The organism is Streptomyces sp. BR123 (assembly GCF_013401435.1).
Lineage (GTDB): Bacteria > Actinomycetota > Actinomycetes > Streptomycetales > Streptomycetaceae > Streptomyces.
Window position 1 is genome coordinate 1 of sequence record NZ_JACBGN010000012.1, and the last position, 53,836, is coordinate 53,836.

The window sequence follows — 53,836 nt, forward strand, 5'->3', positions numbered from 1 at the left end:
GTCGGGCTCGGGGCAAGGCGGCACGAGGCAAGGCGGGCACGGGGCAAGGCGCACACGTGGAGCGGAAATCGGGGCGAAATCGACCAGATGGACGCTTAACCAGTCGGTCACAGATCGTTCGTGACCACGCAACACCCCTGCGTCACAGTGGCATGCATGACTGAACGGATGCACGCCCCCGCCCACCGCTCCCACCGCCACCATCACTGGCGCCGCGATGTCGTCGAGCTGGCTGCGCTCTTCTGCGCCGTCGCGGTCGCCGACGGCATCGCCAACCTCGTCGTGCACGGCCCGAGCGGCCCCGTCATGCTGGTCGCCTCGGCCGTCGCCCTCCTGGTGACGGCGGCGTTCCACACCTGGTGGGCGCGCCGCCACAGCCACGCGCCGCCGCCCGCGAGCACAGCCCCCACCCATACGGGTGCCGCCGGCCCGGCGGCGACCCCGGCGGCGAGCACCCCCGACGACGGCCCGTCCGCCACGGCCTCGCTGTGGCGGATGCGGACGACCGTGCGCGACGAGCCCGGCAGCCTGGCCGCCCTGTGCAGCGCGCTCGCCGGCCAGGCGGTGGACATCCTGACCCTGCAGACGCATCCGCTGCCCGAGGGCGGCACCGTGGACGAGTTCCTGCTGCGCGCCCCGCAGCAGCTGCCCCCCGCCGACCTCGCCCGTGCCGTCTCCGGCGCCGGCGGCAGGGACACCTGGATCGAGCGGGCCGACGCGCACGACCTCGTCGACACCCCGACCCGGCTGCTGGGCCTCGCGACCCGTACCGCCCTGGACACCGCCGAACTGCCGCTCGCGCTGCGCCGGCTGCTCGGCCGCTGCACCATCCACTCCATCCCGGCGACCAACCTCTCCGGCCGTCCCAACGTCGACGCCGACACCCCGGTCGAGGGGGTGCTCGAGGCGACCGTGATGCGGCTGCGCGACCCCTCGGGCGGCGCCCTCACCGTGGAGCGGCCCCATCTGCCGTTCACCCCGACCGAGTTCGCCCGGGCCCGTGCCCTCGTCGAGCTCGACGCCCGGCTCGGCCCGCGCATCCCGCGCAGCCAGGACGTGCTGACCCTGCCCGAGGGCAACGACCTCACCGTACGCCGCGCCGACCAGGCCGACCTGCCCGCCGCCCGCGCGATGCACGACCGCTGCTCCGAGCGCACCCTCGGCCTGCGCTACCACGGCCCCGTCGCCGACGCCGACCGCTACCTCGACCACCTGCTGAGCCCCCGCTTCGGCCGTACGCTGGCCGTGACCACCGCGTCCGGCAGGCTCGTCGCCCTCGGCCACCTGCTGTGGGACGGGGACGAGACCGAGGTCGCGCTGCTGATCGAGGACGACTGGCAGCGCCGCGGGATCGGGTCCGAGCTGCTGCGCAGGCTCGTCGCGATGGCCGTCGAGGCAGGCTGCGCCAGCGTCTACGCCGTGACCCATTCCTCCAACACCGGCATGGTCGCCGCCATGCGCGGCCTCGGCCTGCCCCTCGACTACCTGGTCGAGGAGGGCACCTTGGTGATCACCGCCCGTCTCGACAGCGCAGCCGTCGGCAGCCGGCTCCCGTACGGGCGACCGGGCACCGGCCGACCCGGACAGCGTCAGCAGGCCGACAGCGAACGGTGATGACGCGGACCCTCTGCGCATACGAAGATGTCCGCATGTCAGACACCCTCCGCAGTGACATCGCGTCCCGGCTGCCGCGCCAGGTCGCCGACTCCTACGTCGACGACCTCATCGCCCTCGACCCCATCACGGGCACCTATCTCGGTGTCGCGGCGAGCTCGGGCAGGCTCCCGGACTTCTCGCCGGCCGGCCGTGCGGCCGTGGCCGGCCTGGCCCGCTCCACCCTCGCCCGGCTCGACGCCGCCGAGCGGCTGCCCGGCGCGGACAGCGACGCCGAGCGCCGCTGCGCCCGCCTGCTGCGCGAGCGCCTCACCGCCGAACTCGCCGTGCACGAGGCCGACGAGGACCTGCGCGCCGTCAGCAACATCCACTCCCCCGCGCACGCGATCCGCGAGGTCTTCCCGCTGACCCCGGCGGACACGGACGAGGACTGGGCCGCGATCGCCGAGCGGATGCGCGCGGTCCCCGCCGCCCTGGCCGGCTACCGGGAAAGCCTGCAGCTCGGGCTCGACCGCGGCCTGTACGGCGGCCCGCGCGCCACCGCCACCTTCATCGGCCAGCTCACCACCTGGGCCGGAGAGGACGAGGACACTTCCGGCGACGGGAACACCGCGGGCGGCGGCTTCTTCGGCGAGTTCGCCGCCCGCGGCCCGGAGGCGCTGCGCGGCGAGCTGGAGCAGGCGGCCGGCACCGCCACCGCCGCCCTCGCCGCTCTGCGCGACTGGATGCGCGCGGTGTACGAACCGGCCGTCGCCGACGCCCCGGACGCGGTGGGCCGCGAGCGCTACGCCCGGTGGTCGCGCTACTTCAACGGCACGGACCTGGACCTGGACGAGGCGTACGCCTACGGCTGGTCGGAATACCACCGGCTGCTCACCGAGATGAAGACCGAGGCGGCCAGGATCCTGCCCGGCGCCGGCCCCTGGGAGGCGCTCCGGCACCTGGACGAGCACGGCACCCACATCGGCGTCGACGAGGTCCAGGCCTGGCTTCAGGGCCTGATGGACGAGGCCATCGAGAACCTCGACGGCACCCACTTCGAACTGGCCGAGCGGGTCAAGCGGGTGGAGTCCCGCATCGCCCCGGCGGGCGGCGCCGCGGCCCCGTACTACACGAGCCCCTCCGAGGACTTCTCCCGTCCCGGGCGGACCTGGCTGCCCACGATGGGCCAGACCCGCTTCCCGTTGTACGACCTGGTCTCCACCTGGTACCACGAAGGTGTTCCGGGCCACCACCTCCAGCTCGCGCAGTGGGCGCACGTCGCGGACCGGCTCTCCCGCTACCAGGCCTCCGTCGGCCTCGTCAGCGCCAACGTCGAGGGCTGGGCGCTGTACGCGGAGCGCCTGATGGACGAGCTGGGCTACCTGAAGGACGCCGAGCAGCGCCTGGGCTACCTCGACTGCCAGATGATGCGGGCCACGCGGGTCATCGTGGACATCGGCATGCACCTGGGCCTGGCGATCCCGGCGGACTCGCCGTTCCACCCCGGTGAGCGCTGGACGGTGGAGCTGGCGCAGGAGTTCTTCGCGCAGCACAGCAGTCGGCCCGCGGACTTCGTCGAGAGCGAGATGACCCGCTACCTGTCGATGCCGGGCCAGGCGATCGGCTACAAACTGGGCGAGCGCGCCTGGCTGCTGGGCCGGGACAACGCCCGGGCCGCGCACGGCGAGGCGTTCGATCTGAAGGCTTGGCACATGGCGGCGCTGTCGCAGGGCTCACTGGGCCTGGACGACCTGGTGGACGAGCTGTCGCAGCTCTGATCCGGACCCGGGGCCCGCGGCGCCCCGTGGCGTGTACGGGCCCGCCCGCCCTCTCTGGGAGCGGGCGGGCCCGTTCCGCTGTCCCCGGGGAGCGGGCGGCCCGTCTGTCCGCAGCGGTTTCAGCAGCCGCAGTCGCCGGAGTCGGTGGGCGCGGTCAGCGGGTCGGCCTCGCCGCGCTGCTGCCTGCCCTGCCAGGTCTCGACCTCGAAGCCCTCGCGGATCCAGTACTCGATGCCGCCGAGCACCTCCTTCACCTGGAAGCCCAGCCGGGCCAGGGCGAGCGCGGAGCGGGTGGCTCCGTTGCAGCCGGGGCCCCAGCAGTACGTGACCACGGGGAGGCTCTTGTCCAGGAGCTGCTCGGCCTGTTGGGGGATCAGGGCGGTGGGCAGGTGGATCGCGCCGGGGATGTGGGCCTGGTCCCAGGCGGGAGTGGAGCGTGAGTCGATCAGCTGGAAGCCGAGGTCGGTGCCCTGTTCGCGGTGGGCCTTGAGCGCGGCGGCGACGTCCGACACGTCCGTGTGGAAGGCGAGGGCGGCGGCGAAGTGGGCGGCGGCCGCCGCCGGGGTCGCCGGGGGAACCCGGAGTACGGGGTTCTCGGACCCTGCGGGCCCTGCGGGGGCGGCGGAAGCAGCCGGGGCAGCGGGGGTGTCGGGGTGCTGTGTCGTCGTCATGTCCCCGAATCTATGAGCCTATTGATCACCCGGGAAGGGCGTTTCCCCGGCCTTCCTCTTGTTTGGCCGGGGATTCCCCTGCTACACCAGTCGGATGACCGAGTATTCGCCCGACGCCACCGACTGGCGCATCCTGGCCGCCCTCCAAGAGGACGGCCGGGCCAGCTTCGCCGACCTCGCCCGCACCGTCTCCATGTCGGCCAGCGCCGTCACCGAGCGGGTGCGCCGCCTGGAGGAGGCCGGCGTGATCACCGGCTACACGGCCGTGGTGAACCCGGAGAAGCTGGGCAAGTCGATCCTGGCGCTGGTGCGGCTGCGCTACCCGCACGGCAACTACAAGCCGTTCCACGATCTCCTGGAGGCGACTCCGGAGATTCTGGAGGCCCACCACGTCACGGGCGACGACTGCTTCGTGCTGAAGGTCGCCGCCCGCTCGATGGGCCATCTGGAAGAGGTCGCCGGCCGCATCTCGGGGCTCGGCGCCGTCACCACGAGCGTCGTGTACTCCTCGCCGCTGCCCCGCCGCCCGCTCAGTCCGTGACGGTGGCGGTGCGGTGGCGGACCGCCGAGCCGCCGCGCTGTTTGACGACCTCCAGCTGGGCCTGCACCCGGGTCCTCAGGTCGGCGACATGGCTCACGATGCCGACGCTGCGGTCCCGCTCGCGCAGCGAGTCGAGTACGTCGAGGACCTCGTCCAGCGCCTGATCGTCGAGGCTGCCGAAGCCCTCGTCGATGAAGAGGGTGTCCAGGCGTACGCCGCCCGCCTCGTCGGAGACCACGTCGGCGAGTCCGAGGGCGAGGGCGAGCGAGGCGAAGAAGGTCTCGCCGCCCGACAGGGTGGCGGTGTCGCGCTCGCTGCCGGTCCAGGCGTCCACCACGTGCAGCCCGAGACCGGAGCGGCCACGTCCGCTCGCCTTGGCGTCGGAGTGGACGAGGGTGTAGCGGCCGCCGGACATCTTCAGCAGTCGCGCCGTCGCCGCGGCCGCGACCTGCTCCAGGCGCGCCGCCAGGACGTACGCCTCCAGCCGCATCTTGCGCTCGTTGTCGGCGGAGGTGCCCGCGGTGAGGCCGGCCAGCCGGGCCACCCGCTCGTAGGCCTCGCGCAGCGGGCCGAGGGCGCGCAGCTCCTGCTCGGCCTGCCGGGAGAGCCGGTCCAGCTCCGCGCACCGCACCCGCGCCGCGTCGACGGCGGAGGCGGCGGAGCGCACCAGCGCCTCGGCCCGCCCCGCCTCGGCCTCGGCGGCGTGCGGATCGGCCGGGGGCAGGGCGGCGGCGGCCGCGGTGTCGCTCTCGCCTCGACGGTCGGCCAGCGTTGCCTCCTCGGCCTGCCAGGCATCCAGGCGCTGCTGGAGCGCGCTGCGTTCGTAGTCCGGGAGCACGGCGGCGGCCGCCGCCTCGACGGTCTCGAAGCCGGCCTTGAAGGCGGCGTCGGCGAGCTGGCCGTCGGCCTCCTTGAGCCGGGCGGCGGCGGTCTCGGCGCGACGCAGCGCGGTGGCGGCGGCGGTGACCATGCGGACCCGGTCCTCCAGCGTCCGGGCGCGGGCCGCGAGGGTGGGCGCGTCCCCGCGGAGCAGGGCGAGCTCGGCCTCCAGCGAGGCCTGCTCCGCGTCGAGGGCCTCGCGCCGGGAGGCCCGGGCGGCGGCCCGGCGCTCGGCCTCCAGCCGGTCGGTGCTGCGTACGGCGTGCTCCCGCTCGGCACGGGCCAGCTGCTCGCGGGCGGCGTGCAGTCCGGCCGCGGCGGCATGGGCGGCGGCGTGCCGGGAGCTGAGGTCCGAGGTCAGGGCGAGGAGGTCGGCGGTGGTGGCGTCCCCGGCGGCGGCCGCGGCTCCGGCGCGGGCCTCCTGGGCGGCGGCGAGGGCGCGCTCGACGGCGGCCCGCCGCTCCTCGGCCTGCTCGTAGCGGGCGTGGGCGGCGTCCTCGGCGGCCCGGTCCACGTGCCCGGGGGCGGGCCGGGCCGGGGCCGGGTGCTCGGCCGCACCGCACACCGTGCACGGCTCGCCCGCGACCAGCGCGGCGGCCAGCTCGGCGGCGATCCCGCGCAGCCGGGCCTCCTTGAGCTCCAGCCAGCGCTCCCGGGCCGCGGCCGACTCCTCGCGTACGGCGGCCAGTTCGCCCGCGGCGCGCTGCGCGTCGGCATCCAGCGCGTCGCGCCGACGGGCCGCGTCCAGGCGGATCCGGGTGGGCTCCAGCTTCCCGGCGAGCTGCTCGGCCAGGGTCGCGGCCTGCTGTGCGGCTTCCGCGCGGCCCGTGAGCGCGGCGCGGGTGTCCTCCCAGCGGGCCAGCCAATCGGCGGCCTCCCGCAGCTGCTCCTCGGCGTCGCGGGCCTCCCGGTCCAGGGCGGCCCGCTCGCGGCCGATCTCGGCGCTGCGCTGCTCGGCGCGGCGGCCCGCCCCCAGTGCGCCGAGCTCCTCCCGCAGCCGCTGTTCGACGCCGGCCAGCTGCTCCGGTCCGGCGTCCGCCAGGGGCGGGGGGAGTTCGGCGCGGGCGGCAGCCTCCGCGTGGGCGGTGGCGAGATGGGCGGAGGAGGCGGCTCCGCGCAGTTCCAGGGCGGGCGCGACGAGGGCGGCGCGGCCGGCCCGATCGAGGAGTTCCCGGATCCGCTGCCGTTCGGGAGCGGCCTCGGCGAGGAGGGCGGCGCGGCGGGCGGTCTCGGCGTGTCGGCGCTGCAGCCGGTCGAGTTCGCGGGCCTCCTCCGCGGCCCGGCGGGCGGCGGCGTGCCGGCCCTCGACGGCGGCCAGCGCGTGGTCTGCGACCGTCAGCCGCTCCCTGGCGTCGCACCGCGCGACGGCGGCCCAGGCCCGGACGGCTCCGGCCAGGCCGGGGTCGCCGGGCTGGTGGCCGGGCATCGGCCAGGCCCGCAGGTCGGCGCTGTCCCCGGCCGCCTGGGCGAGCCGCTGCGCGGTGCCGAGGACCTTCTCGTCGCCGGCCCGGACCTTGGCCTCGGCGGCCCGGCGGCGCTCGGCGAGCAGGGTTTCGACGGCGGCGAAGCGGCGGGTGTCGAAGAGTCGGCTCAGGAGGCGGCTGCGGGCCTGTTCGTCGGCGCGCAGGAAGCGTGCGAACTCGCCCTGCGGCAGCAGGACGACCTGGCAGAACTGCTCCCGGCTCATGCCGAGCAGCTGCTCGATCTCCTCGCCGATCTCCTGGTGGGAGCGGCTGAGGGCGGTCCACTGCCGCCCGTCGTACTCGCGCAGCCGGCTCTGCGCCTTGTCCCTGGTGGTGCCGGTGCCGCGCTTCTTCGGCCGGTCCTGCTCGGGGCGCCGGGTGATCTCCAGGCGTCGTCCGCCGGCAGTGAGTTCGAGGGTGACCTCGGTGGGGGTGCCCGGCGCGGCGTGGTCGCTGCGCAGCCCGGCGCCGGGGGCCTGGCGGGCGCCGGGCACGGATCCGTACAGGGCGAAGCAGACGGCGTCCAGGACGGACGTCTTGCCCGCGCCGGTGGGTCCGTGCAGCAGGAAGATCCCGGCGGCGGACAGGGCGTCGAAGTCGATGTCCTGGGGTTCGGCGAACGGGCCGAAGGCGGTGATCCGGAGCCGGTGCAGCCTCATCGGCGGGCCTCCTGTCCGCCGTCGGCGGCCGCACTGGTGCGCACGTCCTCGAAGGCGGCCTGGAGCACCGCCCGTTCGGCCTCGTCGGCGCCGCCGCCGCGCACGTGGGCGACGAAGTCCTCGGCGATCTCCTGGTCGCTGCGGCCGCGGAGCCGCTGGGCGTAGGTGGCGCCGCCGTCCTCCTCGCGGCCCTCGGGGTCGAAGGCGAGGCTGAGGGTGTGCGGGAAGCGGGCGGTGAGGCGGGCCATGGGGTCGTCGGGGCGTACGGGGTCGGTGAGGGTGGCCTCGATCCAGGAGTCCTCGTGCACGGTGTGCGCCGGGTCGTCGAGCAGCGCGACGAGGGGGCCGCGGAGCCGGGCGAGGGGCCGTGGGACGGGGGTGTCGACCCGCTCGGCGGTGATCTCCCCGGCCGGGCCGAGGTCGACGAGCCACATGGTCTTGCGGTGGCCGGCCTCGGAGAAGGAGTAGGCGAGCGGGGAACCGGAGTAGCGGACCCGTTCGTTGATGGTCTGGCAGCCGTGGAGGTGGCCGAGGGCGGCGTAGTCGACCCCGTCGAAGACGGAGGCGGGTACGGCCTCGACGCCGCCGACGGCGATGTCGCGCTCGCTGTCGCTGGCCTGGCCGCCGGTGACGAAGGCGTGCGCGAGGACGACGGAGCGGGTGCCGGGGGCGCGCCCGGCGAGGTCGGCCCGGATGCGGTCCATGGCCGCGCCGAGAACGGCTTCATGGCTGACCCTGTCGGCGCCGATGTGATCCTTGACCAGGGCCGGCTCCAGGTACGGCAGCCCGTACAGCGCCACGTCGCCGTGTACGTCGGCCAGCACCACCGGGTCGGCGCAGCCGCCGGGGTCCGTCCTGAGGTGGATGCCGGCCCGGCCGATCAGCCCGGCCCCGACGCCCAGGCGACGGGCGGAGTCGTGGTTCCCGGAGATCATGACGGTCGGCACGCCGAGGTCGGCGAGGCGGTGCAGGGCCCGGTCGAAGAGCTCGACGGCGGGGAGAGGGGGTACGGCCCGGTCGTAGACGTCGCCGGCGACGAGGACGGCGTCGACCTCGCGCTCGCGGACGGTCTCCACGAGGTGTTCGACGAAGGCGGCCTGGGCGCCGAGCAGGCCGACGCGGTGGAAGGACCGGCCGAGGTGCCAGTCGGAGGTGTGCAGGAGCCTCATTCGCCGGCCCTGCCGACCGTCTCTCCGCACATGCCCGTCCGCCCCCCTGAATCGCCCGAATCGCCGCAGCCCGCCCGATGACCCCCTCTACGCTAACGCCTCGCGGGGGCGCTCAGGGCGCGTACGCCTCACCACCGAGCGTGAGGACGGCGGTTCCGGCGGAGATGTCGGCGAGCCAGGCCTCGAAACCGGGCAGGTCCACCTCGGGCAGGGCGACCTCGATCTCGACGGCGGCCCCGTAGCGCAGGTCGACCACGGTCCGGCCGGTGGACCGCAGATCGTTCTGGATCTTGCCGGCGCGCTGGTGGTCGGCGGTGACGGTGGCCAGCCGGTAGCGGCGGCGGGTGACGGTGCCGAGCACGTCGAGGGCCTCGCCGACGACGCCCCCGTAAGCGCGGATGAGCCCGCCGGCGCCGAGCTTCACGCCGCCGTAGTAGCGGGTGACGACGGCCACCGCGTACCGGACGTCGCGGCGCATCAGCATCTGCAGCATGGGCACGCCGGCGGTGCCGCCGGGCTCGCCGTCGTCGCTGGCCTTCTGGACGGAGGCGTCGGCGCCGATGACGTAGGCGTAGCAGTTGTGCGTGGCGGTGGGGTGCTCGCGGCGGATGCGGGCCACGAACTCCTGGGCTTCCTGCTCGGTCGCGGCGGGTGCGAGCGAGCACAGGAACCGCGAGCGGTTGATCTCGGACTCGTGTACACCTTCACGGGCCACCGTCGCGTACTGGTCTGACTTCACCGCTCCACCCTACGGGGAATCGGTCGTGCGTTCTTTCTGTTGTGGAAGGCTGCGGTGCGGATCACCGGCCGCACCCGGCGGGCAGGACCCGGACGACTTCAGGAGGCGGCACCCGTGTACGGCGACCCGGCAACCATCCGCAGGATCCTCACCGAGCTCGGCGACACCTGGGCCGTCGTCGGCCTGTCCGGCAATCAGGACCGGGCCGCGTACGGCGTCGCGCGCGTGCTGCAGCGGTTCGGGAAGCGGGTGGTCCCCGTCCACCCGAAGGCGGAGACGGTGCACGGGGAGCAGGGATACGCCTCCCTCGCGGAGATCCCGTTCAAGGTGGACGTGGTGGACGTGTTCGTCAACAGCGCCCTGGCGGGCCGGATCGCGGACGAGGCGGTGGCCGTGGGCGCGGACGCCGTGTGGTTCCAGCTCGACGTGGTCGACGACGCCGCGTTCGCCCGTACCCGCGAGGCCGGCCTGGAGATGGTGATGGACCGCTGCCCCGCTATTGAGATTCCCGCCCTGTAGCCGCGCCGCCGACGGGCGGGATGGACACGGCCAGGGTCATCTCCACCGGCTCCTCACCCTCGTTGCGGTACGCGTGCGGGGTGTCGGCCTCGAAGGAGACGGCTCCGCCGGCCGGGACCGCGTACCGCTCGTCGGCGACCAGCAGGGTCAGTTGCCCGGCCGTGACGTGCAGCATCTCGAAGGTGCCGGCCGGGTGCGGGTCGGAGTCGGCGCCCTCGCCCGGCTCCAGGCGGTAGCTCCACATCTCGACGGGGCCGCGCCGGTCGTCGCCGAGGAGCATGCTCGCGCCGCTGCCCGCCTCCGTGGCCCACATGCGTACGCCCTGCCCGGGCAGGACGACGTGCACGCGCGGGGTGCGGTCGCGGTCCAGCAGGGTGGTGATGCTCACCCCCAGGGCGTCGGCCAGCTTCACGGTCGTGCCGACGCTGGGGTTCGTACGGGCCTGCTCGATCTGGATGATCATCCCGCGGCTCACCCCGGCACGGGCGGCGAGGGCGTCCAGGGTGAAGCCGCGCTCACCGCGCCAGTGGCGGAGGTTCCGGGCGAGTGCCTGCGTGAGCTGTTGGAAGTCCGACACCATTCCGTCCAAGATTCTGGATTTTCAGGTCCAATAGACTGAACTATCGTGGGGCGTACTCGACACTGCACCCCACCGTTCACCGCACTGTACTGCGAGGCCCCGCATGACCGCCCTCTTCGCCCTGGCCACGGCCCTCATGTGGGGCCTCGCGGACTTCGGCGGCGGGCTGCTGACCCGCCGGTTGCCCGCCCTGACCGTGGTCGTGGCCTCGCAGGTGCTGGCCGTCCTCGCACTCGGCTCGGTGGTGCTGGCCACCGGCGCATGGACGGAGGCCGGGCCGCAGCTGTGGTTCGCCGTGGCGGCGGGGCTGGTCGGGCCCGTCGCCATGTTCAGCTTCTACAAGGCGCTGGCGCTCGGCCCGATGGGAGTGGTCTCGCCACTCGGCTCGCTCGGGGTGGTCGTACCCGTCGGGGTCGGGCTCGCGATGGGCGAGCAGCCCGGGCTCGGCCAGGTCACCGGCATCGCGATCGCCGTCGTCGGCATCGTCCTGGCGGGCGGCCCGGAGCTGCGCGGCGCGCCCGTGCAGCGCCAGGCCGTCGTACTGACCCTGACGGCCGCATTCGGCTTCGGCGCCGTGATGGCACTGATCTCGGAGGCTTCCAGTTCGGTGACCGGGCTCTTCCTCGCCCTGTTCGTGCAGCGGGTCACCAACGTGGTGGCGGGCGGCAGCGTCCTGTGGGTCCGGAGCCGGCGTGGCACCCCGGCCCTGCCCGAGGGCACCGGCCTGCGGACCCTGTGGCGGCTGCTGCCGGCCCTGGCGTTCGTCGGGCTCGCCGACGTCGCGGCGAACGGCACCTACTCCGTCGCCGCCCAGAACGGCCCGGTCACCGTGGCCGCCGTGCTCTCCTCGCTCTACCCGGTGATCACCGCGCTCGCCGCCTTCGCCGTGCTCCGCGAACGGCTGCGCGCGGTCCAGGCGGCCGGTGCCGGGCTGGCCCTCGCCGGAACGGCCCTGCTGGCCGCCGGATGACGACCCCGGTCAGCCGGACCGGCCGGCCGCCGCATCCTGCACCCCGGCCGCACGCGGCTCCGCACCGGCCGCGTGCAGCTCCGCACCGGCCGCGTGCAGCTCCGCACCGGCCGCACGCTGCTCCGCCTCCGCGAACTCCGCCAGGGCCCGGAGCTGCCCGGAGGTCATCCCGTCCGGGATCGGCACCGGGGCCGGCGTGCGCAGCGGCGGCTGCCAGCCCGTCTCCTCGGTCCAGCGGCGCACGATCCGCGCCGGGGCTCCGGCCACCACGGCGTGGTCGGGCACCTCGCCGCGCACCACGGACCCCGCGGCCACCACCACGTTGCGGCCGAGGCGCGCCCCCGGGAGGATCACCGCGCCCGTGCCGAGCCAGCAGCCGGGGCCTATCTCCACCGGCTCGCTGCGCGGCCACTGCCGGCCGATCGGCTCGTGCGGGTCGTCGTAGCTGTGGTTGGTGGAGGTGATGTACACCCCCGGCCCGCAGAACGTGTCGTTGCCGATGCTGATGGGCGCGTCGGCGATGACGTGGCTGTCCCGGCCGAGGACGACGCCGTCGCCGATGACCAGGACCGGCTCGGTGCCGAGGTCGAGGCCCGGCAGCATCCCGGCCGTCAGGGTGACCTGCTCCGCGATGATGCAGCACGCGCCGAGGTGGATCCACGGCTCGCCGAAGACGGTGCCCTGCGGGAAGGCCAGCCGGGTGCCCTCCCCGATCGTGCCGAAGCGGAGCCCGCCCGTGGTCCGGTCGGTGAGCGCGCCGGCCTGCTGCATCCACCGCCAGACGCCGTGGGCGATCCGGCCTGCGACGCGGCGGCGCAAGGTGGTCAGGGATGAGAACGTGTTCTGGTTCTTCGGCACCGGGCCACGGTAACGCGCCGGGCGCCCCGCCCGCGCCGTGATCTTCACCCCATCGCCGGCCCGCACGCGCGTGCCCTACGGTGCCGGTAGCTCGACACGTCGGGCACAGCGGGCACACCGGGTACCCCGGGCCCGGCGGACACAGCACTGAGGAAGAGGAACATGACGGAACACGCTGACCTCGGCACGGCCGGCCGGGCACTCGTCGCGGGCGTGGGCGGCAAGAGCCCGCGGATCGACCCGACCGCCTTCACGGCGCCCACCTCCGTGGTGGTCGGCGACGTCACCCTGGCCCCGGGCGCCAGCATCTGGTACTCGGCGGTGCTGCGCGCCGACTGCGGTCCGATCGTCCTCGGCGCCGACAGCAACGTGCAGGACAACTGCACCCTGCACGTGGACCCCGGCTTCCCGGTCACCGTCGGCGAGCGGGTCTCCATCGGCCACAACGCCGTCGTGCACGGCTGCACCGTCGAGGACGACTGCCTGATCGGCATGGGCGCGACCGTCCTCAACGGCGCGGTGATCGGCGCGGGCTCGCTGGTGGCCGCGCAGGCGCTGGTGCCGCAGGGCATGGTGGTCCCGCCGGGCTCGCTGGTCGCCGGGGTGCCGGCGAAGGTACGGCGCCCCCTCACGGACGAGGAGCGCGAGGGCCTGAAGGTCAATGCCGCGATGTACGTGGAGCTGGCCGAGCAGCACCGCGCCGCGGTCACTCCGGGCGAGTAGCGCGCCGGGCCGGGGCCGGGCCGGCGATCCCGGCCGGCCCGGCCCCGGCCCCTGCTCTCAGTGCTCGGCGGGCACAGGCTCCGCGGCGGGCCCGGCCGCGGCCGCCTTCTTCATCCGGCTGCGCATCACCAGCATCACTGTGACGCCGATGACCACGGCCAGCACCAGCGCCACCCACGAGAAGCCCTTCAGCCACGGCTCCGCGACGATCCCGATGGAGTAGATGACGGCCGTCGTGCCGCCCGCCCAGAGGATCCCGCCGAAGACATTCGCGATGAGGAACTTCCAGTAGGGCATGTGCAGCACACCCGCCAGCGGCCCGGCGAAGATCCGCAGCAGCGCCACGAACCGCCCGAAGAACACGGCCCACATGCCCCACCGCTCGAAGGCGTGCTCCGCCTGGGCCACCTGGGCCGGCCCGAAGTGCTTGGGGAAGCGCCGCCCCAGCCGCTCCAGCAGCGGCTTCCCGCCCCGGCGGCCGATCGCGTAGCCGATCGAGTCGCCCACGATCGCGCCGGTGGTCGCGCAGATCCCGAGGACCACGGGGTCGATCTCGCCGTGCTGGGAGGCCAGCAGCGCCGAGCTGACCAGGATGATCTCCCCCGGCAGCGGGATGCCGAGGCTCTCCAGCCCGATGACCAGGCCCACCAGGAGATAGATACTGACCGCCGGAATATGCTCCAGCCATTCCTGGACGTGCACCGGTGCGCCCTCCTGGTTCGTCCCGCCTCAAAGACCCGCGTCCCGGCGTTCCGCGTGACACGCCGAACGAGCAGCCTATCTGTTCCCGGCGCCTGCCTCGACGACGGCCTCGGCGCGCAGGGGCAGGTCCCGGGAGGAGCGGCCCGCGAACACCGTGCGCCGACCGGTACCGGGCACCCACGCGTGCCGCTCCGGATCCCACGAGGACAGCGTCCGCGCGTCGACGTCGACGGCGACCCGCCGGGTCTCTCCCGGTGCCAGGGTGAGCCGCCGGTAGCCGGCCAGCGCGCGCACCGGCTGGTCGAGGTGCAGCTCCGCGGAGGGGCCCACGTACACCTGGGCCACCTCGGTCCCCTTGCGGCGCCCGGTGTTGCGGACGGTGAACTCCGCGCGCAGTCCGCCGCGCTCCTGCCGCACCACCAGGTCCCGGTACTCCCAGCTCGTGTACGAAAGCCCGTGCCCGAAAGCGAACAGCGGCTCGACGCTCTGCGCGTCGTACCAGCGGTGGCCGGCGTGGACGCCCTCGGAGTACTCCTGCCGGCCGCCCACGCCGGGGTAGCGCAGCGGGTCCCCGCCGACCGGTGTCTGCTTCTCGTCGGCCGGGAAGGTCTGGGTGAGCCGCCCGCCCGGGTCCGTGTCCCCGAAGAGGACGGCCGCCGTGGCCGCGGCCCCCTCCTGGCCCGGGTAGTACATCTGCAGGACGGCTCCGGTGCGGGAGAGCCAGGGCATGGTCGTGGCGGAGGACGTGTTGAGCACGACCACGGTGCGGGGATTGGCCCCGGCGACGGCCTCGATGAGCCGGGCCTGGCCGCCGGGCAGCCCCAGTGAGGTGCGGTCGCTGCCCTCGCCGGTGTCCTCGTAGGCGAAGAGGAGCACGCTGCGGGCGGCCTTCGCCGCCTTCACGGCCTCGGCGACATCGGCGGCCCGGGTCGCCCCCGTCGTGTGGCGCAACCGGAACCTCCCACCCGTGACGCCGCCCTCCGCGAAGACGGCGAGGCGGTGGGCGCCCGCCGCGAGGGTGAGGCTGCGGCGGCGGACACTGAGCCCGTCGGGCGCGGAGCCGAGCAGTCCGCCCGCGAAGGACTCGGCCGCGCCCTGCCGTACGGGGAACAGCTCCTCCCCGTCGAGGCGCACGCTCGGCCGCCTGCCGGTGTAGTGGACGAGCAGCGTCCACTCGTCGTCCTCGGCGAGGGTGAACTCCGCTTCGTGGCTCCAGGTCCGCCCGGCGGGCACGGTTCGGTCGTCCAGTCCCGCGGCCGGGACCAGCAGGTCCGCCGGCAGCGGCCGCCCGTACAGGTCCTCGCCGAGGGCGTGGCGGACCGTGGCACCGCTCCCGGCCCGGCGCCTGATCGCGGCGAGCGGGGCGGCCGCCCGGTCGGGCACCACGTGCGCGGTGCCGCCGCCGCTGACGAAGGGCACCTGCGCGGTGGGCCCGATCACGGCGATGGAGCGGGCGGCGGATCCGGACAGCGGCAGCGTGTCGCGCTCGTTCCGGAGCAGGACCGCGCCGGCCGTGGCGACCCGGCGGGCGGTCCGCGCCCCGGCGCCCGGGTCGCGGGCGGGGCGGGCCGGGCGTTTGGCGTCGAGCAGCCCGAACCGGTCCATGGTGGCCAGGATCCGGCGCACGGCGAGGTCGACGGCCTCCTCGGGGACGGTGCCGCCGCGCACCGCCTCCCGGAGCGGGGAGCCGAAGTGCGTACCGCCGGGCAGTTCCATGTCGAGACCGGCGCCGAGGGCGGCGACCGTGCTGTGCGCGGCGTCCGGGGCGGACATCACCCAGCCGTCGAAGCCCCAGCGGCCGCGCAGCAGTTCGTCGAGCAGCGGCCGGCTCTCGCAGGCGCGGGTTCCGTTGACCTTGTGGTGCGCGCCCATCACGGCGCCCGCCCCGGCGGTGACGGCCGCTTCGAAGCCGCGCAGTTCCGTTTCGTGGAGGGTGCGTTCGCCGGCGATGACGTCGACGGTGTCCCGGCCGTGCTCCTGGTGGCCGGGCGCGAAGTGCTTGACGGCGGCGATCGCGCCCTCGTCCTGGATGCCGCGGACGACCTCCGCGACCAGGTCGGCCGTCAGCCGCGGGTCCTCGGAGAAGGCCTCGGAGTTCCGGCCGGCGTACGGGGTCCGGATCAGGTTGGCCACGGGCGCCAGCAGGATGTCCTGGCCCAGGGCCCGTGCCTCCCGGCCGAGGGTCCTGCCGTACTCGCGGGCCAGTGCCGGATCGAAGGCGGAGGCCAGCATGACCGGTGCGGGCAGCGCCGTGGCCGGGCGGGTGACGCGTACGCCTGCGGGCCCGTCGGCGAGCCTCAGCGGCGGGATGCCGACACGCGGCACCCCGGGGAGGTAGCCGTGCTGGCCGACCGGGGCCGGGTCCCGGCCGCCGTGCAGGAGGGCGGTCTTCTCATCGAGGGTGAGCCGGGCGAGCAGGGCGTCGATGCGGGCCGTGTTCCCGGGCCGCGCGGGGCCGCCGGCCGGGGCGGACGGGCCGGGCAGACCGGATGCGGCGGACGGGCCGGTACGGGGGTCGGCGGCGGGCGGCACCGCGGGGATGCAGCCGGCCGCGCCGAGGGCCGCGCCCGCCGCTCCGATCAGCCGCAGCGCCGAACGTCTGGACACGGCCTCGCTCATGGCGCTCCCTGCGGCTCCGGTCGGCGGGAGCGGCCCGCGCCGGACCGCTCCCGGCGCCCACTGTGCCGCCGCACGGCCGCCCGGGCCCGGGGGCGCGCCACCGCGGCGCGCAGGTTCAGCCCTGCGGCGGCGGCTCAACGATGTCGGCGGGGCACCGGACGCCGTCCTGCACCTGCACGCGTGCCTCGGTGCAGTGCCCGCGGGCGATGCGGTCCCGGAAGGCGGCCTGCGCCGCGTCCTGCGGTGAGCCGGCTCCGGCAGGGACCATCACCTCGGCCACGCGTCCGACGTCGAGCCGATGTCGGCTCCGGCACGGCCGGCCATGGGCTGTGCCCCTCTCGTCCCCGGCTGCCGCGGTCGCGGTCCCCACCGCGGCGTTCGCAGAGGTGCCGGGCGCGGAAGAGCGCCCCCGAACGCGGGTGGGGCCGCGCCGTGAAGGCGCGGCCCCACTCCCCCCGGGGAAACGTGTGGTCATGCGTTGGGGCGCAGGGTCCACACGACGGTCATCTCGCCGGTCAGGTTACGCCACCTGCGGCAAGCCTCGTCCAAGGCGTCGTCAAGTCCCTGACCTGCGTTCTCATCTGTTCTCTTCTGCCGTCGATCCGCCACCATTGTTGGCGGATCTGCCGCGCCCTGCATCCTCCCTGAGGCTGCAAACTCCCTGAGGCCTCCCTGGAAAATCGTCGCCTGACGTGCGGCGAGGGCTAACCGTCGCGGCCGAGCTGGCCGGCCTCGTAGACGCGCCCCAGACGTCGAGACCTCCGCTCTCGCTCCGCCTCCAAGTCGAGGACGCAGTCGCTGCAGGCGGCAATCTGGTAGACCGCCCCGGCGCGGGTCAGGATGGATGCCAGTTTCGTGACCGGGATCGACCGCTCGGAGCACCGAAAACAGGTCCCAGGTGTCCACATATACAGACCGAGGACGGCGCGGCGTTCCATGTCTTCACGCTCCGGGCCTATGGCCCACTCAAGGCCGGCACCGGCGAACTGACGGTCGCTGGCGAGTCTCATCTGCTGCTCCCCTACCGCTGGCAAGGTCGACCGACCGATCGACCTTGAGCTACAGGCCAACGGCGCTCCGACTGGGCCGCATGTGAGCCATCGCTCACACGGCGCCTTGCTGCGGCAACGCACGGTTGGCCATCGCAGCTTTGTCCAAAAAATTGGACACATACAGCGTGCCAGGGGCCGGGTGCGCTGTCCAGATTCTTGGCCACATTCTGTGGGGATTCAGCCAACGTTCACGGAGGGGCTGGTCGCGGCCGACCAAAAACCTGGACACTGACACAAGCCCCCCGCTTGTCGTGTCGAGCTGGACCTATCCGGCCCGTAGCGACCACGATGACAGGACCACGTTCATGGCAGACGAGACGCCCCGACCGGCCGACTCACGCGCGACTCGAACCGATCTTGCTGACCTCGCGCAAGCGCGAATGGCTGAGCTCGCGCTCAGCTACCGGTCCCTGGCGGCGTCCTGCGTGGACCCAGAGGAGCCCCAGGGCGGTCCCCTCTGGACGCGCGGCACACTCCAGAACCTAATCAACGGGAAGATCAAGGCGCCGGGGCCCGCAGAGCTTCGGGCGCTCGCCGCCGGCCTTGACCTCCCCCTCCGAGTCGTTCAGGATGCGGCAGCTGCCCAGTATTTCGACCTAGATCCGGTCTACGGTGCGGACCAGAAAGTCCGCGCCGTGGTCCGCCATCTCGCGGACCTCAGCGCCGAAGACCTGGCCAAGGTTGAGCAGCTAATCCGAGAGGCGTTCGGGTCCGACCAACGGGCCGGTCTGGACTAATAGCCCGTCAGGAACCCTCCCCTGCATCAGCTAGTGCATTACCGCTGGTCAGGGTGCATGATTGTGCTCCTTCCAAGACCGGGCCAAGGGGCTCGATTGCCCGCGCGCTCGAACTGGCGTGCGGTGCGGTGCGCGTCATGTCAAGGGGTGGGTTCCATGCACTACACGCCCGTAACCAAAGCACGCTTCAGATTCGCTACGACCGACGATGAACTGCCCCCAGGCCGCGTCATCGACATCCAGAGAGATCCCGAGTCGCCTGTCGTCACCGTCATCATCAAGCCGGGCCACGCCACCCAGCGGCTGCTCGACGAACTGAGCGAAACCCAGACGCCCATGCATGCCACCGGGCAGTGGCAACGCCTCGAACCCACCCCCGAGAATCTCGCACATCCTCGGAGAGTCCTGCGCGCCAGCTGGCGTTTGTGGCCCCGCGAGAAGATGCCCGCTGGCCAGCTGTGTGTACCGCTGGAGCGGCATCGCGAGCACGTATGGGCCGTACTGGACAGGGAGGCCAGTGACCAGCTCGCGCGCGAGATGACCGAGCTCGTCATGGCGATGGTGCAGTCCGAGGTGTGGATCACGCGCGGAGGCGGAGAAGGAGGCGAGCCCAGCTGACCTCGGCTGTACATGCGCCCGCGACCGCGCACGCCGAGCGGAACGAGTCTCGTCGGCAAGAGATCACGTCTTGTCCATGCCCCTTTCGGTCAACCCGATGGCCGAATATGGTGTGCGCCACCGGTGATCACGGAGGTGCGCGATGGCGGACGGCATGGACATATGCGGGCTGGCTCGCCAAGTCCTGGAAGAGCTGTCGGCCAGGGCGCGGGTTGAGGTGGAGACCCTGATCGTCTGGACGAGCGCAGACAGCACCTCGTGGCCCCCGCCGGGCAAGGCTGGCGAGGCGTTCGCGCATCACTCCTGGATCACCTACGTCGCGCACGCCGACGGCGGCATGGAGATCCGGGACATTGGTTGGGCCGGCTGACCGTTGGAGCTCTTCCCCTGCCAGCGGCCGGGGCAGGCTGTCGGCTGTACCCGCTAGCCTGTTCGCCATGATCCTCGATGGCACGTCCGCGGCTGAGCTGAATGAGCGGATCCGCGCGATCGTCATCGCGGGTGGCGCCGGCTCCGAGGAGTACGCCGAGCTGCGGGCGGCATGGCTGGTGGCGATGCGCGAGGAGCAGGAGCTCGCCGCCTAGGATCCAGCCGTGGCTGATATCGAACTCACCGACGAGCTGATCCGTCTCCAGCAGGCCTCCGATGAGGCGTGGGCTGCGGTCCGGGAGGCGCCGTCCGGCGAGGGCTGGGAGCTGTGGCGGGAGCGGGCCGCGGAGGTGCAGACAGCGGTCACCGAGTACGCGAAGGCCATCGACCAGCCGCGGAACGCCGTCGAAGCTGCGCTGAAGAAGCGCGTGCGACATGCGGAGCCTGAGGCCTGACAGTGCTCCGCCCGCCGGGCACGCATCCGGCGGGCGAGCAGGGTCCGAGTAGCAGCGGCAGCCGGCACGCTCATCGCTCGGATGTGATGTGTTCATGCTCCCATCCCGGTGTGACAGCGGGAGAACCTCCGACGCTAGAATCGAACTTGTGTCCGATAGTTCCGCGTCCCGTCTCGATCAGCTCCGCTTCCTGGAGAAAGTCCAGGTGCGGGACCTGGAGCGGACTCGCAGCTGGATCGCCGACGAGGAGCAACGCCTCGCCATCGTGGAGGCCCGCCAGCCGTCCGCCCCGTCGCCGGACTGGCTGATCGAGCAGGGCATCGGGGTCGGCCGGCGCCCCGTCCGCGTGCACGTCGGCGGCTGCTGGGACGCGTCCAAGCGCTGCCACCCGGCGACCGTGGACCAGGCGCGGCAGGCCCTCGTCGGCGGGGTCGAGGCGTGTCCGCACTGCCGGCCGGACACGGAGCTCGGCGTGCTGGACTGACAGGGGCGTCGCAGGCTGGAGCCATGGTCGATCAGACGCAGGTCACCGTCCATCCCGTCGCCCCCACGGGCGGCCGGCGGGTGACCGCCCACGTTCACGGGACCGACTCGATACTCGGCGTGGCGTACTCGATGGCCGACGTGGTTGAGTTCCTGCGACGGGCGGGCTGGGCCGACGAGGCCGACTGGCCGCCGATCATGTGGCGGGGCGGCGGGCCTACGGTGTGGGCCGCCGAGGGGTCCGAGTGACCCGACTGCCGCGGGCGCGTTGGAGGGGTATGGATCACGAAGAGCGGCTGCCACTCATCACCCGCGGCGAGGCAGAGGCGCTCATCGCCGTCCTCGGCCGACTCGCCGACGGCGCCGACGACGACCTGCGGTACGAGGCACTCGAGCTGCAGGCGCGGCTCGGCATGCGGTTGCCTGCAGAGTAGGACACGCGGCGACCCTCCCGTGGGGGAGGACTGGGAGGGCCGCCGGTCATGCAGTTCTCTCTCTAGTCCGTCTCTTCGAGCTCCCAGCGAGCCAGAATCTCCGCGACGCGGGGGTACCGCTGGAGGAACTCCTCGTCGCTCAGATCCGCGTCCGCTCCTGGCGGCCCCGTCCGGACAACTGTGGCGTTCGACGGGGTCAGCACTCTGGTGTGGAACTCGGTCATGGGACCTCCAGCGATCGTGCGGCTGAGGCGCTCACAATCCGCCACGGCAAGTGCCCCCGTCAACCCTTGCGGACGGATTGACTCCGGTGCGGCGCCGGCCAACCGAACCGAACGGCCTCAGGCGGTTTCCCACATCGCCTGGAGCTCGTTCAGCACCTGGGGCCAGGAGCAGCCATCTGGTAGAGCGGCGAGTCCGGCGCCGGCAAGCGAGACCGTGATGGCGCGGGCAGACGGGACCCCTCGGCCGTACCACGTGCTGTAGTCGGGATAGGGAGTGCTCGGCAGTTTTTGAGACGCACGCGCAACCAGGCGGTCCAGAACTCCAAGGTGCCCAACGCCCTTGCATTCAAGCATGAACTGAAGAACCCGGACGGCCGTCCCGGGCGGTAGGCCAAGCTGAGCATCTGCGGCCCGTGCCGCATCAGGCCCGAAGATCTCCTCCAGGGCCCTCGGGTCGAGTGAGGCCAGCAGCTCTGCCATGGCCGGCGTAAGCATCTTGTCCCGGGCGATCTCGCGCAGGACAGCTCTCACATCCGGCGCCATCGCCTCAGGGATCTGTCCGGAGGTGTGGGCCGCGACGGCCGCGGCCAGGTGCGAGGATGCGCGCCAACGGTCATTGGGGCTCTCCCGAGAAGCCAGCACGGTGAAGATCTCCGGGTAGTACGAGCCAAGATCAGACAATGCAGCCGCCACGTTCGTGTCCCTGCTGGCCCAGGCACTGAAGGCGGCTGGTTCTAGAGACATGCCGCCCCTCTGAGCGAGGGCGGCCCAGGGGGCCACAGCGCAAACTGCCCACGGGACCAAGGAGAGGTATCTCAGAGCGACCCCGGCAGGCTCAGCAGGGCGCCGAGCTACGTGGCTGACGAGAGACGCCAGGTGGAAGTCGAGGCCGTCATCGGCGCCTCGAAGCCGCGCCCAGGCCGGGCGGCAAGATCCCCATAGCTCTTCACTGACCCGCTGCTGGGTGCGCAGCAGTTGAATCTGGCTACTTAGTCCGCCAGTGAGTGCTTCGCTGTCCGGATCCTCCTCGACTTGTAGGCGCAGGAGGGCCTCCTGGACAGCCCCCTGCAGGGGCAGGGCCGACAAGTCGCCTGGGGGCAAGGGACCTCCGAGAGCCTCCCTGCAGGTTCGGGCCATTGCGGCCCAAGCTGATTCGCGCTGGCTGGCTGCGAGCTCAGCTTGCTTGCGCTCGACTATGCGTCGGCCCGCAGCCGTGCTCGCCTGATTCAGCAGCGGCTCGCCGGCCACGACACGTCGCGTGATCTCCTCCTGCTCCGCGGCGAGCAGTTCGGTTACGGGAACGCCCTCTCGCAGGGTGGTGATCAGAGGTTCGAGACCTACTGCCTTGAGTTCAATGATCCAGGGCGCCACCTTGCCAGCAGGGCTTGAAAGGTGGCCTGCGAGCCGTTCTTCGACGGCCTTCGTAGTCTGTCCGATGTACCGAATGACTTTGTCTCGCGGGTCTAAGAGGGCGTAGATGCGCCCCGCAGCCTGACTCATGCCTGCTCCAGTTCCCGGGTGGCCCCGCGCTGTTGCCCGACGGAGGGTCGGTGTCCTGCTCGCAACTCGGGCACGTACTTGTAGAGCGTGGTCCGGCTGATGCCGAGCAGCTTGGCGATCGAGGTGATCGATGCCTCGGGGTTCGCGAGCATGGAACGCGCGTGAACGATCTGCTCCTCGGTCATGGCTGGCGGTCGTCCAATGCGTTCGCCTCGAGCTCGTGCCGCGGCCAGGCCCTCGTGGGTGCCTTGGACGATGAGCTCGCGGATGAACTCGGCGAGAGCGGCGAAGACGTGGAAGACGAGCCGGCCGCCGGGTGTGGTGGTGTCGAGGGCTTCGTGCAGGGAGCGGAAGCCGATGCCGCGCTTGCGGAGGCCAGCAACGATGGCGATGAGGTCTTGGATGGAGCGGCCGAGGCGGTCAAGGGACGGTACGACGAGCGTGTCCCCGGGCCGGGCGTAGTCGAGAGCCTTCCAGAGCTCTTCACGCTCGACGGTCTTGCCGGACTTCTTGTCGGCAAAGACCTTCGCACAGCCACAGTCGGTGAGTGCGGCGATCTGGCGGTCGAGGTTCTGTCCCTTGGTGGAGACGCGGGCGTACCCGATAAGGACGCCGGTCACGGCGGCAGGGAACGCGGCGGTGTCATCGCCTTCGGCTGCCCATTGGGCGGCTGTAGTCATGCAACAACCGTACAGAAAAGGGTGGTTGCCGGTTAGTGAACACTTCGAGTTTTTGGACACCCTTTATGAACGCGCGCCCGGCCGTAAAGCTGCAGGGCGGCTCGCTTCGGCCCATCCGTCCAACAACCGATCGGTTGTTGGACGGGGTCACAGTACGAACGTTGGCCACCTAGACACATGGCTCCACACGCCGACTGACGGGCAGGCGGGCCTCGACGCCGAGAATGGTCACCCTTGGACTTGCCGATGAGGGGGCCGGCAAGGAGCACGGCCTCGGGGCGGCGCATGTCACCCAGATCGCGGCCATGCAAGGAGAGCACTCGGCGGTAGGTCGCTGGCGCATGCCCTCGACCTTAATGTCGTGAGCAGTTGGAGTCAGTAGCCTTGTCAACCTCGACTTGCCACATAAGAACTTTCTCCTTCAATCGGATTAGGCCATAAGGCCCATGGTGCTCGCCGCCGAACAGCGTAGCGTTTCATGTCATAAGCACCGTTGCGAGTCCGCAGCGCTCGGCTGACTCGCTTAGCTCCTCAATCCAAGGCACCGTCGCAATTTGTATCGAGGAATCACCATGAGTAGCACCGCGTGCCGACGGGTTTCTCGTTGCATCGGCGTCTCTTGCTTGTCTGCAACGCTTGCCATTTCAACGGGGGCGACCATCGCTACAGCGACGCCTCAATCATTTGCCCGACCGTCCGCTGCAGTGCAGGACGATAGCGGCGGCTCCAGTCAATCGGATGAGTCGGGATCCAGTCAGAGCCGTAGTGGCCAGAGCAGCACCGGCCAGTCCGACGGCACTCAGCGTGACGGCGATCAGTCCAGCAACACCGACGACCGGTCCGACGGCACTCAGCATGACGGCGATCAGTCCAGCAACACCGACGACCGGTCCGACGGCACTCAGCATGACGGCGATCAGTCCAGCAACACCGACCAGTCCGGAAATTCTTTGCAGCGTTACGACCAGTCCGGCAATAAGAAACATGGCAACGACCAGCCCGGCGGACACCCGACCTACAATCAAAAATACGATAGTCAGCAATCCGGCAACCATCAGCCCAGTAAGTCGCAGAAGCATCGTAAGGGCGAGGGTCTGCTGGTAACGACAGGAGTCCTTACCAAGAGCGAGCGGGACGACCTCGTGAGACAGTTGGGTGACTGTCTGTTTTCGGTTTCAAAAGACAAGATTCCTAATGCGCATTTTCGGGCCCTGATCAAGGCCATCGCCACGACAAAAGATATCAGCGCATCGCGGGCGGACGTTGACGAGGCTGTGAGGGAAGCCGCCAAGAACCTCCTTCCACGTGGAGGGTGTTACCTCGGTCATGTCAGGCAAGCTGGTTAGCCTTGCGTAGGCACGGCTACTGAGACAAGCCCGTAATGCCTCCGGCGTTCTGGAGCCACTACGGGGGCTTCTGCATATTCGGCGATCTACCTCAGATGTGGAGTTGACCGGTTCCCGAAAAAGTACCTAATCCGTAGCTGCTGAGCGTGGTGCATGGACAGCGCTTCAATCTTGGTGCTACTCCACAATCACTAGATGGCTATCGACGGCCAGCTGTTCCCGGGCACGACGAAGCCCCCTCCCGCGGAGGGCGGAAGGGGGTGCGGCTGCCGTACTCCAGTTCTCAGATGTCGATGTGGTGGAGGTAGTCGCGCGCCCGCTCAGGGATCGGAGGCGCTGCCGGTGGCTCGAGCCCGGCCTTGCGGATGTACGAGACGAGGGACCTGACTCGGGCGACGACGTAGGTGAGGGCCTCGGTCTGGTCGCCGACGAGGCGGCGTTGCTTGTCCATGTCCGCCTCGAGACAGTCGATGCGGCCATTCAGCGCGTCCTTGATCGCGGTGAAGTCATCGCGGTCCTCTTGCCTTCTCGTTCGCCGCGCCGCCCGACCAGCGAAGGCGGCGGCAATGGTGGCGACCGAGCTGGCTCCGATCTGGATCCACGAGTCAGCGTTCATAGGGTGGCTCCGCTCTTCCAGACCGCGCCCCAGCAGGGAGGATTACGCCGCGGCGGCCCAGCCGGACTCGGATCAGGCGGGCCGCACGGCACCACATCTAGACGCTCCGCGGTGCGGAGGATGCGGTGATGAGGGAGTCCTGCGCCTTGCCAGCCAGGCCGACGGGCTTGTACAGCCCGAAGTGGGCGAGGACACCGGTGGCGAAGCTGACCGCGGCGAGGACGGCGGCGGTGCCGAGGTCGAAGGCGGGCCCGGGGTTGGCGATCTCTACAACGAGGCCGTTCGCCGTGGAGAGGGCCAAGAGCAGCACCGCCTTGGTGCCGGCGGAGGTCACGCGGGTGGTGACCAGGCCGACGAGGACCGGCAGCACGACGGAGACGAGGAGGCCGAGCCAGTAGGCGCGGTCGAGGGTGACGGTCATGGTGCGCCTTTCAGCTGGTGGCGGCGGGGGTGCCGGTGACGTCGACGTCGACGTGGATGACGGCCTCCGCGATGGCCTTGCGGACAGCGGCGACGACCGCGGCCGTGTCGACCCCGTGGACCTGGCCGAGCTGCGTGGCAAGGGCTGCGATTGCGGCCTGGGCGGCGGTGAGCTGCTTGAGCACCTTCTCGGTCTGGGTGACGTGCACCTTGTCCATCCAGGCGAGCACGGCGCCCATGTAGACGGGTTCGCCGGTGTTGGCGTTGGTCTCGGTGTGGTTCCAGACGGCGTTGGCGACGGCGTCGATGTCGGCCTGGGTCAGGGGCATGTCGTCCTCCTCGGACGGGTTGGGGGCCTGGCCCGTGGCTCGGGCGACGATGGCCGGGAAGATCACGTTCTTGAACTGGGCGACGCGCGCGTCACCAGGACAGGCGGTCCCACTGACCGCCCAGTCGGCGTGGAGGCGGTGGTAGCCGTAGCCGGGGTCCGAGGCAGTGCGGCAGATCCGCAGGGGGATGCCGTGCCGCTGGTGCATCCACACGCCGAGCCGGATCAGGCCTTCGACCTGGGCGTCCGTCCAAGGGTCCGAGTGGTTGTCGTTGGACGCGGTCTCGACCGACACCGCGCCGGTGCCGTCCGGCCGCCGGTTGGCGAGGTAGTTGGCGTCCGCGCGGGTCTCGGTGCCGATGTACTGGGCGAGGGTGCCGTCGTAGGACTGCCCGAAGTGGGAGTCCAAGTTGGTTCCGTCGCGCCAGTACTCGTACAGGCGCTCCTTCGTCCACGGCGCGCTGATCGAGTGGTAGATCAGCTGCGTCGGGACGATCGCCGGCTGGCCGTCCGACTCGGGCTGGAGCTCCATACGGACGGCTCCGGGGTACCAGGCCATGCGGCCCTCCTACGTTGCGATGGTGGCGCCGCCGCCCGGCTCCTCCGGCTCGGCGGGCAGGTCGGGGAGTTGGGGCGGGTTCTGCTCGGACAGAGGGGCTGGCAGCTCGTCGAGAACGACGTGGCGGGCGCCTGGCGGCTCCGGAGGCGGGTCGGGCGGTGTACCCATGGCGACTCCCTATGACTGGATCTGGGATGCGGCGAGGACCTCGCACCGCAGGGAGCCGGCGCCGCCTGTGAAGCGGGCCTGCACCCGCAGGTCGACGGCGGCCAGGTGGTCGCCGGGCAGGCTGAAAGGGCCGACGGTCGTGGTCTGCACGGACCAGATCACGCCCGTCGGTGAGCCGATCGCCGCCCCGTTGACGGTGACCTGGATCTCGCCGGTAGCGCCGGAGGTGTCCATGGTGTGAGCGACGGACACGTAGGCCATGGCCTGCTGTTTTTTGATGGTCGTCTGGTACATGTCGACCCACGGAATGCTGAACGTCCCGGGCCAGTCCCAGTAGTAGGACCGTGCGAACGGGATGGGGATGTACGGCAGGCCGAGGCCCATGCCGGGGATCGGGTCGTCGGCGACGACGGCATTCCCGAGGCGGTCGTAGAGCGTCCAGCACTGCGTGTCGACACCGGTCACCGACGGCTCGGCCTGTACCGCGGCGACGAGCGAGCCGTCCTCGCGGTACAGGCGGATCCCCTCCTGTGTGCTGCCGTTGAGGTGCGTGGACGGGGTGGGCCCGGTTTCGATGATGAGCGTGCCGGCCGACGTGTACACCCGCATGGTGCCGGTGCGCTCCGAGCGGCGGGCCGCCATCAGCTCCCGGAGGTCTCGCTGCAGGCTGCGGATCGCGCGCCAGATGTCCTGTGGCGACGGCGGCAGGAGGTCGACGGGCAGCGGCATGTCACTCCTCCAGCAGGATCGGGGAGACCTTGTCGCCGGCGATGTCCAGGTCCCAGCCGTAGGCGCGGGCCACGACCGACGCGCCGACCGGATGCCGCGGCGAGCTGGCGATCTGGACGCTGACGCTGTCGCCGAGCGCCCAGTCCGTCCCAATGCGGGGCGCCTGCGAGGCGGTTGCCGACACGGTCCACGACCGGCTGCCCGCCTGCAGCAGCTGGAGTGTGGCTGCGGCGTGGGCATTCAGTTGGTCGGTGCTGGTGATGCCGGTGCCGGGCGAGTAGCGGTAGATCCAGCGAGGCCAGCCGGCGTCGATCAGGTCGGTAGCCGTCTGGACGTCGGACTCGATCCGCGCATCACCCTGGCCCTCGCCGGTCGCGACCACCACCGTCGCGCCCTTGCCCTGCTCGTAGGACTCGGCGAGGCGGTAGCTGCTGATGCAGCCGGGCAGGTCGAAGACGGCCTCGGGCTGGTCGTCCTGGACGCCGATCCGCGGGCGGATCCGCATGACCAGCTGGAACGTGGTGTGGGCGGCGTCCGCCCAGACGACGTCGATCGTCCATTCCGGAGCGCCCGACATCGCGCTGATCGTCTGCAGCGCGCTCAGGATCGTCTTGTCGTCGGAGTCCTTCATGTCGAAGTCGATCAGCAGGCCGGACGGGGTGGTGTCGAACGTGAGCGGCAGGCCGGCGGTCGTGATCGGTGCTGCCAGGGCGGCCATCACCGTCGAGGCGTCCGTCTGCGTCGCCGAGTAGGTTCCCGGGTAGCGGCGGTCCAGGTAGCCCTCCGGGCTGCACGCCCCCAGCTCGACCCGCTCCTCGGAGCCGCCGCCGCGCGTGAGCGTCAGGCCGGCCCAGACCGGGGTGTCGGTCAGCGTGTCCACCGCGACGAGCATCGTCCGGCCGGGGTCCGTCGCCGCCTGCCACTCCAGCGGCGCCGCACCCTCGGAGATCACCAGGTCGAAAGAGCTGCTGGTCACCGCGCCCAGACGCCGGCCGAGGGCGCCTGACGGGCTGAGTGACCGCAGCTCCTCGGCGATGCCGCCCGTCGACAGCGCGCACCCGTACCAGGCCAGCTCGAACGGGCCCCGCATCAGGCAGCCTCGTACCTGATCTGCAGGACCATCTGGCTACCGGACACCCAGGAGTAACCGAGGGATCCGGGAGGCTGGTAACCCACGTCCGACTGGCGAATCGCGAACAGGGACATGCTGGATCCGCCACCAACGACGATTCCCGCCAGAGGCTTGAACGGGTTCACGCCGTCCGAGTAGTACCCGGTTCCAACCCAGCGGGTCGATCCGCTGGCGGCCGTAGCCGGCAGGGACACCGCGATCGACCCGGAACCCAGTGTGCTGCCCGTACCCCAGTTGAGCTGCGCCGTCACGTCAACGCTGTTGCCCACGCGCGACCATCTCCCGGTCGACACCGACGAACCGAGGGCAGTGAGGCCCGTCCACGTCGGGGTGTACGCGGTCCAGTCGCCAGGCGCGGTCCAGGCGCTGCCCGTCCAGAACTCCATCGATCCGGAGGGCGAGCGCGTGGTGTTGAAGCGGATCTGCCCCGTGTACTTGCCGGTCACGGCAATGTCGGCGGCCGAGGTGACGGGGAGGATTCCGCCAGGGGCGACGGTGACCTGGCGAACCGTGCTGGACACGGTGGCCGCGCCCGTACCGCCACCGCCCGTGGACGGGACGGTGATCGTGGCTAGCGGCAGGTAAATTTCGGTGGCGCCCGGTGTCGGGGCGGTGGGTGAGCCGGACGGCGTGCCCGCCAGGTAGACGGTGTCGGCCTTGTAGAGGCCGCTCGAGTCGACCGAGTTGTCCCAGACGCGCACGTAGACCAGGTCGATGCGGCTGAATGTGGCGTGGGCGGCGGTCAGCGTGCCAGGGCTCGTGGTGGCCAGCTGGAAGCGATACACACCCTGCCCGGACCTGGTGGCCGAGCCCACGCCAGCGCTGATGTTCACGGTGGTGCCCGCCAGCGACACGGCCAGACCGGTGTCGCCAGGCCTGATGCCGGAGCGGGACCCGCCTGCCGTGCCGTCCGTCATGGCGAGCAGCGCGTCCATCTTACGCAGCTCGGTCTCGTCGTAGCTGAGGCTCGGGAGCCAGAGCGGGTCCGTGGCGACCATCGATGGCCTCCTCTACATCCAGGCCGACCGGCAGCTGCCGGCCAGCATTGCGGCGCCGTTGTAAGTGAGGGCGCTCCATTGGACGTCCAAGGAGCTGCCGGCGAGGATCTCCGGCCATGTGCCCGAGAGGTATCGGCGCCTGCTGACCGAGCCGTTGAGGGTGACGGTGTGGGCTGCCGTATCGATGACGAGGCTGTCGCCGCTGCCGAGGCTGGCCGAGTAGGCGAGCTGGAGGACTGCCCCGTCGGGTCGGCTACACACGATCACCGGGCTGTCCACGGGCCCGGTGATCGTGAACAGAGGTCGGGAGCCGATAGTGCCGTCATTGACGAGGGTGAAACCGCCGCCGGTGGACGTCGTGCTGATCGTGATAGGCAGCGTGACCGGGACGGACAGGCCGCCGGTCACGGACGGGAGGCCGGTCGTCCGCGCCTGAAGGACCGTGCTGTACCGGCGCGGGTCCGCCGCGGTGACCATCAGCGAGTACTCGGCAATGCGATCGGTGATGGGCTGCACCAGTGGGGGCCCAGATCGTCGGACCGTGGCCTGCTTCGGGGTGGTCTCGTGCACGGTCAGCGTGGTGTCGGTGAGCGAGGCCGCGGCGATCAGTTGCTCGATCGCGCTGTCGAGTGAGGCCAGGCTCCCTGCTTCGATCTTCCCCTTCAGGACCATGGGGCGATGGCCGAGGTAGACCTGTGAGCCCCACGCCCCGTGATCAGCCTCACGGGGCGTGTACTCGGCTCGCAAGTCCGGCCCGTCCCAGCCTTCGAGGGCCTGTAGGTGCCAGGCGACGCCGGCGGCATCCACCATGCCTAGGGAGACCGCGCCAAGGTCGACTCTGCGGCCTCCCAGGCTGGCGCCGGGTGTGTACGGCACCGGCGATCACCTCCCTCTCACGATGCGAATTCGAGGTGGCGCTGGAGGTCGCGGAGCTGTTCGGCGCCGCTCTGCTTGGCCCCGTTCAGGTTGATCGTGAAGTGCTTGTGCACCTCCTGAACGGGCTGGCCGGTGGGCCCGCTCGAGGCGATCCGCCCGGCCGGCCGGGCCGTGTAGCCGGCCGTCGACAGGCGGCCTGCGTTGAGCTGGTCGAGCATGGCCACCCCGTACCGGCGGACGCTCGACGCCTTGATGACGTACTCGCCGTTGCTGACGCGGGCGAGGATGCTGTCCGAGGTGCCCGAGCCCGGCCCGCGGACGGCGCCGCCAGTTGGGTAGCCGCGGATCGCGCCCCCCGTGGCGTACCCAATCAGGCCGCCATCCCGTCGTGCGGCCTGGATCAGGTCGGGGATGCCGTTGGCGTCCTGGTCGGAGGCGGTCGCGCGCAGGTACACACCGACGCCCACCGTCCGGCCCTGGATGCTGTTGATCCGGCCCTGGATTGCGTTGATGGCTGCCGTAGGCGGCCCTGTCGGGATCTCAACGGTGACGCGCCCGTCAGGCAGCCGCCGCACGTTGAAGCCCAGGTCACGTAGGTTCTTCTCCGCCTGTGCGGTCAGCGCATCGATTGTGATCGCCTTACCGTTGGTCTTGCGGATCTCACCCTGCACGTTCTGCAGGTCGGCGACCGCCTTGGCTGTCTCGGCCTTGATGTCGGTGACGACCTGCACGGGCACCCGTGCGTAGGCGCCGATCAGTTCCTCGACAGCTGCGGTAGAGAAGCCCGCCGCGATCATCTGCCGCTTGAGGACGGCGATGTCCTGCTCGAGGACCGCGTTGCCGGCTTCGATGGTCCCGCTCTGCTCGGCGACCGCCTGCGCGTGCGCCATGGCGGCCTGCGCGGCGTCGAGGAAGGCGCCCTTGACCGCGCGCCCTTTCTCCGTGGTGACGTCGAGGCTGTGGCCGTTCTCCTTGATCGCCTCCGTGAGGGACTGCAGGCTGCTCCTGAAGCTGATCTCTTTCTCTGCCGCGCTGATGGCAGTTCCGTTCAGGGTCTTCAGCGCGTCGTCGAGCTTCTCCGCCTCGGTGCGCGTGTCGGCCATCTGGTCGGCGGTCATGCTGGCCGCGTCGCCGAGCTGCTTCTGGCTGCTCGCGTTCAGCTTCGCCTGCGTGTCCATCTCCTGCAGGGCGGTGGTGTAGCCAGGCAGGAGGGAGCGGAACTTCTCGGTAGAGGTGCCACTCTTCTCAGCCTCCTGCGCGAACCTGTTGAAGGCCTCCAGGGCCTCCTCGGTGGCGCCAGAGCGGACCATGTTGCTGAGCGCGCTGTCCAGCGCCCTGATCTGATCGTGCGCCTTCGCCAAGTCGCTATCCTCGCCGATTCCCAGGTGGGTGATCTCGTAGAGGCTGTCGCCGATCCGGTCGAGAACTCCGGGGTGGGCGATGCGATTGACGGCGTAGCCGAAGCCGTCCAAGTCTTTCCCGAAGGCCTTCATCGCCTCGCCTGTGATCCGCCCCGTGGCGGCCAGCTCGAGAAGCGAGTTGGTCATCTTGTCCACGTTCGGGGGTGCGCCGCGCATCGCCGCCGACAGCCGGTCGGCCGCGTAGGCCAGGCCCGTGATGACGGCAATGACCACACTTGCCCGGCCCACAGCGAGGAGGGCGCCCCGCACGCTGGCTGCGGTCACGCCCAGGGCGACGAGCTCGGCCCTCACAGCCATGATGCGGGGCAGCATCAGGAGGAGGCCCGAGCCGACGAAGGTGAGGACACCTGCGAGGCCCGCGAGAACGGTGACGCTGCTCTGCACTCCGGGCGACAGCTGGTTGTACCAGTTGACGACGCTGGTGAGGGCTTGGGCCATGTCCCGCAGGATGCTGTTCGCCGAAGAGCCGGAGCTGATCAGAGCCGTCTCGAAGGCGCCCTTGAGGCGTTCGAGGTCGCCAGCGAGGTTGTCTGTCATGGTGGCCGCGACTCGCGTGGCGTAGCCGCTGTCGTTGACCGCGGACACCCACCTGTCGACGCCCTCGGCGCCAGCCTCGTAGAGGATGGTGGCCGAGCGCACCGCGTCCGCACCGAAAATGGTGGCCATGGCTGCGTTGCGCGCCTCGGGTGTGAGCTGAGAGAAGCTCGTCTTCATGTTCTGGGCGAGCGCGGACAGGCCGATGAAGTTGCCTTGCGCGTCGTAGGCCGAGAAACCGATCGCGTCCATGGCGGCCTTGGCTTCCTTGGACTGCGGGACAAGCCGCTGCAGCATGACCTTGAGGCTGGTACCGGCGTCCGAGCCCACGAGGGCGTTCTGGGCGAACAAGCTCAGCGTCCCGACGGTCTGTTCCAGGGACAGGCCGGTCTGTGACGAAAGCAGGGCCGCCTGCCTGAATGCCAACCCCATCGCGTGGACGTTCGTGGCGCTCTTACCGGCGCCAGCGGAGATGACGTCGGCGATGTGGCCAACGTCGGAGCCCTTCATCTTGAAGGCGTTCATGGCCTGGGCCGAGATGATCGCGGACTCGGCGAGGTCGAGCTGTCCGGAGGCGGCCAGGTCGAGGGAGCCGCGGAGGGCCCCACCGATGATGTCGGCGGTGGAGATGCCAGCACGGGCCAGCTCGGCCTCCGCCTTGGCTGCCTGGGTCGCCGAGTAGATGGTCGCCTGGGCAGATTGGAGGGCTGCCTGCTCCAGCCGCTTCATCTCGGCTGCACTGCCGCCGGTGACAGCCCGCACCTCGGCCATCGACTTCTCAAAGCGGGCCGCTGCAACGGCTGCTGCACCGAACACCGCAACCAGGCCGAGGGAGGCCATGCGAACGGCCTTCAGGCTCTGCTCAGAACTGTTGGCGACCTCGAGCATGCTGCTGCCGACCGTGACCGCAGCGAAGCGCATGCCGCCCCCGATGGCCTGGGCGGCGGCAGTCCAGGCCGAAGCCAGCCGCCCCGGAGCGGCTGCTGCCGCAGCGCCCGCGGCTGCAGACCCAATGCGGCGCACGTCTGTCGCGGCACGCAGCGCTGCCGGTGACACTGCTCCCAGAGAAGTGGCCAGCGAGTTGACTGCCGTGGTCCCACCGGAGCCCAGCCTCGCTACCTGCGTCGCGGCCAGAGCGGCTGACTGGTTGACCGCCCCCATGGTTCCGGAGAGCTGGCCCAGCGATCCGGACACCCGGTTGACAGACGCGGCCCCGCTGGTCCCCACCCGGGCGAGCTGTGAACCGGTGAGTCCGGCCGCGCGGTTTAGAGAGCTGATGCTGGCTGCAGCCTGGGCGGCCCCCGCCCCGACGCCGTTCATGGCTGCCGCGCCCTGAGCACCCAGACGCTGCATCTGCGCGGCGGTGACACCGGCAGTCCGGTTCAGGCTGGACGCTGCATTCGCGCCATGCGTCGCGGCTGCCCGCGCCATTCCCTGCAGGGCCGCCGACGAGCTGTTCACGGCACCCTGCATCGACGTCTGGATCTGCCGGGCGGCAACCTGGGACGCCCGAGCGGCTTGCTGGGTGGCACTGATGTAGGGGGTCGCCGTCCCGGTCAGGACCACATTCACTGTGCGAGTGGCCACCTGCTACCCCCGTCTCGTGATGCTGACGTGCAGCCCCTCAGGGGCGCCGTTGCCCTTCTGGAATGCGGCCGTCTCGCGTGCCCCTGCCGCGCAGGCGTGGCAGCGCAGGAGGGTGACGTCGTACTGGAATTCGCTCTCCGGAGCCGAGGCTTCCGACCACGGATGGCCGCAGTCGGGGCAGGAGTCCCGCTCGACCTCGGCGAGGGCGAGGGCCCAGGCGCGGTCCTCGTCGAGCCACAGCGGCTCGCCTGGGGCGACCGCGCGGCCCATGAAGACTGACCTCGGGACGCCCCAGGCCCGGGCGGTTTCTACTTCCCTCCGGTGAGGGAGTCCAGGATCCCGGAGGCGTTCAACGAGAAAGGGATTCCCGTGGCCTCCGTGTTGACGTCGAAAGCGCCCTGCCAGAGCGTGTCACGCTGGGCGTGGTTGAGGACGTCGAAGAGCTCCCGGACCTGGTCAACGCTCATGACCGGATCGACGGCGCAGGTTGCGATCAGGGCGGGAGCGAAGGTCTCCGGATCGAAGGCCTGCCCCTTCTCCTTCGCCGGGTGGGCCGCGATGAGGTCTGACCAGTCCCGGTCGCCAAGAGCCTCGAAACGGAACTCGGTCTCGGAGGCCTGCACGGCCGCGCGGGCTGCGGCGACCTTCTCGGCAAGCTTCTTCCGCGGGTCCGTCTCGGCGAGACTGCCAGGCGCCCAGGCGTCACCGAGGCCCGCGAGCTCCTTCTCAAGGCGCTCCAGCTCGGCCACCTTGTCGCCCGCCAGGCACAGGAAGACACTCTTCTGGCGGCGCCTGGCGTTCTTGAGGATCTCGGAGATGTCGGGCATCAGGCCACCGTCGCCGCGGTCTGCGGGGAGGAGGTCACCATCATCGGCGAGGCGAACTTCATGACCTCGTTCGCTGCCGGGCTGCTGTTCGCCGGCTCACCACAGGTGATCGGGTAGACCTCGCACTTCTGGCCCGACGCCCACGCGGTGGCGTAGTCGATGCCGCGGCGCACGACGAGATACCCGCTCACGCCGTACTTGAGCGTGGTGTACGGCAGATCCTCGCCGGCCGTGCTGCCCCGCTTGAAGGTCAGCTCGACCTCGAATCCGACACGGCCGACGGTCTTCGTGTCGAACGTGCTCGCGAGAGAGCTGGTGTCGACGTCCGCGGTGCTCGGGTCGAGCTTGAGTCCGTCGGGCGTGATGCGGGTGGTGAAGTCACTGCCGGCGTTCAGCTCGGTTGTGGTCGGCGCGGCGAGGTTGGCGATGGACGACGCCCAGACCACCTTGGTCTTGCCGTCGCTGATCAGGTCAGACATGGCGGGCCCTCCTCAGGGCATGAAAAAGGCCCCGGTAGGGCGGGGCGTCGTGGTGGGGCGGGTCCGTCAGATGACGATGTTGGCGACGGTGACGCTGGTCGTGCTCGAGTAGGTGATCGAGGCGCTGACGCCATCCGCCGCCGAGGCGAAGAGTTCCGCGGGCAGCGGGCCGATCATCTTGTCGCCGGTCGTGGCGGGCACGGTCACGACAAGGTCGGCCGCGAGCTGCCCGCGAATCCGGCCGGTCGCCGTGATCGTGACCGTCATGCTGCTGCCGTTGGTGTTCTTCACGTGCAGGAAACTGCGCTCCCCGCAGGTGACGGTCGTGCTGGCGGCGGCTGCCGAGTAGGTGGGCGTCAGGCCGGTCATAGCGACGACCTGCTGCGCGAGAAGCGCCATGGGACTCTCCGATCAGGACGTGGACTGCAGCCGGTACTGCACCGGCAGGTAGAAGAGGGGCGGGGATACGTCGTCGTCACGCTGGATCGGCGGCCCGCCCAGCTCCTCGGGACGCCACGCGGTACAGCCAGCCACAGTGAGCGGCGCATGCAGAGCCGCACGGGTCCGCTGGGCGGCCCAGCGGACCTTCTCGGCCGTCGGACCGACCACGGTGACCTGGAAAGACAGAACGAAGTCCGTCCGCTGGTCGGCCAGTGACTCGCTGAGAGACTGGCCGGGGTCGAAGTACAGCGCGGCGTAGATGCCCGTCGGCGGAATGGACGCGGCAGGCGGGGCGCCGCCATCCCCCACGGCCAGACCCGCCGCCACCAGGGCCGCCGTGACGGCATCCACGTGCGGCTTGATGTCCGGGGCCGCCACTACCGTGGCCCCAGACGGTCCACCATCAAGGCGACCTGAGCCTCGAAGCGGGGCGCCTCCGCCAGCAAGGCGCGGCCGCCGTCGTTGTGCGGCGGGTTCTTCGACGACCCGAATTCGAGCAGGTTGCCGAGCGGGCCCTGCGGCCGACCCTTGTCGGGGCCGATCTCAGCCGTGGCACCGCCCGGGATCGGCGTGACGTCGTAGCTGATGGAGTACGGATACAGCCGCGCATGCCGGCCGGCGGACGCCACGGCGTTGTCCCGCCAACCGTTTTTGATGTTCAGGGCGCCGCGGGTGACCACAGCCACCATCTGCTCCTGCGCCTCGGCGACACTGGCCTGCAGCACCGTAGCGAGCTGCAGAAGCTCGCGAACCTCCGCCGTCATGACCTGTCCTCCGCAGTGATTCGCCAGGCCGTGGCGGTAGAGCCGTACCTGACACCAGTCACCCACAGCATCAGGCCGGACATACGCGCCTCCGGCGAGGAGTCGACACGGATCTGCGCCCCGACTGGCGGTCGGACGCCGGACGCAGACCACGGCAGGGACACGAGGTAGCTGTGGAGCGCCACGTTCGACTCGCCCGCATTGACCTCGCGGCCGCTGGCCTCCCGGTCCGGTTTCACTCGCGCCGGACCGGAGTAGAGCGCGACGATCGGGGCTGGTGTCTCGGTGCCGGTGTCCCAGTCGAAGCCTGGCTCCGTCGGGGCGAGGACCGTGACCGTCTCCCGCATGAGTTCTAGGGCTGCCGCACGGCCTGCCACAAGCGCCACTTCGAGGGCGCTCACGACGGAATCACCGAGAACGCCGGCCGCCGGTAGCGGCGCAGATCCGCCTTGTGATCCCTGGACAGTCGGGCGCCGCCGATGGTCTCGGAGGCGAACACCTGCCGGTAGTCGTCGATCGCGACCTCGCGCAGATTCCCAGGGTTCGACAGGTTCATCACGGCCAGATCCACCACGATGTCCACGATGTCGTCAGGCACCTCGGTATAGCCGTGCGAGTAGGTGACACGCACCTTCGGTGCCCACACCCCCTGAGCGCGGTTCCAGGGCCAGCCCATGAGCCGGGTCGGTGCCTGCCACGGATATCCGCGGGTCAGCTCGTTACCCAGCCTGGAGTAGTCCCGGCCCTCAATGGCGGTCCACTCGATGCCACTGAAGTCGGCGAGCTCGACGACCGTCAGCGGGTTAGCGTCGTCCACGACGAGTGGGTACTGCGGCATCCGCAGCACGCGCTCACCGCCGGGCAGCTCGACCGTCTCGCCCGAGGCGAGGGTAATGTCCTGGCGGGTGTAGGCGCGGACCCGAGCAGATGCCCGGCGCAGTGCCATATCCATCGCTTCATCGGTCCCGGTGGCGCCTGCGGCGGCGAGGTCGGCCGCCGTGGCAAGAGGGGGAAGGGTCACGACGGCCTCCCCTCACCCCGCGCCAGCCGCGGCCAGCTTCTCCAGCTGCTTGGCCAGGGTCGAGCGCGGCTTGTCCTTGGCCAGCTCCAGAGCGAGAGCTTCCGCCGCTCGCTCCTCGTCGCCGTCGACCCAGGCGAGGATGTCCGCAGCCGTTCCGTCGATGTCGACCTCGGCGTCGGCCTCGCCCGAGGCCTGTTCGGCGCCCTCGCTCTCGGGCTCCTTGGGCGACGGTTCGGGCTGGTGGTCGTAGGCGGCGGCGTCGGCGTCAAGCGGTTCGACGTTAGCGCCGGTCTCCAGGAGATGCAGGGCCAGACCGCCCTTGACCTCCTCGCCCTCGGCCAGGGTCGTGACGCCGTAGTTGTAGTACAGGCTGAGCGCCTCGAGCGCCTTCACACGCATGATGTCTCCTTCGTGCGGCCGGGACAGCTCTCTCTGTCCCGGCCGGGCCGTCAGGCGTGCTCGAGGACCACGGCGCGCTTGAAGAGCGCCGCGTCGCTGTTCGCGAGGCTGTCGGACGGGACGCCGTAGTCGCCAACCCACGACCAGGAGGTCGACAGGGTCTGCTGCAGGCGGTCCTGCGGCGGGCGGACGATCCGTGCGACCTGGACTCCGGGCGCCGCCTCGACCATCGCGATGTCCGGGATGTCCTGGACGCCGGTGCCGGCCAGCAGGTCGCCCATGCCCTCGAACGGAGCCGCGACCAGCGCGCCCGCGCCGAGGACGATGGGGCGGTGGACGGTGACCGTGCCGGCGGAGCCGCCCGCGATGGTCGGGCACTCGTTGTTGCGGACCCAGTCGATGCCGCCGAAGCGTCCGATGGACAGGTCGGTGTAGATCGGGGAGTCGACGCGGCCCTGCAGCGCCTGCTTGAAGTCGCTGTCGGAAAACAGCTGTGCTTCGGTGTCCGGGTCGATGTGGGCGACGTAGTAGCCGCCGACGGTCGGGACGTTCATCTTCCGCAGGCGGGTAACCGCGGAGCGGAACATCGCGAACGTTGCCACGTTGGCGCTGGACAGATCGTAGGCGGTGTCGCCGGTCGGGCGGATCGTCGTCGGCGCGTTCGCGGCGACGACGTAGTCGCCTGCCGTGTCCGCGCGCGCCGTGCCGAGGGTGAGCGTGTTCGTGCCCGCGTTGACGCCGGTCACGGTGTTTGCGACACCCTCGACGGTGACGGTGAGCGGGTTGGAAGCCGAGACCGCGGTCGGAACGCCGTTCACGAGGACGTGCGTGAATCCGGCCACCGAGTTCACGATGATCGACGTATCCGAGCTCCCGGCGGTGGTGCACCAGGTCCGGCCGCCCGCGTAGGCGTTGTACAGCTTGTTGCGGGCGATCTGGTTCAGGGACTGCCCGGCGTTGATGCCCAGGGTCTGGACGTCGGCGAGGAACTTCGACTGCAGCGCCATCGCTGAGGTGAGCATGTTCGTGTCGATCGCCTGGCCGTACTGGTCCATGGTCACGGACCACTGCTCGATGCCGTAGGTGGCTGCCGAGGTGTCCGAGCCGGTGATGGCCGTGGTGGCCGGCGCCAGAAGGCCCTTGCGGGTCATCGTCTTGGTGTCGCCCAGGCCGCCCTGCCACGGCTCCGGGTCGGCGAGCGCCGGGAAGATGAACTCGGGCCGCAGGGCCTCCATGAAGACGCGGTCGAGGAGACCGTTCTGCATCATCGCGCGGATCGCTGCGGGGACGGTCGACCGCACATCGTGACGGCCGAGCTGGAACCACGGCCGGGCCGCAGTCAGTGCGTACATGTCTACTCCTGGGTGATCTCGACGGACACGAGGTCCGGGTGCTGCAGGGCCACCTGTTCCAGGCCCAGCAGCGCGGTTTGGGTGATGGCCGACACCGCGGCGCAGACCCGACCGGCCTCCGCGTGCTCCTCGTGGCCGTCCACCTCGATGGAGGTACGGCCGTCGCCCAGGCGGGCCCGGATGCGGATCAACGCAGTCGGAAGCCGGGGACGCTCCGGGCCAGCTCGGCCTGCAGCTCGTCCCTGGTCGCGGTACGGAAGTCGGCGGGCGGATCGTCGGGCCTGGGGCCCTGACCCGGGTCGGGCTTCGGAGCAGGTGGCTTCGGCGGCTCCAGGGGCGGGCGCCGCAGGTGGGGCTTCCGCGCGAGGAGCGCTTCGAGGTCGGCGGCGATGGTGTCGGTGTCGATCTCACCGTCGTCGCCGGCGTAGGACGCCAGGTCGAGGAAGGCTGCCGCGTCCTCGGGATCGGCGAACGCGGAGGCCGCCGCCCTCACTTCTGCCAGGACAGCGCGCTTGGTGGCCCGAGCCGCCTGCTCGGCGAGCCGCTGGGCCTTGTCGGTGGCCTTGTCCAGTTCGGACTTGTCTCGGTCCTCGAACTCGGCGACCTTGCGGGCCAGGTCGTCGGCGCGCTTCTTCTCTGCGGCCGCGATCTTCTTCGCTTCGGCCCTCTCGGCCTTCATGCGGTCCAGGGCCTGCTTGCCCTTGTCGCCGAGGCTGTCGGCGCCTTCCGGCTCGGGGTCAGGCTCGACGGGATCCGGGTCTCCCGAAGGCTCCGGCGGATCGGCCGGCTCGGGGTCGTCGTGACGGTTCAGCCGGAACCAGTCCGCGCCACGGGCAGCGGGCAGCCAGCTGGGTCGGGTGTTGTGCATTGATGAGCTCCCGTTGCGGGACGAGGCCGGCGCCTTGCGCGACAGCCCTGAGTGGTCGGCTAGTCGATGTAGCCGAAACGCCGCAGCATCGCGATGGCCTCATCGCGGGTTGCGGCGAGCTTGTAGACCTCCTCCGGGAGGAGACGCGGGGCGCGCGGGCGGAACCCTCGCCCCGATGCCGGAACCTGCCCCCGGCTGATGGCCCGTGCCCTCTCCAGGCGGTAGAAGGACCCTCGGCGGGTCGTTCCCCCGCGGGTCGCACGCAGCTGCTGCCGGTAGGCGGTCGAGGTGTACATGCCGCGCCTCGCGTTCACCACCGACGTGATGCTCGCCCCATCGCGGATCGCCCGCGCCCCCGCGATCGTGAAGACCCGATCCTGCTCCCGCCGAGACAGGGAGTTGAAGTAGGTCTGCCCGTCGACGAACCCGCGCGGGCCGCGCCCGGCCCCCGTCGTTGGGAACATCTCCCGGCGTTCCAGAGAGCCCCGCTTCAGGCTGCTGCGGGCGATGAGGGTCGCGGGCATGTGGATGCAGTCGCAGCGGGGGTGGCGCTGAAAGCCGGAGTTCCACCCGAACTCTTTTCCGGACAGGATGGCGCAGCGAGCACAGCACGGCGCGGTTGCGATCCGGATGTAGCCCTGGATCGTCCGGCGGGCGGCAATGCCAGCCCCCGTCGCCGTTCTGCCGGCGCTCGTGACCTCGGAGGCGGCGATACGCAGGAGCTGATTCAGTCCCCGCATCATGGCCTCGGTCTCGTCCAGCCCGGCACCGATCGCCTGCTTCGTCGTGATCACCGGCAGGTACAGGAGCGAGTCGAGAGCCCGCCCGTCGGCCGCGTAGCCCGCGAAACTGCCAGCGCGCACCCGAGGACCGACGGCCGGATCGCCGCCGTCGGCGGCCACCACGCCGCTCAGGTAGGGATCCGCGAGAGCTGCGGCCGCCGCCTGGCCCGCCGCGACCGTCTCCACGATCTGCGGGCCCACCAGGCTCTCCCACGAACCCGTCAGATCCCGCGCGTCGAGCTCACGCCACAGCGCCTGCGTGCGGTCCGCCGTCCTCCGCGACAGTCCCGACAGGGCCACGTAGTACGACTCGGCGACCTGCTGCGCGGAGAGCCGCTCCGTCGCCGTCGTCACGCCGCGTCCGCCGGTTCAGGCACGGGTTCAGGCGTGTCCTCCTCGAAGCCCGGTTTCACCCCGGTCTCAAGGGGGCCGAGGTCGCCGGCGAGGATGCGCTGCATGGCGTCCTGGGCGGCTTCGCGGTCCAGTGCCTCCATGCGGACGATCTGGGCCTGGGTGTAGCCGAGATCCTCGCGGGTCTGGCGCAGGGGCACGATCTTCGCCACGAACTTCTTCACCGCGGCGTCGGCCACCTGGGCCACGGTCGGGGTGGAGGCGTCCCGCCAGATGGTCTCCAGCGAACGCGCCTCGTCGTTCCACACACCGTCCCGCAGCCGCATCACCTTGCGGTTCACGCGCTCCCAGGTCCCACCCGCCCGGCGCTGCCGGCGCTCAGCCCGCTTCACCAGCCGGGTCTCCGCCGAACGGATCGCGTCAGCCGACGCCGGGTTGTCCGTGGACTGGCCCATGAAGTGCGGGGGCATGCCCGCCAGGCTCGCAACGAGCGTCGCCAACTGCTTGATCGTCTCGTGGAAGTTCGACAGGGACGCTTCGGAGAACTGGACGACGTCGGCGCCGTCGTCCTTGCGGTTCTTCTCCGTCGCCCACATCCGGCCGATGATCCGGCTGAACGCCGAGACCCTCCGGCCGTTGGCGTCGACGAAGTCCTCCTCGCCGAACCCGAACGCGACCCGGCGCGGAGTCGCGTGGTACTCGGCGGACACCATCATGTCGGTAGCGATCTTGCAGGCCGCATCCGACAGCGGAATGACGTCGGTGAGCTCCGAGACGCCGCCCTGGCACTTCAGGCGCGGCCGGTTGGCCAGCACCTCGACCATGACCTCGCCGATGTTGTGCTCGTCCTTCGGGTGGTCGGGGTCTTCGACCCAGACGCCCTTCTCTTTGAGCCACCAGCTGTTGGAGTTCGGGAGCATCAGCGTGGCGTGCTCGACCCTGCCGTCCTCCGTCTCGTCACTCCACCGCTTCACCGTGGCCCGCACCTCGCGGGTCTGCGGGTCGAACTCGGCGTACATGTCGAGGGGGGACTCCACCGTGACCAGCGGCGTCGACTCGTCGCCTGCACGCGTCCCGATGACGACGTAGGCACGGCCCATGACGAGCGAGTCGAGATGCCCCTGCTGGGACTGCTCGTCCATGTCGTTGGCCTGCCAGATCCGCCACAGCTCCCTGTCCGAGTCCGGCTCGTCCGGGAACCGGAAGCCCTCGACGTCCAGGCGCTCCTCAAGGGAGTCGACGACCAGGCGGGGCCAGTTGATGACGACCTGCCGGACGGTCTCCTGGAGCTCGGCCTGCAGCTCCGGCGCCATATACGACAAAGGCTGGGTGCCCTCGTAGTAGGCGTTCAGCCGCCGCAGCTCCGGCAGCTCCCTGTCATGGCACTTGATCAGATGGATGAGCCACTGCAGATCCGTGCGCTCCACGGCTCACCTCATCTCATGATCAGCATCTTGGATTTCCGCCGCGGACGCGCCTGGCCGGCGGCCACCGCGTCGCGCCGCGCCTCCCACGACAGGCAGCCCGCCATGGCCAGGTCGATCTTTCTCGGCGAGTCGTGACGGTCCTTCTGGATCGTCCACATCGGCTTGCCCTCGTCGTCCTTGGCCCGCGCCGGGCGCTTCACCGCATTTGCAATATGCCGGGCGAACGCCTCATCGCCGTCGTGCGACAAGTCGCCAGCTGACATGGCGGTCCGGTAGGCGCGCAGCGCGAATGCCATCTGACGATCCCGGTGCGTCCACCATTCAGTGACGACTTTCTCCCCGTACTTCCCCTGCCATCGGGCCACCGTCTCCTCGTACCAAGGAGGGTCTGCGTAAACGCGCACCACCCGCCACGTGTCGAAGGCCAAAGCCAAGCAGAGGTCCACCTCGCGCTCCGGCACCTCCCAGTCCTCGGCCTCTCGCTTGTTCAACGGCGCTTCCCATACCCCAAGGGGCCACTGATGCCCGGTCTCCAGGTGCGTGGCGACGAACCCCGTCGCGTCCTTCCACTTCGCCCCATCGAAGCCGATGACAATCGGCTCCTTCTCCGGGACCGTGAAGTCCGATTGAGCCAGCGCCTTCCACTCAGCCTTGTCGAACGCCTTTGCCGAGGCCGTGCCCGGCTGGTTCAGGAAGTAGCGGCGGGCGTCCGCAGGGTCCGTGTCCGGCTCCCGCATGTCCGATGCAATCCGCTCCAAATCCATCCAAGGAGCCGCATCGCCGTACACGAACTTCAGCGCCGGCAGCAGCTGCGCGTCATCGTGCAGATCCTCCACGTGTGGCGCCTCGCGGTGGTCGAACAACAGGCCACCGTCCCGCACACGCCCGGCCTTCACTGCCTTCGCGTACTCGTGGGTCGCCTCGGCGACGCTGTCCTCGCCGACTGCGTACATCGTTGACGTTTCCAGCGACCACGGCTCGGCAGCACGCCGCTTCACGAGGTTCCGGCGGACCGTCTTGTGCATGGACTTCAGCTCAGGCAGCACGTACAGGTGCGTCTCGTCGAAGACAGCGAACGTCTCCTTACCGCCATCCTTAGCCGCGCCGGAAGACGTCGACGGGACGATTTCGCCGCCGCCCTCGATGAAGATGCGGCTCGAAGTCTGCGCGCTCCGGCCCAGGTCAATGCCGGGGAACTCGTCCCCCGTGTGCTCAACCAGATGCTCCAGCATCACCGTGACGTTGTCGTAGGTGTTGCCCGACTGGTTCTCCTCCGTCGCAAGGCACCGGATGAACGGGTACACCTGGGGCCGGCCAACGGGATCGCCTTGAGCGTCCCAGCCGTCGAACCGGCAAGGCCCTAGAGCCTCGAAGCACACCAGCGCACCCGCCAGCTCACTCTTTGCCCGGCCCTTCGGTCGAGACAAAAACGCCCGGTTCACCATGCGGCGCCCCGTAGCCGGGTCGAGCCGATACGCCTTGACGATGAACGCGGCCATCTCATCGTCGATGACCAGGTCGTCGCCCTGCACGTCCCCAGGCCCGTGGCAGAGGTAGTTCTCAATCCAGTCGATCGCCGTGAAGCCGAGCGAGACGAACCTGTCCGAATCAGCCTTCCGCCGGGCCATCGACAACCTTCAGAACCCGGTCCCGCCGCGATGACGCTGCCCGCGAGCGCGAGGTAGTGCGCCTAGCGACAGGCTCTTCCGGCTCGGCAACTGTCCAGCGAAGCCGCATCCGGTCTGCGGCAGTGCCGCCCAGCGAAGCCTCGTTCAAGCGGACCTCGGCCAGCAACTCCTTCCTCGGCTCCTCCCAGTACTGCTGGACTAGCTCAGCAAGCATGTGCAGCCGCTGCCAGTCGGTCGGGAGGAACGTGGCCGCCTGAGGGCTCCTCCGCCAGGTCTCGTACCAAGCGACGGTGCGCAAGTCGTAGTGCTCGCCCGGAAGATCCGGGGTTGGGGTGTCGGGGCCGTTGGCCGGCAGCACCGTCGTTGCGGTCGGGTCGGCATTGCGCCGGCGCCGCTGAGACGGGTCCTTGGGCAAGGGGCCGTTACCTGACATGGTGATCACCTCTGTCATGCCGTTGCGGCATCGGGCCGGCGGGCGTTGCACCCGCCGGCGGTTACACAGAGCCATCTCTGCAAGATCGTTCTAGTCCGGTGGCCCGTACATACCGCGAGGCACCTCCCCGGCGGTCCCTAGCCCGGATGATCATGGGGATCCCCCCAGGGTGATCATGACGGTGAGTGACGATCATTGGTGATGATCTAGGTCCGCTCTCGCTCCACCATGATTGCCGCGATGGACAGCCACGAGCTGGCCAGCTCGTCCAGCCTCTCCATCAACGGGAGGTTGGTGATCTCCAGCTCCGCCTGGGCCAGCAGCCGGGCCGCGTGGGTGATCGCCTCGTCAGCTGTCACCGCGCACCTTCGCTGGGGTTGGCATCGGGCTCAGACGTGCGGGTGTAGGTGGCCTCGAACACGTCTGCCTTGCACGGGTAGTACTCGCCCTGGATTCCCCTGATGATCCAGTCGCCGTACTCGAAAGCAACCCATGTGTCGTGCAGCCGGTCGTATACCCGGAACACCTGGTCCACATCGTTGAGCTGGACGAGCCCGTTGGTGAAGTCGATGAGCGTGCGCATCGGCTCGTCCTCTGTCCACCGGACAGCGGTGATCTCAACGGGCTTCTTCTTGTACCGTCCGCCGCTCATGCGTGCCATCCTCCTGGCTGGTGCTGTGCCGTCTCGCTGCTGTGGGTCGCCAGCGTCTCCGCCCGGCGGATCGGCGGCCGCGAGTACAGGGCGTACTCCACGGCTGCGGTGCGAAGGTCAGGGCAGGGCCTGTCGAGTCGGCGGCGACCATCCATCCAGTCCCACGCTTCCGAGGCAGGCACAGGCCCAACTCCAGTGATGCACACGTCGACAGTCGGTTCATCGGTCGAAGGAAGCAGGAGAGCGGAAGGCGACACATCCAAGGCTGCGGCGAGTGCCGTCAGCTCATCCACCGTCACCTGCCGCTCTCCACGCTCCACCTTCGCGATGGCGCTCGGGGCGATAGGCCGGCCTCCGACGAGCAGCAGGCTCGCGAGGCGATACACGGATAGCCCACGGCACTCGCGAAGCCGACGCACGTTGGCTGCCACGCTCTGCGCCGTCGCTCCCTGCTCCACCGGTGGACGGGCTCGGCGTTCGGTCATGTTCGTCTCCTGGGTACGCGGAAGCCCCGAGCCAGGAGACTCGGGGCTTCCTTCCCGCAGTAGCTAGCTGCGGGCGCTTATGGGTTGGCTATGCAAGAGCTCAGGTGCGTACTGCCGGAGAAGTTCTTCAGCCCACCGGACCTTGTCTGTGACCCGCTGACCTGACGGCTGCCAGGTGGACCACAGCTCCAAGTTCTCGATCCTGTTGTCACCCTTGTTGCCGTTGACGTGGTGGACGTTCTCGTCGGCCCTGAGCCGTCGCCCCAGTGCACGCTCCATCACCAGTCGATGCTCGGCAACCCGCCGTCCTTCGATGGTCAGGAGGACGTAGCCGTTGTTTCCTCGGCGCGGTAGCCCATCGGCTGCCAGAGGGAATGCGGGACCCGGCTCCCCGTACTTGTAGACCCGCTGCAGGTGCATGGCGCAGTATCCGCGGGCCCTGTGAATCCTGGGGCATTCCCCAACGGAGCACTCTCTACGACCACCGCGCTCCTCCGCAGTGCCAGTTCGAACGAGCCTGCTGTAGTGCGTATTGCACAAGCCCTTGGCCCGAGCAAGCTGCGGGCATGTACTCACGTCGCAAGGCTGCGAGGGGCGCGGCTGGAGCTCGATGACCTTCAGCGGGTCACCTGTCCTACGCCAGCGCCCGTAGTGAGTCCAGCACCAGCCCTTGACTTTGGCATCGCGCCCACAGTCCTGTATTGAACATTCCGCCACGCCGGGACGCTGTGCTGCATACAGCGGATCACCAAACCGCCTGAAGCGCAGATAGTGCCGGTTGCAGTATCCGCGCGCTCGGCACGGAAGGTCGCACCCATCCACGGTGCAAGTACGCTTGTCCAAGTCGACTCCTACACAGTCGGCCATGCCCCGGGGCGGTTGCTGCCGTCGCCGGGGTTCTTGCTGCAATTATCTCAGGTCAAGGGCCTATCTGCGGTTCCAACCACCTTGTTGATTAGGCGAGTTGGCCGTCTCGCGCGAATGGCAAGGGCCGCAAAGGCCGCGACCATACTTTGGATCATCAGGGTCGAGACCTTGAATTACGAGTTCACGCCTGCTCAGTGGATGGTGATCTGCATGTTTGGCTGGCGATGACCGGCAGATGACGCAGACTCGATCTCGTGTTAGCACGCCGGGCCTGAACCGCTGCTCGTGCTGGCGCCCGTAGCCGCGCTGCCGTGCGCTACCGCGCTTGGCTTCGGCGAGCCGCCGATGCTCTGTGCAGCGCCCGCCCTCGGTGTACTCACCGCAGCCCGGGACGGTGCACACCCGCCAACCTGATCGTCTGGCCATCGCCGCCGCCTCCGTCCGCGTACCGTGAGGGCCCTCGATGGAGGGAGCCGAGATGGCTGAGCACCAGGGCCCTGACTGGGCAAGAGGACTGCTGGCCGTGGGCCTGCTGCTGTTGATCGTGGGCTTCTTCGTTGGGTGGCCGCTGTCCGTCGTGGGCGCCCTCATGATCCTGTTCGTGGGTGTGTCCACCGCGGGTCAGCGTCGGGCTAGCGGTGAGCCGCCGGAGACTCTGCTGCGTCCCGGTGATCGGCCGTGGCGGAAGCGCGACGACAGCTAGGCCGTCAGCTCCTGGATCGCCGCGACTACACGGCTGGCCAGGTAGGTGTGACCCACATCCGTGGGGTGGGTCGCATCCGTGCCGATGTATGTGTCCGCGTTTCCGCTGCCCGTGGTGGCGCCAACGCGCCCGGTCCCAGTGATCCACGGCCCGTGCGTTGCGATGAGCGCGCCCGTGCTGTCGTAGATCCTGCCGGTGATGGGTGAGATGAACGGCAGGTTGGCCGCTGCTGCCGCGGTCCTGAGTGTCGTGTCCGTGTTGGTGATCGAGGACGCCGGGGATCCGCTGGGTGACCAGCAGCCGATGACGTAGATCCGTGCGTTGGGCAGGCCAGTCTTGACTGCGCTGTACAGGCTGGCGGCAGCCGACGAGATCGCGGGCTGGCTGCCCGCGTTGTCGTTGTACCCAGCCGAGATGATCAGCACGTCGGGGCTGTTCGGGATGACGTCGATGGGCGCCCGCGTGCCGAGCGTCGCCGTGCTGCCGGCCGTGATGTACCCGGTACTGCCGAGCGCCTCGTTCCAGGCATCGGAGTACCCCAGGAGCCGCGCGGCCCGTGGGAACCACGTGCCGGCTCCGCCGCCTGAGTTCATGCTGCTGCCGCCGGGGATGCTGTCGCCCAGCACCATGATCCGGCTGCTCGGCGTCGGTGGTTTCCACATCGTTGCTCCAGGCGGCAGGTACACCCCGCCGAACGGAACGACAGCGAAGTCCAGGCGGATCACCCTCGGCTGAGCAGGCCCGAGGCTGACCGTCATCAGGTGCGTGGAGCCCGGAGTGGTGCCACCGACCGACTGCATCAGGTCCGTCATCCGGCGGCCGTCGATCGAGATCCGGTACGAGCCGCCAGTCTGGTAATTGAACCGCAGCTGGAAGGCGGTAGCGTCCGTGCCGAACTCAACCGACCAGATGCTCTGCGAGCTGCTCAACGTGCCGCGGGTGTTCGGGTAGCGAGTCGTCGGCAGCACGTAGGTCGAGTCCGGGGTACCGACGCCGATCTGGAATCCGCCGGCGCCGAGGTAGCTGAACGGGCCGGTGACGTCGGAGCCGGACAGGGCCACACCAGCCGGTGCGTACTTGACGTATCCAGTCACCGGCGTGCTGGTCTGGGCGACGCTGATTCCGCTCGGGGCGGGCGCCGGGCCCAGGTTGGTGAGCGTCATGCGCCACGGGTAGCCGGAGTAGGCGTAGACGCGACCTGCACCCGTGCCCTGATTGACCAGGGCGATGGTGGCTTGGCCGCTGGCGAGGTGGCTGGCGGCCACGGTGAACATGCCGCCGCTCGTCGCCTTGCCGAAGCTGGTGCTCGGGTAGAACTCGGGCGTCCCCTCGGCGAGGGGAGTGCCCGTACCGGATCCCCCGTACTGGGCGATCGCGCCAGCAGAGTCGAGCAGCGCCAGGTCGAGGTAACGCGTGCCTGAGTACAGCATGCCGAGGTCGACACGGATCCGGTCGCCCGGCTCGGCGGCAATGCTGCACTTGAGTTGTGTGCCGACGCTGGTGGCTGCGATGGTCCAGGAGGCGGCGGCAGCCAGGTCCTGCACCGCACCGTCGGAGATTCGCAGCTCGGCAGTGCGGGGCGGGGCGCCGTCTGCTCCGGCCGGGCCCTGCAGTCCCTGCGCTCCGGCCGGGCCCTGGGCCCCAGTTGCCCCTGTGGCGCCGGTAGCGCCCGCGGGTCCTTGCGGACCGGTGTCGCCCTGCGGTCCCTGGGCGCCCGTAGGTCCCGTGGGGCCGGCCGGACCTTGGGGGCCGGGAGGTCCCTGCGGGCCAACCGCCCCGCCGCCCGCCCCGCCGTCCGGGGCCGAGACCGGGGCGAGCACGTCCAGGCTGATGGTGGACCCCAGCGTGGACGGCAGGTCGATGTAGTACGTGCGCCGCTGCCCGCTCGTCGGCTGTTCGTCGACCCGCCACCGCCACCCGGCCGGCTGGACGTCCGCGTCGTCGGTGCACAGCAGGACGATGCTCATCGCCCCGTTGGTGATGGCTGCCGGCCCGCCGCCGCTGTAAATGGCGTGCTGGGTGGAGTCGACGAGAACCGCGGTCGGGGTGAAGACCACCCGGCCGCCGCGGGCGCCGCCGCCGACCGGCGAGGGGAACGCGCCAGTGACTGTGATCGTTTTGGCTCCGGCAGGGAACGGCATCGCGGCCTCCCCTCAGCGGTCAGGCAGCTACTTGCCTCGGTCGCGGCTTGTACCGCCTGGCCCGTTCCATGATCTCGGGGAGCGCGTACATGGTCTTGTACTCGTGCCCGTGTCCGCTGTACCGACCGTCACCCTCAAAGCGGTGGATACGGCCACGGCTGGCCCACTGCCGGATCACCTGGCCTGGAACGCCGCTTGCCTCGACGGCTTCGTGCTCGTAGACGAGGTCGTCGATGTAGAACTCCCGCACGTCCATGGCCACCTCCGGGAATGACAAAGCCCCCGGCGAGGCGGGGGCTTGAGAGGAAGCGGACACACGAGTATCTCGCTGGACGCACTGTGACATACACATGATCAGGTCGTCAAGGAACGCCGGATTCAGCCAGCCGAGTGATGGGGGGCCCGTGGTCGAGGTCGCCCCGGCAGAATGCCGCTATGGGGGTCCGATTTGGCGTCATGGGCGACACGGAGCGCGAGTGCGCGGAGGGGCCTGGCACTGCTCGCCGGCCTCGGTGTGCGGCTGGTGGTGACGCAGCCGCCGGTGCTGCTGTCCGGGGACCGGTGGATCGCGCGGGCCGTGCACATGCCGGCGGCCCCGGCCGAGGAAGGCCGGGGCCGCGAGTAGGGCGGTCAGACGGCTGGCATGCCGCTGCCGGGGCAGGTTTCCAGGCTGCCCGCGCGCTGGTGCATGGCGGCCGGTTGGCCGGGTTCGGCGCCGACGATGGCGCCGCACACCGGGCAGCCTCCGTTGCACTGGCCGGGGTCGAAGCGATTGCTGGGGACACAGGGCATACTGCCTCCTTGCTCGCGTTGGCGAGGGGAGTGTCCTGCCGATGCCCGGCGGCGACTAGGGCTAGAACGCGCCTTGGAGGTCGTAGGCCCGGCTTCCGCGGGTCTGGCCTGCGCGGCCGGTGTGGGTGAACAGGCAGAAAGCCTTTGCGCCGTTGTGGAAAGTGACACCGAACCCGGGGTTCTGCGCGTCGTCGCTGTAGGGCTCGGCGGTGAGGATCTCGGTGTTGCCGGTGTTGGCGACGGCAGCGGCCAGGTAGGCCGCGGCTGAGACGGGGGTTACGTTGCCGCCGTTGAACAGCGGCGGGTAAGGCACCTCGGCCGGGGCGTCGGCGTGGACGGGCTGCTCGTCGGTCGTGTGCTTCTCGCCGGGAGCGAGGGCGCCTGTGATGCCGACCCACACCTGGGAGCCGTTGGTGAACGTGACGTGGAGGCTGTAGGGGCGGCCGGCCTCGGCGCCGTCTTCGACAGCCTGCACGTCTGGGGCTTTGGGCAGCGTGTCGATCGCGAACTGGTGGAACCGGGCGGGGCGCATGGGTCTCATCCTTCCGTGGCGGCTGGTTCAGTCTATTGCGGGTGAGGCGGCGGGATGGTGGATTGCCAGGCGCCGCGTCGGAGTCAGGATCGGTCGGTGTGTCGAGTGGCCTGATCGAGCATCCGCAGCACGGGCGCCGGTCCGGATTGGGCGTCGTTCCAGGCGCCGACGGACACGATGTCGGGCTGCTTGGCGCGGATCCGGTCGAGCATGAGCGCCTCGGCCGCATCCTCCAGTCGCCGGTTGCCGCCGGCCGCTGCTCGGATGGCGCCGATGAGGCAGTAGCCGGTGTCCGGGCGGCCGACGTAGCGGGTGATCCAACCGTGCGCGCGGATCAGGCGGGCGGCCTCCTGCAGCACCTCCTCGACCGTGGTCGGTCGGCTGGCTGGCGTGGGGCCGGTGAGGATCTCAGGCGCCTCGACGGCGATGTGGGCGGTACGAATCGCGTGGTCGGCGGACGCGGTGTCGAACCGGGCGTCCATGGCCAGGCCGGAGAGGGTGAGGCGTTCGTCGAGCGTGAGGGCGGGCGCTGTCGCACGGCGACGGCAGGCGGTGTCAGTGGTGGCCACGGCGGCCTGCCTTCTTGTCGAGGGCGCGACGCTCGGAGGCGTACCTGGCTTCGACGTCCAGGTAGTCGAGCTCTGCGGCGTCGAGCTTGCGGTCGAAGGCTTTCTCGGGGTGGAGGCCGTAGCCGTCGTAGCGGACGTCGCCCTCGTCGTAGGAGATGTGGTCGAACCCGGCCGGCGGCTGGTCGTAGACGGTGCCCCAGAACCGCAGGAAGCCGGCGGCGCTGTTGTTGTTGCCGATCTCCCAGCCTCCGGTGATCCAGTTTTTACCGGTGACGGTGTGGGAGCTGTAGGTCCGGGGCCGGTAGACGCCGGGGACGATGTGGGCCGGCTCGTTGATCACGTAGACGGTCATGCCCTTGCGGAGGGAACGGAGGAAGTCGCGCTCGTCGCCGCGGCGGCGGGTGGTCCAAGTCTTGGCCATGGTCATCTCCTTGGGTGATTGATCCGGGTTTGTTCTCTGATCGAGGGCGTGCTCGGTCTGCTCCGGTGCAGGTCAGGGGCTGCTCGCTGCCTGCTCGGGGCTTGCTCGGCGGTGGGCGCGAGCAGTGGGCGAGCAGAGCCTGAGCGGGCTCTGACCTGCGATGGAGCAGGCCGAGCAGAGCCCGATCAGGGGTGCGATCTACGCATATCAGGCGCGGCTGAGGGTCTCACGCTTGTAGCCACGGGGGTTCTGCAGGCCGTCGGTCGGGCCGATCCCGCTGGGCTCGGGGACGCCCGCAGCCCGCAGCTTGGCCTTCAGCTCGTCCACCGTCAGGCCGAGCGCGTCCGCGAGTGTCTCGGTGCGCATGCGCTCCACACCGGCGGAGTCCATGGCGGCCAGCGCCTCCTCGACCACCGAGTGCCCTGCCGCCTGCCCGGCCGGCGGCCGCGCCCCGCAGAGGCGGAGCAGTGCCGGCCACGACAGCAGCTTCGGGAAGTCAGGGATCTCCGGGAGGTCCACCTCGGCCATGGCGTCGATGGACTGCTGGTCCAGCTCGACCAGCCCGGCCTCCAGCCGCTCGGCTCCCAGCTTGCGCAGGGTCGCGGCGTCGAAGTGGTGCACCGCGTACTCAAGTGCCTGGTTGGCCAGGCCGGGCACGCCCTGCGCGAAGACGTGGCCGGCGTCCTTCGGGTCGGTGTCGGTGGCGGGGTCCAGCCGGTGCGGCAGCCAGCCTTCGGCCGCAGCGCGGTCGCCGAACACAGCGTTCGTGTCGACCCGCTTGCAGGGGCCGACCATGCGGAGGGCGATCATCTGGGCGATGTTCTTCCCAAGGTAGTCGGTCGTCCCGCCCTGGGATGCGAGCTCCACTTCGATGCACTCTTTGCGGCCGACGAGCAGCAGCTCAAAGGCGAGCAGCTGGGCGAGTTCGGACGCCTTGGGGAACTCGTCGAAGATGACCGTGATCGCAGGGTGCTCGGCGCTGGGCCGCCACTTGTTGCCCATGCCCAGCTTGCGCCGGAGTCGGGCGCGGCCCTTGGCGAGGACGAGGAGGAACGCGAGGACGGCTTCGATCTGCTCGGTGGTGCGGGCGGTCAGGCGTACTCCGTCGTAGAGGTCCTCCAAGCCGTCCCCGAAGGGGTCCAGGTCGATGGTGATGTTGTCGTAGCAGGCGGTGGTGACCTCGCCGAGGGACTGCAGGATGCCGGTCTTGCCGCCGCCGGATGCCGCCACGATGAGGCCCATCACGCCGGCGAGGCTGATCTCCAGCGGGTCGCCGCCGATGGAAGTGCCGAGCCGGGACCGGTCGGTGATGCTGATCGACTTGGGCGCCCGGTAGGGCGGCGGTGGCGCGCTGGCGAACGGGTCGGACTCGATGAGGCGGAGCGTGGCGCAGGCGCGGCGCTCCTTGAGGGGCTGGATCCGGAGCCGGTTGGTGCCGAGGTCGAAGCTGGTCTCGAGCCCGCCGGCCTTGGTGATGATGGCTTCGGGTGTGCCCTCACCGACACGGACGGTGCACTCCCAGCCCCAGACGTGGAAGCTGATGCCGAACACCTCGACGACCGGGATGTTCTCCCTGCGCATGGCGGCGAGGACACAGACGGCGAGCTGCTCGGGAGTCTGGGCCTGGCGGACGGGGAACGGCGCGGCGTCGGCGGGAATCTGATCCATGGTGACGCCCTGCGCCGTGACGCCCGCGGCGGTCGGCGCAGCGAGCTGGATGGCCTCGGTCGCCGCGTGCAGTCCCGGGGCCAAGGTCTCGGTACGCCCCCGGCGCACCCCGTACCACCAGCCGGCGGCGAGCACGGCGACGTCGACGAGCAGCCCGCCGGTGAGGGTACCGACGGCAAGCCCGGTGGTACCGACGACGCCGATCCCGGCGGTGACCCCGCTGTAGATGAGCCGGTGTCGGAGGTAGTCCCCGCGGCGCTGTTCGAGCTTGGCGCGGAGGCGGTCCTGCTCGGCATGGTCCTGCGTCGCGGCGAGGGCGTCCGAGACGGTGCGAATCATGTGCGGCCAGCCGTCGTGGTAGCCGGCGACCCACTGAGAGCCGAGACGCCGGTAGCCGCGGACCACGGTCGGGAAGCCGCCCCGGCTGTCGACCACGCGGTCGGCGAGCCGGGTAAGGCCGGCCTGGGAGCGGGCCCACAGCGGGGGCTGCCCGACGGGGACG

The 53,836-nt window shown here is 70.5% G+C and carries 65 protein-coding genes (1 of these 65 cut by a window edge); 16 read left to right on the forward strand and 49 right to left on the reverse strand.

Annotated features, from left to right (window positions below):
* Positions 1-156: 156 nt before the first annotated feature.
* Positions 157-1,614, forward strand: coding sequence for a GNAT family N-acetyltransferase (locus HYE82_RS03375; RefSeq protein ID WP_256986894.1), 1,458 nt, complete (start codon positions 157-159; stop codon positions 1,612-1,614).
* A gap of 35 nt (positions 1,615-1,649) precedes the next feature.
* Positions 1,650-3,374, forward strand: coding sequence for a DUF885 domain-containing protein (locus tag HYE82_RS03380; RefSeq protein WP_179172395.1), 1,725 nt, complete (start codon positions 1,650-1,652; stop codon positions 3,372-3,374).
* Between the two features lie 119 nt (positions 3,375-3,493).
* Here the strand turns inward: HYE82_RS03380 and HYE82_RS03385 are convergent, their stop codons facing one another.
* Complete coding sequence (locus HYE82_RS03385) at positions 3,494-4,045, reverse strand: rhodanese-like domain-containing protein (RefSeq protein WP_179172396.1); 552 nt, start codon at positions 4,043-4,045, stop codon at positions 3,494-3,496.
* A gap of 94 nt (positions 4,046-4,139) precedes the next feature.
* Here HYE82_RS03385 and HYE82_RS03390 point away from each other — a divergent pair, with 94 nt between their 5' ends.
* Entirely contained in the window at positions 4,140-4,586 is a 447-nt protein-coding gene (locus HYE82_RS03390; protein ID WP_179172397.1) for an Lrp/AsnC family transcriptional regulator, read from the forward strand.
* On the opposite strand, the gene HYE82_RS03395 is transcribed toward HYE82_RS03390, so the two are convergent.
* The 3 genes from HYE82_RS03395 to HYE82_RS03405 all read right to left on the reverse strand — a co-directional run bounded on the left by HYE82_RS03395 (position 4,576) and on the right by HYE82_RS03405 (position 9,495).
* Positions 4,576-7,587, reverse strand: a complete 3,012-nt coding sequence (locus HYE82_RS03395) for an AAA family ATPase (RefSeq protein ID WP_179172398.1) — start codon at positions 7,585-7,587, stop codon at positions 4,576-4,578. The two genes, HYE82_RS03390 and HYE82_RS03395, sit on opposite strands and share 11 nt — an antisense overlap.
* On the reverse strand, positions 7,584-8,756 hold the full coding sequence (locus HYE82_RS03400; RefSeq protein ID WP_179172399.1) for an exonuclease SbcCD subunit D: 1,173 nt from the start codon (positions 8,754-8,756) through the stop codon (positions 7,584-7,586). The genes HYE82_RS03395 and HYE82_RS03400 overlap by 4 nt, the downstream gene beginning before the upstream one ends.
* A gap of 112 nt (positions 8,757-8,868) precedes the next feature.
* Positions 8,869-9,495 (reverse strand): YigZ family protein, encoded by a 627-nt coding sequence (locus HYE82_RS03405; protein WP_179172400.1) that lies wholly within the window; start codon positions 9,493-9,495, stop codon positions 8,869-8,871.
* A gap of 114 nt (positions 9,496-9,609) precedes the next feature.
* Between HYE82_RS03405 and HYE82_RS03410 the strand changes: the two genes are divergently transcribed.
* Positions 9,610-10,014 carry a CoA-binding protein gene (locus tag HYE82_RS03410; protein WP_179172401.1) on the forward strand — a complete coding sequence of 135 codons (405 nt, stop codon included), beginning with the start codon at positions 9,610-9,612 and terminating at the stop codon, positions 10,012-10,014.
* Here the strand turns inward: HYE82_RS03410 and HYE82_RS03415 are convergent.
* Complete coding sequence (locus HYE82_RS03415; protein WP_179172458.1) at positions 9,992-10,591, reverse strand: helix-turn-helix domain-containing protein; 600 nt, start codon at positions 10,589-10,591, stop codon at positions 9,992-9,994. The genes HYE82_RS03410 and HYE82_RS03415 overlap by 23 nt on opposite strands.
* Positions 10,592-10,697: 106 nt before the next feature.
* On the opposite strand from HYE82_RS03415, the gene HYE82_RS03420 reads away from it, so the two are divergent.
* A complete protein-coding gene (locus HYE82_RS03420; protein ID WP_179172402.1) occupies positions 10,698-11,564 on the forward strand; it encodes an EamA family transporter in 867 nt (288 codons plus the stop codon).
* A 9-nt stretch (positions 11,565-11,573) separates the two neighbouring features.
* Here the strand turns inward: HYE82_RS03420 and HYE82_RS03425 are convergent, their stop codons facing one another.
* Entirely contained in the window at positions 11,574-12,422 is an 849-nt protein-coding gene (locus tag HYE82_RS03425; protein WP_179172403.1) for an acyltransferase, read from the reverse strand.
* 162 nt (positions 12,423-12,584) lie between these two features.
* On the opposite strand from HYE82_RS03425, the gene HYE82_RS03430 reads away from it, so the two are divergent.
* Positions 12,585-13,145, forward strand: a complete 561-nt coding sequence (locus HYE82_RS03430; RefSeq protein WP_179172404.1) for a gamma carbonic anhydrase family protein — start codon at positions 12,585-12,587, stop codon at positions 13,143-13,145.
* Positions 13,146-13,202: 57 nt separating this feature from the next.
* On the opposite strand, the gene HYE82_RS03435 is transcribed toward HYE82_RS03430, so the two are convergent.
* From HYE82_RS03435 to HYE82_RS03450, 4 genes are all read right to left on the reverse strand, one after another.
* Positions 13,203-13,847 carry a DedA family protein gene (locus tag HYE82_RS03435; protein WP_179172405.1) on the reverse strand — a complete coding sequence of 215 codons (645 nt, stop codon included), beginning with the start codon at positions 13,845-13,847 and terminating at the stop codon, positions 13,203-13,205.
* 75 nt (positions 13,848-13,922) lie between these two features.
* Positions 13,923-16,466: a glycoside hydrolase family 3 protein gene (locus HYE82_RS03440; protein WP_179172406.1), complete on the reverse strand. Its 2,544-nt coding sequence runs from the start codon at positions 16,464-16,466 to the stop codon at positions 13,923-13,925.
* A gap of 115 nt (positions 16,467-16,581) precedes the next feature.
* Positions 16,582-16,734: a DUF2191 domain-containing protein gene (locus HYE82_RS03445; RefSeq protein ID WP_179172459.1), complete on the reverse strand. Its 153-nt coding sequence runs from the start codon at positions 16,732-16,734 to the stop codon at positions 16,582-16,584.
* A 436-nt stretch (positions 16,735-17,170) separates the two neighbouring features.
* A complete protein-coding gene (locus HYE82_RS03450; protein WP_179172407.1) occupies positions 17,171-17,476 on the reverse strand; it encodes a hypothetical protein in 306 nt (101 codons plus the stop codon).
* A 347-nt stretch (positions 17,477-17,823) separates the two neighbouring features.
* Between HYE82_RS03450 and HYE82_RS03455 the strand changes: the two genes are divergently transcribed.
* From HYE82_RS03455 to HYE82_RS03490, 8 genes are all read left to right on the forward strand, one after another.
* Positions 17,824-18,255 (forward strand): XRE family transcriptional regulator, encoded by a 432-nt coding sequence (locus HYE82_RS03455; RefSeq protein ID WP_179172408.1) that lies wholly within the window; start codon positions 17,824-17,826, stop codon positions 18,253-18,255.
* A 156-nt stretch (positions 18,256-18,411) separates the two neighbouring features.
* Complete coding sequence (locus HYE82_RS03460; protein ID WP_179172409.1) at positions 18,412-18,873, forward strand: hypothetical protein; 462 nt, start codon at positions 18,412-18,414, stop codon at positions 18,871-18,873.
* A 142-nt stretch (positions 18,874-19,015) separates the two neighbouring features.
* Positions 19,016-19,243 carry a hypothetical protein gene (locus HYE82_RS03465; RefSeq protein ID WP_179172410.1) on the forward strand — a complete coding sequence of 76 codons (228 nt, stop codon included), beginning with the start codon at positions 19,016-19,018 and terminating at the stop codon, positions 19,241-19,243.
* 67 nt (positions 19,244-19,310) lie between these two features.
* Positions 19,311-19,457, forward strand: coding sequence for a hypothetical protein (locus HYE82_RS03470; RefSeq protein ID WP_179172411.1), 147 nt, complete (start codon positions 19,311-19,313; stop codon positions 19,455-19,457).
* Between the two features lie 9 nt (positions 19,458-19,466).
* A complete protein-coding gene (locus HYE82_RS03475) occupies positions 19,467-19,697 on the forward strand; it encodes a hypothetical protein (RefSeq protein WP_179172412.1) in 231 nt (76 codons plus the stop codon).
* Positions 19,698-19,845: 148 nt separating this feature from the next.
* Positions 19,846-20,181, forward strand: a complete 336-nt coding sequence (locus HYE82_RS03480) for a DUF6233 domain-containing protein (RefSeq protein ID WP_179172413.1) — start codon at positions 19,846-19,848, stop codon at positions 20,179-20,181.
* Between the two features lie 23 nt (positions 20,182-20,204).
* Positions 20,205-20,429 carry a hypothetical protein gene (locus HYE82_RS03485; RefSeq protein ID WP_179172414.1) on the forward strand — a complete coding sequence of 75 codons (225 nt, stop codon included), beginning with the start codon at positions 20,205-20,207 and terminating at the stop codon, positions 20,427-20,429.
* A 29-nt stretch (positions 20,430-20,458) separates the two neighbouring features.
* Positions 20,459-20,614 (forward strand): hypothetical protein, encoded by a 156-nt coding sequence (locus tag HYE82_RS03490; protein WP_179172415.1) that lies wholly within the window; start codon positions 20,459-20,461, stop codon positions 20,612-20,614.
* Positions 20,615-20,676: 62 nt separating this feature from the next.
* Here the strand turns inward: HYE82_RS03490 and HYE82_RS03495 are convergent, their stop codons facing one another.
* The 3 genes from HYE82_RS03495 to HYE82_RS03505 all read right to left on the reverse strand — a co-directional run bounded on the left by HYE82_RS03495 (position 20,677) and on the right by HYE82_RS03505 (position 23,018).
* Positions 20,677-20,838, reverse strand: coding sequence for a hypothetical protein (locus HYE82_RS03495; protein WP_179172416.1), 162 nt, complete (start codon positions 20,836-20,838; stop codon positions 20,677-20,679).
* Positions 20,839-20,955: 117 nt separating this feature from the next.
* The gene (locus HYE82_RS03500; protein ID WP_179172417.1) at positions 20,956-21,531 is read right to left on the reverse strand and encodes a hypothetical protein; all 576 of its coding nucleotides are present in this window, start codon (positions 21,529-21,531) and stop codon (positions 20,956-20,958) included.
* An 803-nt stretch (positions 21,532-22,334) separates the two neighbouring features.
* A complete protein-coding gene (locus HYE82_RS03505; RefSeq protein WP_179172418.1) occupies positions 22,335-23,018 on the reverse strand; it encodes a recombinase family protein in 684 nt (227 codons plus the stop codon).
* A 572-nt stretch (positions 23,019-23,590) separates the two neighbouring features.
* Here HYE82_RS03505 and HYE82_RS03510 point away from each other — a divergent pair.
* Entirely contained in the window at positions 23,591-24,364 is a 774-nt protein-coding gene (locus HYE82_RS03510) for a hypothetical protein (protein ID WP_179172419.1), read from the forward strand.
* Positions 24,365-24,647: 283 nt separating this feature from the next.
* On the opposite strand, the gene HYE82_RS03515 is transcribed toward HYE82_RS03510, so the two are convergent.
* The 29 genes from HYE82_RS03515 to HYE82_RS39455 form a co-directional block, all read right to left on the reverse strand.
* Complete coding sequence (locus HYE82_RS03515) at positions 24,648-24,980, reverse strand: hypothetical protein (RefSeq protein ID WP_179172420.1); 333 nt, start codon at positions 24,978-24,980, stop codon at positions 24,648-24,650.
* Positions 24,981-25,077: 97 nt separating this feature from the next.
* Positions 25,078-25,401: a hypothetical protein gene (locus HYE82_RS03520; RefSeq protein WP_179172421.1), complete on the reverse strand. Its 324-nt coding sequence runs from the start codon at positions 25,399-25,401 to the stop codon at positions 25,078-25,080.
* Between the two features lie 10 nt (positions 25,402-25,411).
* On the reverse strand, positions 25,412-26,287 hold the full coding sequence (locus HYE82_RS03525; protein WP_179172422.1) for an N-acetylmuramoyl-L-alanine amidase: 876 nt from the start codon (positions 26,285-26,287) through the stop codon (positions 25,412-25,414).
* 9 nt (positions 26,288-26,296) lie between these two features.
* A complete protein-coding gene (locus HYE82_RS03530; RefSeq protein ID WP_179172423.1) occupies positions 26,297-26,455 on the reverse strand; it encodes a hypothetical protein in 159 nt (52 codons plus the stop codon).
* Positions 26,456-26,464: 9 nt separating this feature from the next.
* A complete protein-coding gene (locus HYE82_RS03535; protein WP_179172424.1) occupies positions 26,465-27,184 on the reverse strand; it encodes a hypothetical protein in 720 nt (239 codons plus the stop codon).
* A gap of 1 nt (position 27,185) precedes the next feature.
* Positions 27,186-28,274 (reverse strand): hypothetical protein, encoded by a 1,089-nt coding sequence (locus tag HYE82_RS03540; RefSeq protein ID WP_179172425.1) that lies wholly within the window; start codon positions 28,272-28,274, stop codon positions 27,186-27,188.
* Entirely contained in the window at positions 28,274-29,314 is a 1,041-nt protein-coding gene (locus tag HYE82_RS03545; RefSeq protein WP_179172426.1) for a hypothetical protein, read from the reverse strand. Before HYE82_RS03545 ends, HYE82_RS03540 begins: the two co-directional genes overlap by 1 nt.
* 12 nt (positions 29,315-29,326) lie before the next feature.
* Positions 29,327-29,986 carry a hypothetical protein gene (locus tag HYE82_RS03550; protein ID WP_369009801.1) on the reverse strand — a complete coding sequence of 220 codons (660 nt, stop codon included), beginning with the start codon at positions 29,984-29,986 and terminating at the stop codon, positions 29,327-29,329.
* Positions 29,987-30,207: 221 nt separating this feature from the next.
* Positions 30,208-33,717: a phage tail tape measure protein gene (locus HYE82_RS03555; protein WP_179172428.1), complete on the reverse strand. Its 3,510-nt coding sequence runs from the start codon at positions 33,715-33,717 to the stop codon at positions 30,208-30,210.
* Between the two features lie 18 nt (positions 33,718-33,735).
* Entirely contained in the window at positions 33,736-34,002 is a 267-nt protein-coding gene (locus HYE82_RS03560; RefSeq protein WP_179172429.1) for a hypothetical protein, read from the reverse strand.
* 38 nt (positions 34,003-34,040) lie between these two features.
* The gene (locus HYE82_RS03565; RefSeq protein WP_179172430.1) at positions 34,041-34,559 is read right to left on the reverse strand and encodes a hypothetical protein; all 519 of its coding nucleotides are present in this window, start codon (positions 34,557-34,559) and stop codon (positions 34,041-34,043) included.
* Positions 34,559-35,038, reverse strand: coding sequence for a hypothetical protein (locus HYE82_RS03570; protein ID WP_179172431.1), 480 nt, complete (start codon positions 35,036-35,038; stop codon positions 34,559-34,561). Before HYE82_RS03570 ends, HYE82_RS03565 begins: the two co-directional genes overlap by 1 nt.
* 66 nt (positions 35,039-35,104) lie before the next feature.
* Positions 35,105-35,437 (reverse strand): hypothetical protein, encoded by a 333-nt coding sequence (locus tag HYE82_RS03575; protein WP_179172432.1) that lies wholly within the window; start codon positions 35,435-35,437, stop codon positions 35,105-35,107.
* A gap of 12 nt (positions 35,438-35,449) precedes the next feature.
* On the reverse strand, positions 35,450-35,830 hold the full coding sequence (locus HYE82_RS03580; protein WP_309144185.1) for a hypothetical protein: 381 nt from the start codon (positions 35,828-35,830) through the stop codon (positions 35,450-35,452).
* Positions 35,831-35,856: 26 nt separating this feature from the next.
* Positions 35,857-36,243: a hypothetical protein gene (locus tag HYE82_RS03585; RefSeq protein ID WP_179172434.1), complete on the reverse strand. Its 387-nt coding sequence runs from the start codon at positions 36,241-36,243 to the stop codon at positions 35,857-35,859.
* On the reverse strand, positions 36,240-36,644 hold the full coding sequence (locus HYE82_RS03590; protein WP_179172435.1) for a DUF6093 family protein: 405 nt from the start codon (positions 36,642-36,644) through the stop codon (positions 36,240-36,242). Before HYE82_RS03590 ends, HYE82_RS03585 begins: the two co-directional genes overlap by 4 nt.
* Positions 36,641-37,264: a hypothetical protein gene (locus tag HYE82_RS03595; protein ID WP_179172436.1), complete on the reverse strand. Its 624-nt coding sequence runs from the start codon at positions 37,262-37,264 to the stop codon at positions 36,641-36,643. Before HYE82_RS03595 ends, HYE82_RS03590 begins: the two co-directional genes overlap by 4 nt.
* A 12-nt stretch (positions 37,265-37,276) precedes the next feature.
* Positions 37,277-37,663, reverse strand: coding sequence for a hypothetical protein (locus HYE82_RS03600; RefSeq protein WP_179172437.1), 387 nt, complete (start codon positions 37,661-37,663; stop codon positions 37,277-37,279).
* Positions 37,664-37,713: 50 nt separating this feature from the next.
* The gene (locus HYE82_RS03605) at positions 37,714-39,015 is read right to left on the reverse strand and encodes a hypothetical protein (protein WP_179172438.1); all 1,302 of its coding nucleotides are present in this window, start codon (positions 39,013-39,015) and stop codon (positions 37,714-37,716) included.
* A 2-nt stretch (positions 39,016-39,017) separates the two neighbouring features.
* The gene (locus HYE82_RS03610) at positions 39,018-39,206 is read right to left on the reverse strand and encodes a ribosomal-processing cysteine protease Prp (protein WP_179172439.1); all 189 of its coding nucleotides are present in this window, start codon (positions 39,204-39,206) and stop codon (positions 39,018-39,020) included.
* Entirely contained in the window at positions 39,203-39,883 is a 681-nt protein-coding gene (locus tag HYE82_RS03615; RefSeq protein WP_179172440.1) for a hypothetical protein, read from the reverse strand. The genes HYE82_RS03610 and HYE82_RS03615 overlap by 4 nt, the downstream gene beginning before the upstream one ends.
* A gap of 59 nt (positions 39,884-39,942) precedes the next feature.
* Entirely contained in the window at positions 39,943-41,019 is a 1,077-nt protein-coding gene (locus HYE82_RS03620; protein WP_179172441.1) for a hypothetical protein, read from the reverse strand.
* On the reverse strand, positions 41,016-42,443 hold the full coding sequence (locus HYE82_RS03625; RefSeq protein ID WP_179172442.1) for a phage portal protein: 1,428 nt from the start codon (positions 42,441-42,443) through the stop codon (positions 41,016-41,018). The genes HYE82_RS03620 and HYE82_RS03625 overlap by 4 nt, the downstream gene beginning before the upstream one ends.
* A gap of 8 nt (positions 42,444-42,451) precedes the next feature.
* Complete coding sequence (locus tag HYE82_RS03630; RefSeq protein ID WP_179172443.1) at positions 42,452-44,071, reverse strand: terminase; 1,620 nt, start codon at positions 44,069-44,071, stop codon at positions 42,452-42,454.
* Positions 44,052-44,522: a hypothetical protein gene (locus HYE82_RS03635; RefSeq protein ID WP_179172444.1), complete on the reverse strand. Its 471-nt coding sequence runs from the start codon at positions 44,520-44,522 to the stop codon at positions 44,052-44,054. The genes HYE82_RS03630 and HYE82_RS03635 overlap by 20 nt, the downstream gene beginning before the upstream one ends.
* A gap of 188 nt (positions 44,523-44,710) precedes the next feature.
* Complete coding sequence (locus tag HYE82_RS03640) at positions 44,711-44,863, reverse strand: hypothetical protein (protein WP_179172445.1); 153 nt, start codon at positions 44,861-44,863, stop codon at positions 44,711-44,713.
* Positions 44,860-45,156, reverse strand: coding sequence for a hypothetical protein (locus tag HYE82_RS03645; protein ID WP_179172446.1), 297 nt, complete (start codon positions 45,154-45,156; stop codon positions 44,860-44,862). The genes HYE82_RS03640 and HYE82_RS03645 overlap by 4 nt, the downstream gene beginning before the upstream one ends.
* Positions 45,153-45,641, reverse strand: a complete 489-nt coding sequence (locus tag HYE82_RS39450) for a helix-turn-helix transcriptional regulator (RefSeq protein WP_218782216.1) — start codon at positions 45,639-45,641, stop codon at positions 45,153-45,155. Before HYE82_RS39450 ends, HYE82_RS03645 begins: the two co-directional genes overlap by 4 nt.
* A gap of 63 nt (positions 45,642-45,704) precedes the next feature.
* On the reverse strand, positions 45,705-46,508 hold the full coding sequence (locus HYE82_RS39455; RefSeq protein ID WP_369009802.1) for an HNH endonuclease: 804 nt from the start codon (positions 46,506-46,508) through the stop codon (positions 45,705-45,707).
* 478 nt (positions 46,509-46,986) lie between these two features.
* Here HYE82_RS39455 and HYE82_RS03660 point away from each other — a divergent pair, with 478 nt between their 5' ends.
* Complete coding sequence (locus HYE82_RS03660; RefSeq protein ID WP_179172448.1) at positions 46,987-47,211, forward strand: hypothetical protein; 225 nt, start codon at positions 46,987-46,989, stop codon at positions 47,209-47,211.
* Here the strand turns inward: HYE82_RS03660 and HYE82_RS38845 are convergent.
* The 7 genes from HYE82_RS38845 to HYE82_RS03695 all read right to left on the reverse strand — a co-directional run.
* Positions 47,208-49,352: an SGNH/GDSL hydrolase family protein gene (locus HYE82_RS38845; protein ID WP_179172449.1), complete on the reverse strand. Its 2,145-nt coding sequence runs from the start codon at positions 49,350-49,352 to the stop codon at positions 47,208-47,210. The two genes, HYE82_RS03660 and HYE82_RS38845, sit on opposite strands and share 4 nt — an antisense overlap.
* A gap of 19 nt (positions 49,353-49,371) precedes the next feature.
* Positions 49,372-49,608, reverse strand: a complete 237-nt coding sequence (locus HYE82_RS03670; protein ID WP_179172450.1) for a hypothetical protein — start codon at positions 49,606-49,608, stop codon at positions 49,372-49,374.
* A 374-nt stretch (positions 49,609-49,982) separates the two neighbouring features.
* On the reverse strand, positions 49,983-50,144 hold the full coding sequence (locus HYE82_RS03675; RefSeq protein WP_179172451.1) for a hypothetical protein: 162 nt from the start codon (positions 50,142-50,144) through the stop codon (positions 49,983-49,985).
* Between the two features lie 61 nt (positions 50,145-50,205).
* On the reverse strand, positions 50,206-50,676 hold the full coding sequence (locus tag HYE82_RS03680; RefSeq protein WP_179172452.1) for a hypothetical protein: 471 nt from the start codon (positions 50,674-50,676) through the stop codon (positions 50,206-50,208).
* An 83-nt stretch (positions 50,677-50,759) separates the two neighbouring features.
* The gene (locus HYE82_RS03685) at positions 50,760-51,245 is read right to left on the reverse strand and encodes a hypothetical protein (protein WP_179172453.1); all 486 of its coding nucleotides are present in this window, start codon (positions 51,243-51,245) and stop codon (positions 50,760-50,762) included.
* On the reverse strand, positions 51,232-51,666 hold the full coding sequence (locus tag HYE82_RS03690) for a hypothetical protein (protein ID WP_179172454.1): 435 nt from the start codon (positions 51,664-51,666) through the stop codon (positions 51,232-51,234). The genes HYE82_RS03685 and HYE82_RS03690 overlap by 14 nt, the downstream gene beginning before the upstream one ends.
* A gap of 207 nt (positions 51,667-51,873) precedes the next feature.
* Positions 51,874-53,836 carry the 3' portion of a hypothetical protein gene (locus HYE82_RS03695; RefSeq protein WP_179172455.1) on the reverse strand. It continues 83 nt past the right edge of the window, so 1,963 of the gene's 2,046 nt are visible here — the last part of the coding sequence; its start codon lies off the right edge, out of view; its stop codon occupies positions 51,874-51,876.

Bases quoted from the DNA above. Each gene is read 5' to 3' on its own strand.
- HYE82_RS03375 (WP_256986894.1), top strand. From the start codon at position 157: ATGACTGAACGGATGCACGCCCCCGCCCACCGCTCCCACCGCCACCAT.
- HYE82_RS03380 (WP_179172395.1), top strand. From the start codon at position 1,650: ATGTCAGACACCCTCCGCAGTGACATCGCGTCCCGGCTGCCGCGCCAG.
- HYE82_RS03385 (WP_179172396.1), bottom strand. From the start codon at position 4,045: ATGACGACGACACAGCACCCCGACACCCCCGCTGCCCCGGCTGCTTCC.
- HYE82_RS03390 (WP_179172397.1), top strand. From the start codon at position 4,140: ATGACCGAGTATTCGCCCGACGCCACCGACTGGCGCATCCTGGCCGCC.
- HYE82_RS03395 (WP_179172398.1), bottom strand. From the start codon at position 7,587: ATGAGGCTGCACCGGCTCCGGATCACCGCCTTCGGCCCGTTCGCCGAA.
- HYE82_RS03400 (WP_179172399.1), bottom strand. From the start codon at position 8,756: ATGAGGCTCCTGCACACCTCCGACTGGCACCTCGGCCGGTCCTTCCAC.
- HYE82_RS03420 (WP_179172402.1), top strand. From the start codon at position 10,698: ATGACCGCCCTCTTCGCCCTGGCCACGGCCCTCATGTGGGGCCTCGCG.
- HYE82_RS03430 (WP_179172404.1), top strand. From the start codon at position 12,585: ATGACGGAACACGCTGACCTCGGCACGGCCGGCCGGGCACTCGTCGCG.
- HYE82_RS03440 (WP_179172406.1), bottom strand. From the start codon at position 16,466: ATGAGCGAGGCCGTGTCCAGACGTTCGGCGCTGCGGCTGATCGGAGCG.
- HYE82_RS03445 (WP_179172459.1), bottom strand. From the start codon at position 16,734: ATGGTCCCTGCCGGAGCCGGCTCACCGCAGGACGCGGCGCAGGCCGCC.
- HYE82_RS03450 (WP_179172407.1), bottom strand. From the start codon at position 17,476: ATGAGACTCGCCAGCGACCGTCAGTTCGCCGGTGCCGGCCTTGAGTGG.
- HYE82_RS03455 (WP_179172408.1), top strand. From the start codon at position 17,824: ATGGCAGACGAGACGCCCCGACCGGCCGACTCACGCGCGACTCGAACC.
- HYE82_RS03460 (WP_179172409.1), top strand. From the start codon at position 18,412: ATGCACTACACGCCCGTAACCAAAGCACGCTTCAGATTCGCTACGACC.
- HYE82_RS03465 (WP_179172410.1), top strand. From the start codon at position 19,016: ATGGCGGACGGCATGGACATATGCGGGCTGGCTCGCCAAGTCCTGGAA.
- HYE82_RS03470 (WP_179172411.1), top strand. From the start codon at position 19,311: ATGATCCTCGATGGCACGTCCGCGGCTGAGCTGAATGAGCGGATCCGC.
- HYE82_RS03485 (WP_179172414.1), top strand. From the start codon at position 20,205: ATGGTCGATCAGACGCAGGTCACCGTCCATCCCGTCGCCCCCACGGGC.
- HYE82_RS03490 (WP_179172415.1), top strand. From the start codon at position 20,459: ATGGATCACGAAGAGCGGCTGCCACTCATCACCCGCGGCGAGGCAGAG.
- HYE82_RS03495 (WP_179172416.1), bottom strand. From the start codon at position 20,838: ATGACCGAGTTCCACACCAGAGTGCTGACCCCGTCGAACGCCACAGTT.
- HYE82_RS03505 (WP_179172418.1), bottom strand. From the start codon at position 23,018: ATGACTACAGCCGCCCAATGGGCAGCCGAAGGCGATGACACCGCCGCG.
- HYE82_RS03510 (WP_179172419.1), top strand. From the start codon at position 23,591: ATGAGTAGCACCGCGTGCCGACGGGTTTCTCGTTGCATCGGCGTCTCT.
- HYE82_RS03515 (WP_179172420.1), bottom strand. From the start codon at position 24,980: ATGAACGCTGACTCGTGGATCCAGATCGGAGCCAGCTCGGTCGCCACC.
- HYE82_RS03520 (WP_179172421.1), bottom strand. From the start codon at position 25,401: ATGACCGTCACCCTCGACCGCGCCTACTGGCTCGGCCTCCTCGTCTCC.
- HYE82_RS03525 (WP_179172422.1), bottom strand. From the start codon at position 26,287: ATGGCCTGGTACCCCGGAGCCGTCCGTATGGAGCTCCAGCCCGAGTCG.
- HYE82_RS03530 (WP_179172423.1), bottom strand. From the start codon at position 26,455: ATGGGTACACCGCCCGACCCGCCTCCGGAGCCGCCAGGCGCCCGCCAC.
- HYE82_RS03535 (WP_179172424.1), bottom strand. From the start codon at position 27,184: ATGCCGCTGCCCGTCGACCTCCTGCCGCCGTCGCCACAGGACATCTGG.
- HYE82_RS03540 (WP_179172425.1), bottom strand. From the start codon at position 28,274: ATGCGGGGCCCGTTCGAGCTGGCCTGGTACGGGTGCGCGCTGTCGACG.
- HYE82_RS03545 (WP_179172426.1), bottom strand. From the start codon at position 29,314: ATGGTCGCCACGGACCCGCTCTGGCTCCCGAGCCTCAGCTACGACGAG.
- HYE82_RS03550 (WP_369009801.1), bottom strand. From the start codon at position 29,986: ATGGTCCTGAAGGGGAAGATCGAAGCAGGGAGCCTGGCCTCACTCGAC.
- HYE82_RS03560 (WP_179172429.1), bottom strand. From the start codon at position 34,002: ATGGGCCGCGCGGTCGCCCCAGGCGAGCCGCTGTGGCTCGACGAGGAC.
- HYE82_RS03565 (WP_179172430.1), bottom strand. From the start codon at position 34,559: ATGCCCGACATCTCCGAGATCCTCAAGAACGCCAGGCGCCGCCAGAAG.
- HYE82_RS03570 (WP_179172431.1), bottom strand. From the start codon at position 35,038: ATGTCTGACCTGATCAGCGACGGCAAGACCAAGGTGGTCTGGGCGTCG.
- HYE82_RS03575 (WP_179172432.1), bottom strand. From the start codon at position 35,437: ATGGCGCTTCTCGCGCAGCAGGTCGTCGCTATGACCGGCCTGACGCCC.
- HYE82_RS03585 (WP_179172434.1), bottom strand. From the start codon at position 36,243: ATGACGGCGGAGGTTCGCGAGCTTCTGCAGCTCGCTACGGTGCTGCAG.
- HYE82_RS03600 (WP_179172437.1), bottom strand. From the start codon at position 37,663: ATGCGTGTGAAGGCGCTCGAGGCGCTCAGCCTGTACTACAACTACGGC.
- HYE82_RS03605 (WP_179172438.1), bottom strand. From the start codon at position 39,015: ATGTACGCACTGACTGCGGCCCGGCCGTGGTTCCAGCTCGGCCGTCAC.
- HYE82_RS03615 (WP_179172440.1), bottom strand. From the start codon at position 39,883: ATGCACAACACCCGACCCAGCTGGCTGCCCGCTGCCCGTGGCGCGGAC.
- HYE82_RS03630 (WP_179172443.1), bottom strand. From the start codon at position 44,071: ATGGCCCGGCGGAAGGCTGATTCGGACAGGTTCGTCTCGCTCGGCTTC.
- HYE82_RS03635 (WP_179172444.1), bottom strand. From the start codon at position 44,522: ATGACAGAGGTGATCACCATGTCAGGTAACGGCCCCTTGCCCAAGGAC.
- HYE82_RS03645 (WP_179172446.1), bottom strand. From the start codon at position 45,156: ATGAGCGGCGGACGGTACAAGAAGAAGCCCGTTGAGATCACCGCTGTC.
- HYE82_RS39450 (WP_218782216.1), bottom strand. From the start codon at position 45,641: ATGACCGAACGCCGAGCCCGTCCACCGGTGGAGCAGGGAGCGACGGCG.
- HYE82_RS39455 (WP_369009802.1), bottom strand. From the start codon at position 46,508: ATGGCCGACTGTGTAGGAGTCGACTTGGACAAGCGTACTTGCACCGTG.
- HYE82_RS03660 (WP_179172448.1), top strand. From the start codon at position 46,987: ATGGCTGAGCACCAGGGCCCTGACTGGGCAAGAGGACTGCTGGCCGTG.
- HYE82_RS38845 (WP_179172449.1), bottom strand. From the start codon at position 49,352: ATGCCGTTCCCTGCCGGAGCCAAAACGATCACAGTCACTGGCGCGTTC.
- HYE82_RS03670 (WP_179172450.1), bottom strand. From the start codon at position 49,608: ATGGACGTGCGGGAGTTCTACATCGACGACCTCGTCTACGAGCACGAA.
- HYE82_RS03675 (WP_179172451.1), bottom strand. From the start codon at position 50,144: ATGCCCTGTGTCCCCAGCAATCGCTTCGACCCCGGCCAGTGCAACGGA.
- HYE82_RS03680 (WP_179172452.1), bottom strand. From the start codon at position 50,676: ATGCGCCCCGCCCGGTTCCACCAGTTCGCGATCGACACGCTGCCCAAA.
- HYE82_RS03690 (WP_179172454.1), bottom strand. From the start codon at position 51,666: ATGGCCAAGACTTGGACCACCCGCCGCCGCGGCGACGAGCGCGACTTC.